Origin of the sequence: Nocardia carnea (genome assembly GCF_029868855.1) — a bacterium.
Taxonomy (GTDB): Bacteria; Actinomycetota; Actinomycetes; order Mycobacteriales; family Mycobacteriaceae; genus Nocardia; species Nocardia carnea_A.
In genome coordinates, this window is sequence record NZ_JARWOV010000348.1 from 1 (window position 1) to 49,569 (window position 49,569).

At 67.1% G+C, this 49,569-nt stretch carries 38 protein-coding genes; 22 read left to right on the forward strand and 16 right to left on the reverse strand.

Going from position 1 to position 49,569, the window contains the following annotated elements:
* Positions 1-379: 379 nt before the first annotated feature.
* Positions 380-1,435 (reverse strand): ferredoxin--NADP reductase, encoded by a 1,056-nt coding sequence (locus QH195_RS34845; protein WP_280438515.1) that lies wholly within the window; start codon positions 1,433-1,435, stop codon positions 380-382.
* A gap of 67 nt (positions 1,436-1,502) precedes the next feature.
* Positions 1,503-2,153 carry a mycofactocin system transcriptional regulator MftR2 gene (mftR2, locus tag QH195_RS34850; RefSeq protein ID WP_280438539.1) on the reverse strand — a complete coding sequence of 217 codons (651 nt, stop codon included), beginning with the start codon at positions 2,151-2,153 and terminating at the stop codon, positions 1,503-1,505.
* Between the two features lie 276 nt (positions 2,154-2,429).
* Between mftR2 and mftA the strand changes: the two genes are divergently transcribed.
* From mftA to mftG, 4 genes are all read left to right on the forward strand, one after another.
* Positions 2,430-2,579 carry a mycofactocin precursor MftA gene (gene mftA, locus QH195_RS34855; protein WP_063820641.1) on the forward strand — a complete coding sequence of 50 codons (150 nt, stop codon included), beginning with the start codon at positions 2,430-2,432 and terminating at the stop codon, positions 2,577-2,579.
* An 11-nt stretch (positions 2,580-2,590) separates the two neighbouring features.
* Complete coding sequence (gene mftC, locus QH195_RS34860) at positions 2,591-4,096, forward strand: mycofactocin radical SAM maturase (RefSeq protein WP_280438540.1); 1,506 nt, start codon at positions 2,591-2,593, stop codon at positions 4,094-4,096.
* 194 nt (positions 4,097-4,290) lie between these two features.
* Positions 4,291-5,691 carry a mycofactocin biosynthesis glycosyltransferase MftF gene (gene mftF, locus QH195_RS34865; protein WP_280421271.1) on the forward strand — a complete coding sequence of 467 codons (1,401 nt, stop codon included), beginning with the start codon at positions 4,291-4,293 and terminating at the stop codon, positions 5,689-5,691.
* Positions 5,692-5,705: 14 nt separating this feature from the next.
* Entirely contained in the window at positions 5,706-7,169 is a 1,464-nt protein-coding gene (mftG, locus tag QH195_RS34870) for a mycofactocin dehydrogenase MftG (RefSeq protein ID WP_280438516.1), read from the forward strand.
* 597 nt (positions 7,170-7,766) lie between these two features.
* Here mftG and QH195_RS34875 read toward each other — a convergent pair.
* The 4 genes from QH195_RS34875 to QH195_RS34890 form a co-directional block, all read right to left on the reverse strand.
* The gene (locus QH195_RS34875) at positions 7,767-8,609 is read right to left on the reverse strand and encodes a carbohydrate ABC transporter permease (RefSeq protein WP_280421269.1); all 843 of its coding nucleotides are present in this window, start codon (positions 8,607-8,609) and stop codon (positions 7,767-7,769) included.
* Positions 8,609-9,562, reverse strand: a complete 954-nt coding sequence (locus QH195_RS34880) for a carbohydrate ABC transporter permease (protein WP_280438517.1) — start codon at positions 9,560-9,562, stop codon at positions 8,609-8,611. The genes QH195_RS34875 and QH195_RS34880 overlap by 1 nt, the downstream gene beginning before the upstream one ends.
* The gene (locus QH195_RS34885; protein ID WP_280438518.1) at positions 9,559-10,881 is read right to left on the reverse strand and encodes an ABC transporter substrate-binding protein; all 1,323 of its coding nucleotides are present in this window, start codon (positions 10,879-10,881) and stop codon (positions 9,559-9,561) included. The genes QH195_RS34880 and QH195_RS34885 overlap by 4 nt, the downstream gene beginning before the upstream one ends.
* Positions 10,882-11,064: 183 nt before the next feature.
* On the reverse strand, positions 11,065-11,997 hold the full coding sequence (locus QH195_RS34890) for an oxygenase MpaB family protein (RefSeq protein WP_280438519.1): 933 nt from the start codon (positions 11,995-11,997) through the stop codon (positions 11,065-11,067).
* Positions 11,998-12,272: 275 nt separating this feature from the next.
* Here QH195_RS34890 and QH195_RS34895 point away from each other — a divergent pair, with 275 nt between their 5' ends.
* The 11 genes from QH195_RS34895 to QH195_RS34945 all read left to right on the forward strand — a co-directional run bounded on the left by QH195_RS34895 (position 12,273) and on the right by QH195_RS34945 (position 22,479).
* Positions 12,273-12,497, forward strand: a complete 225-nt coding sequence (locus tag QH195_RS34895) for a hypothetical protein (RefSeq protein ID WP_280421265.1) — start codon at positions 12,273-12,275, stop codon at positions 12,495-12,497.
* Positions 12,497-12,712: a hypothetical protein gene (locus QH195_RS34900; protein ID WP_280421264.1), complete on the forward strand. Its 216-nt coding sequence runs from the start codon at positions 12,497-12,499 to the stop codon at positions 12,710-12,712. The genes QH195_RS34895 and QH195_RS34900 overlap by 1 nt, the downstream gene beginning before the upstream one ends.
* Positions 12,706-13,566, forward strand: a complete 861-nt coding sequence (locus tag QH195_RS34905; RefSeq protein ID WP_280438520.1) for an MlaE family ABC transporter permease — start codon at positions 12,706-12,708, stop codon at positions 13,564-13,566. The genes QH195_RS34900 and QH195_RS34905 overlap by 7 nt, the downstream gene beginning before the upstream one ends.
* A 1-nt stretch (position 13,567) precedes the next feature.
* Positions 13,568-14,431 carry an ABC transporter permease gene (locus QH195_RS34910; protein WP_280421262.1) on the forward strand — a complete coding sequence of 288 codons (864 nt, stop codon included), beginning with the start codon at positions 13,568-13,570 and terminating at the stop codon, positions 14,429-14,431.
* A gap of 7 nt (positions 14,432-14,438) precedes the next feature.
* The gene (locus QH195_RS34915; protein ID WP_280438521.1) at positions 14,439-15,908 is read left to right on the forward strand and encodes an MCE family protein; all 1,470 of its coding nucleotides are present in this window, start codon (positions 14,439-14,441) and stop codon (positions 15,906-15,908) included.
* The gene (locus tag QH195_RS34920) at positions 15,908-16,930 is read left to right on the forward strand and encodes an MlaD family protein (RefSeq protein ID WP_280438522.1); all 1,023 of its coding nucleotides are present in this window, start codon (positions 15,908-15,910) and stop codon (positions 16,928-16,930) included. The genes QH195_RS34915 and QH195_RS34920 overlap by 1 nt, the downstream gene beginning before the upstream one ends.
* A complete protein-coding gene (locus QH195_RS34925) occupies positions 16,930-17,940 on the forward strand; it encodes an MCE family protein (RefSeq protein ID WP_280438523.1) in 1,011 nt (336 codons plus the stop codon). The genes QH195_RS34920 and QH195_RS34925 overlap by 1 nt, the downstream gene beginning before the upstream one ends.
* Positions 17,937-19,037, forward strand: coding sequence for an MCE family protein (locus QH195_RS34930; protein WP_280438524.1), 1,101 nt, complete (start codon positions 17,937-17,939; stop codon positions 19,035-19,037). The genes QH195_RS34925 and QH195_RS34930 overlap by 4 nt, the downstream gene beginning before the upstream one ends.
* Positions 19,038-19,402: 365 nt before the next feature.
* Positions 19,403-20,518, forward strand: coding sequence for an MCE family protein (locus tag QH195_RS34935; protein WP_280438525.1), 1,116 nt, complete (start codon positions 19,403-19,405; stop codon positions 20,516-20,518).
* Positions 20,515-21,696: an MlaD family protein gene (locus QH195_RS34940; RefSeq protein ID WP_280438526.1), complete on the forward strand. Its 1,182-nt coding sequence runs from the start codon at positions 20,515-20,517 to the stop codon at positions 21,694-21,696. Before QH195_RS34935 ends, QH195_RS34940 begins: the two co-directional genes overlap by 4 nt.
* A 12-nt stretch (positions 21,697-21,708) precedes the next feature.
* Positions 21,709-22,479 carry a hypothetical protein gene (locus tag QH195_RS34945; RefSeq protein WP_280421255.1) on the forward strand — a complete coding sequence of 257 codons (771 nt, stop codon included), beginning with the start codon at positions 21,709-21,711 and terminating at the stop codon, positions 22,477-22,479.
* A 24-nt stretch (positions 22,480-22,503) separates the two neighbouring features.
* Here the strand turns inward: QH195_RS34945 and QH195_RS34950 are convergent, their stop codons facing one another.
* The 8 genes from QH195_RS34950 to QH195_RS34985 form a co-directional block, all read right to left on the reverse strand.
* The gene (locus QH195_RS34950) at positions 22,504-23,808 is read right to left on the reverse strand and encodes a TetR/AcrR family transcriptional regulator (RefSeq protein ID WP_280438527.1); all 1,305 of its coding nucleotides are present in this window, start codon (positions 23,806-23,808) and stop codon (positions 22,504-22,506) included.
* A 155-nt stretch (positions 23,809-23,963) separates the two neighbouring features.
* Positions 23,964-25,004, reverse strand: a complete 1,041-nt coding sequence (locus tag QH195_RS34955; protein WP_280438528.1) for an NAD(P)-dependent alcohol dehydrogenase — start codon at positions 25,002-25,004, stop codon at positions 23,964-23,966.
* Positions 25,005-25,393: 389 nt separating this feature from the next.
* On the reverse strand, positions 25,394-27,337 hold the full coding sequence (locus tag QH195_RS34960) for an acetoacetate--CoA ligase (protein ID WP_280438529.1): 1,944 nt from the start codon (positions 27,335-27,337) through the stop codon (positions 25,394-25,396).
* 5 nt (positions 27,338-27,342) lie between these two features.
* Positions 27,343-28,182 carry an HpcH/HpaI aldolase/citrate lyase family protein gene (locus tag QH195_RS34965; protein ID WP_280438530.1) on the reverse strand — a complete coding sequence of 280 codons (840 nt, stop codon included), beginning with the start codon at positions 28,180-28,182 and terminating at the stop codon, positions 27,343-27,345.
* A 43-nt stretch (positions 28,183-28,225) separates the two neighbouring features.
* Complete coding sequence (locus QH195_RS34970) at positions 28,226-28,756, reverse strand: MaoC family dehydratase (RefSeq protein ID WP_280421250.1); 531 nt, start codon at positions 28,754-28,756, stop codon at positions 28,226-28,228.
* Positions 28,753-29,913, reverse strand: coding sequence for an acyl-CoA dehydrogenase family protein (locus QH195_RS34975; RefSeq protein ID WP_280421249.1), 1,161 nt, complete (start codon positions 29,911-29,913; stop codon positions 28,753-28,755). Before QH195_RS34975 ends, QH195_RS34970 begins: the two co-directional genes overlap by 4 nt.
* A gap of 82 nt (positions 29,914-29,995) precedes the next feature.
* Positions 29,996-32,089: an acetyl/propionyl/methylcrotonyl-CoA carboxylase subunit alpha gene (locus QH195_RS34980; protein ID WP_280438531.1), complete on the reverse strand. Its 2,094-nt coding sequence runs from the start codon at positions 32,087-32,089 to the stop codon at positions 29,996-29,998.
* Positions 32,089-33,708 carry a carboxyl transferase domain-containing protein gene (locus tag QH195_RS34985; protein ID WP_280438532.1) on the reverse strand — a complete coding sequence of 540 codons (1,620 nt, stop codon included), beginning with the start codon at positions 33,706-33,708 and terminating at the stop codon, positions 32,089-32,091. Before QH195_RS34985 ends, QH195_RS34980 begins: the two co-directional genes overlap by 1 nt.
* A 95-nt stretch (positions 33,709-33,803) precedes the next feature.
* Between QH195_RS34985 and QH195_RS34990 the strand changes: the two genes are divergently transcribed.
* The 4 genes from QH195_RS34990 (at position 33,804) to QH195_RS35005 (ending at position 36,627) form a co-directional block, all read left to right on the forward strand.
* Positions 33,804-34,433: an SACE_7040 family transcriptional regulator gene (locus tag QH195_RS34990; protein WP_280421246.1), complete on the forward strand. Its 630-nt coding sequence runs from the start codon at positions 33,804-33,806 to the stop codon at positions 34,431-34,433.
* A 10-nt stretch (positions 34,434-34,443) separates the two neighbouring features.
* Entirely contained in the window at positions 34,444-34,890 is a 447-nt protein-coding gene (locus QH195_RS34995) for a YybH family protein (RefSeq protein ID WP_280438533.1), read from the forward strand.
* A 222-nt stretch (positions 34,891-35,112) separates the two neighbouring features.
* Positions 35,113-35,439 carry a hypothetical protein gene (locus QH195_RS35000; protein WP_280438534.1) on the forward strand — a complete coding sequence of 109 codons (327 nt, stop codon included), beginning with the start codon at positions 35,113-35,115 and terminating at the stop codon, positions 35,437-35,439.
* A gap of 165 nt (positions 35,440-35,604) precedes the next feature.
* Positions 35,605-36,627, forward strand: coding sequence for an Rpn family recombination-promoting nuclease/putative transposase (locus tag QH195_RS35005; protein ID WP_280438535.1), 1,023 nt, complete (start codon positions 35,605-35,607; stop codon positions 36,625-36,627).
* 40 nt (positions 36,628-36,667) lie between these two features.
* On the opposite strand, the gene QH195_RS35010 is transcribed toward QH195_RS35005, so the two are convergent.
* Together QH195_RS35010 and QH195_RS35015 are read right to left on the reverse strand one after the other, a co-directional pair.
* Positions 36,668-38,047 (reverse strand): MFS transporter, encoded by a 1,380-nt coding sequence (locus tag QH195_RS35010; protein ID WP_280438536.1) that lies wholly within the window; start codon positions 38,045-38,047, stop codon positions 36,668-36,670.
* A gap of 338 nt (positions 38,048-38,385) precedes the next feature.
* Positions 38,386-38,733: a DoxX family protein gene (locus tag QH195_RS35015; RefSeq protein ID WP_280421277.1), complete on the reverse strand. Its 348-nt coding sequence runs from the start codon at positions 38,731-38,733 to the stop codon at positions 38,386-38,388.
* Positions 38,734-38,882: 149 nt separating this feature from the next.
* Between QH195_RS35015 and QH195_RS35020 the strand changes: the two genes are divergently transcribed.
* The 3 genes from QH195_RS35020 to QH195_RS35030 form a co-directional block, all read left to right on the forward strand.
* Entirely contained in the window at positions 38,883-39,308 is a 426-nt protein-coding gene (locus QH195_RS35020; protein WP_280438537.1) for a PPOX class F420-dependent oxidoreductase, read from the forward strand.
* Positions 39,309-39,338: 30 nt separating this feature from the next.
* Entirely contained in the window at positions 39,339-40,097 is a 759-nt protein-coding gene (gene cobM, locus QH195_RS35025) for a precorrin-4 C(11)-methyltransferase (protein WP_280421279.1), read from the forward strand.
* Between the two features lie 370 nt (positions 40,098-40,467).
* Positions 40,468-49,569, forward strand: a 9,102-nt coding sequence (locus QH195_RS35030) for a non-ribosomal peptide synthetase (RefSeq protein WP_280438538.1), incomplete at its 3' end; no start/stop codon positions are given.

Below are 49,569 nucleotides of genomic sequence, written 5' to 3' on the forward strand. Positions count from 1 at the left end.
CTGGGTGGGGCCCGCCCCTGGTCTGGAGCGACGGAGCGGGGGAGCGAAGCGGAGGAGCGGAGGAGTGAAGACCAGGGGTCACGAGGGCCCCACCCTCGAGCCGCGGAGCGGCTCCGAAATTACAGCCCGACCCTTCACGGACGGTCCATCTCGAGTCCGGCAGCTGATGCGGCTCCGCCCCGCACCGCTGCCTATGAATCCCACTGCGGTTGACGATGCCGAGTAGTCCAGCGGTGTTTGTGCGTACCACTCCACCTCGCCCCCATCTCTCGACGGCCTCACCTCCCTGAGTGGGGCCCGTCCATGGTCTGGAGCGGAGGAGTGAAGACCAGGGTTAATATGGCCTCACCCCCCGAGGCGCGGATCGGCCTCCGAGATCTCAGAACTGGATCCGCAGGTGGTCCGTCACCGGCCGCGCCTGGCAGCCGAGGATATAGCCGCTTTCGATGTCCTCGGGGTCGAGGATTTCGGCGTTCTCCATTTCGACCTTGCCCTCCAGCACCGTGCAGGCGCAGGACCCGCATTCGCCTTCCTGGCAGGAGTACGGCACATCCAGGCCCTTGTCGAGCATGATGTCGACCAGGGTCTGTTTACGCGGCCAGCTGAGGTTGTGCACCTCGCCATCCAGTTCCACTTCGACGGTGGCCGCGTCGGCGGCTTCCTCCGCGGAGATCTCGATGGGTGCGCTGTCGGCGAAGGGGTCGCCGGCCAGGGAGTTGAAGATTTCGGCGTGGGTCCGGTTGCGCGGGACACCGAGTTGGCCGAGGGCGTCGTGGACGCCGTCCATGAACGGCTTCGGCCCGCACATGAACGCCGCATAGGCGGTGTAGGGCCGGAACAGTTCGGCGAGCGCGGCGACCGTCGGCAGGCCTTGGACGGTTTCCAGCCAATGGATCACGACCAGCCGCTGCGGGTGCTTGTCCGCCAGCTCGCGCAGTTCGGCGGCGAAGATGACCGATTCGGGGTCGCGGTTGGCGTAGAACAGCACGATCCGGCCGGCGCCCCGGTCGAGCGCGGATTTGAGGATCGACATCACCGGGGTGATTCCGCTGCCGGCGGCGCAGAGCAGCAGATCGTCGTCGAGATCCTTGGGGGTGAATACGCCCGACGGCGGCAGTACTTCGAGTTGGTCGCCCGGTTTGATGTTGTCGCAGAGCCAGTTGGAGCCGTATCCGTCCTTGGTCCGTTTCACCGTGACCTTGGGCAGGTCGTCGGTGAAGGGGGAGCTGGCCAGCGAATAGCATCGCGCCACCGACCCGGTGCGGTCGCTGGGGATGCGCAGGGTGAGGAACTGGCCGGGCTGGTAGGCGAACTTTTCCCGGGCCTGCTCCGGTACCTCGAAGACCAGCGAGCTCGCGTCGGTGGTTTCCGCGATGACCTGGGCGACCCGCAGTACGACGGATCGTGAGCCATGGGGCACTTCGACGGTGGTCATCTCGTCCTCTCGACACCTGGTAGCCGACGGCATCCAGCCTACGGCAAAACTAGAACGTGTTTCAATTTTAGCCTATGCCGGCCGCCTGCTGTCGAGTGAGCTGGCCCTCGAGACCGGCGACCAGCACGCCGACCCCGAAATCGTAGGAATATTTGCCGCGCAGATCGGGCAGGTATTCCATTGCGCGGGCAACTCGCTCCGGCATCACCACATCGGGCGGGGTGTCGAGGTTGCGCGGATTCACCCGGCGGCGGCCGAACAGGTAGGTGTGGATGGTCGCGTAACCGGCCAGCACATTGCGGTCCTCGAAGCCGGCCTCGTAGAGGATCTCCATGATCGCCGCGATCAGGTCGAGCTGTTTTCCGAGCATCTGCTCGATGAGGACATCGCCCAGGCCGGGATGGCGGCGCAGGCGTTCGTCGATCTGGGCGAGCAGATCGACCAGCCGGTCCTGCCACGGCCCGGATTCGGGTGGCGGTTTGCGGACCCCGGCCAGCGCGGCCGTGGCGACCAGGTCGAGTAGTTCGCGCTTGTCGGCGACGTAGTAGTAGGGCGCCATGGGGGAGACTCCGAGCTCGCGCGAGAGCCGCCGCATGGATAGTTTCTCCACCCCGTCGGCCCGCACCACCCGGAGCGCCGCCTCGACGATCTCCGTTTCCGAGAGGGTGCTGCCGTTGCCACCCCCGCCCCCGCTCGTCTGCATTCGCACGACTCCCATTGCCACCTCTACATGCTGGGCGGCATCCGCCCGTCACGTTCTGTTCAGCTGCTTTTGCACCCGCAGTCTAGAGGTCGCGTTCCGGCGTGGGCGTTCACATTACTCGAAAACCCTTTCTTTTTGTCAGTGCATGACGTTATGGTGTGACTGCGGTCGCATCCGGCGACCGCAGCGCCGGCACTGTGCCACGGCTCACCGGCGGTATCCGAGGCGATACCGCGCGTCCCCGTCGTGGCGGCCCCTGGCCGGCGCAGGCGCCAATCAGTGGAGGTAGCCATGGCGGACAACCGTTCCTTCGGACCGGCCGAAACCGATCACCGCGGACCGATCGGCACAGTCGAGAACCAGGTGAGCGAGGACGCTCCCATCGTCGAGGAGACCTTGATCGAAGAGGTGTCCATCGACGGTATGTGCGGCGTCTACTGATCGGGCCGGAGATGCTCGATCTGGAAACCCGCTGGCAGTTACATCCCCGCGTGGCGTTGCGGCCGGAACCCTTCGGCGCGCTGCTGTATCACTTCGGGACCCGCAAACTGTCGTTCCTGAAAAATCCGCGGATCGTCGAGATCGTGCGCTCCCTGCCCGGGCACACCTCGGCCCGCGCGGCCATCCGGGCCGCCGGTATCGGGGACTCCGCCGCCGATCCTTATGTACAGGCACTGGCGAACCTGGCCGAATCGGACATGATCCAGCAGGCACCGGAAACGGCCGCGCTCGCCGAGACCGCGCCGTTCGCCGGTGTCGGCCCCGCCGATCCGGCGGTCCGGCTGGTGGATCGGTTCGAATCCGGGCTGGCAGCACCGATCTGTCTCACCTGGGAACTCACCTATGCATGCAACCTTTCGTGCGTGCACTGCCTGTCCTCCTCGGGCCGGCGGGATCCGAACGAACTCAGCACCGAGCAGTGCAAGGCGCTGATCGACGAGTTCCAGCGGATGCAGGTGTTCTACGTGAACATCGGCGGTGGTGAGCCGACCGTGCGCCCGGATTTCTGGGAACTGGTGGACTACGCGACCTCCCACGATGTGGGCGTGAAGTTCTCCACGAACGGTGTGCGTATCACTCCGGAGGTCGCCCAGCGGCTGGCCGCGAGCGACTATGTGGACGTCCAGATCTCGCTGGACGGTGCCGATGCCGAGGTGAACGACGCGGTCCGGGGGCCGGGATCCTACGATACGGCGATCCGTGCGCTCGAGAACCTGGCGAACGCCGGATTCAAGGACGCGAAACTGTCCGTGGTCGCCACGCGGCACAATATCGACCAGCTCGATCTGTTCAAGGAGATCGCCGATCGTTACGGCGCCACTCTGCGGCTCACCCGGCTGCGGCCGTCGGGTCGCGGTGCGGACGTCTGGGACGAACTGCATCCGCTGCCGGAACAGCAGCGGACTCTCTACGACTGGCTGGTCCGCAACGGCGAAGGCGTACTCACCGGCGATTCGTTCTTCCACCTCTCCGCATACGGTCAGGCTCTCCCGGGTCTGAACATGTGCGGGGCCGGCCGGGTGGTGTGCCTGGTGGATCCGCTCGGCGACGTCTACGCCTGCCCGTTCGCGATCCACGAGCGGTTCCATGCCGGAAACGTCGTCACCGACGGCGGTTTCGCCACGGTATGGTGGGAATCGGAGCTGTTCAACGAGTTGCGCGAGCCCAGCGGTGGGGGTGCGTGCACCAAATGCGCGCATTACGACTCCTGCCGCGGCGGGTGTATGGCGGCGAAGTTCTTCACCGGACTGCCCGCCGACGGCCCGGATCCGGAATGCGTTCAGGGTTACGGGGAAGCGGCGCTGGCCGATACCGGGCGGGTCATCCCACGTCCGGCAGTCGACCATTCGCGCAAGAGCACCCCGCGCCGGTCGCGTTCGGGCGGACCTGTTCCGCTGACGTTGCTGCCCCCGGCGAAACGTCCGGCTCGGGCCTGTGACGAGAGCCCGCTCGTGTGAAAATTATTGGATGACACCGCCCCGAGTGACGATAGCCGGATCGTTGCCCGGGGCGGTTCCTTATGTCCGCGCTACCGCTCCGGTGACCCATTTCATGACTGTGTCCACCGTCGTTCGGCAAAATTCTCCCGAACGAAACACTTTTTCCCGGACTGCTGATGTCTCGTAACGAATCGGCAGTTACCATCCGTGGAATGCGCCATGATCGCCTGCCCGACGGATTCGGGGTGCGGATCGACCCACGGGTACGCGCATACTCGGGGGGACGCATCCTGATCGGTGGCTCACCCGCTCGTTTGCTGCGACTCGCGCCCGAGGCCGCGGAAATGATCGGCGACGGCTACCTGGAAGTGGACGGCCCGAAATCTGCGGTGGTTGCCAGACGGCTACTGGATTCCGGTGTCGCCAATCCCCGGCCGCGGCTGCTGCCGAAACCGGAAGACGTCACCGTCATCGTTCCGCTGCACAACAACCCCGACGGTCTGCGGCGGCTGCTCGCAACCCTGAGCGGGCGGACGGTCATCGTGGTCGACGACGGTTCCGACGAACCGGTCCAGGTGCCCGACGAACACGGCCGCCGGTGCCAGGTGAAGGTACTGCGTCACGAGCAGCGGCGCGGTCCGGCGGCGGCCCGCAATACCGGCCTGCGTGCCGCGTCCACCCAATTCGTGGCCTTCCTGGATTCCGATGTGGTGCCGCGCAGCGGCTGGCTAGAGGTGATGCTGGGGCATTTCAGCGATCCGCAGGTGGCGCTGGTGGCCCCGCGGATCGTCGCACTGGACCCGGAATCCACCACGCTTGCCCGCTACGAGCACACCCGGTCTTCCCTGGACCTGGGCCGGCGGGAATCCGCGGTGCAATCCGGCGGTGTCGTCTCCTACGTCCCCAGCGCCGCACTGCTCGTGCGTCGTACGGTGCTCGAAGCCGAGGGCGGATTCGACGAGAGTATGCAGGTGGCCGAGGATGTCGACCTGTGCTGGCGGCTGGAGCGGGCCGGCTGGCGGTTGCGCTACGAACCGGCGGCGCACGTGGCCCACGATCATCGGGTCTCGTTCCGGGAATGGTTCCGCCGCAAATTGTTCTACGGCACCGGCGCCGCGCCGCTGAGCCGGCGGCACGCCGGGAAGGTTTCGCCGCTGCAGATACCGAAATGGACCGCGCTGTCCGCGATCTTCCTGGCGACCCGGAACCGCTGGGGCCTGCTGGCCGCGGTACTTACCCTGCTGGTGCCGCTGCGCCGGCTGCGGATCGCCTTCGCCGGCGTGGACAACCCGACCGGGGTCGCCGCGATCTATGTCGCCCGCGGTTTCTTCGCCGGGCTGTGGCGGCTGTCCTCGGCCATGTTCCGCCACTACTGGCCGATAACCCTTGCGGCGATGCTGTTCTCCCGCCGGGTCCGCCAGACCGCGCTGACCTTGGCCCTCGCCGAGGGCGCGGTCGACTGGTACACCCATCGTGAGCCGGGAGGCCTGGACCCGCTGCGCTATATCGCCTACCGGCGGATCGACGATATCGGGTACGGCACCGGTCTCTGGCTGGGTGTGTGGCGGGCCGGCAGCCCGGCCGCCCTGAGACCCACCGCCCCACCCCGGTAGCGGGGGCGGACACCATGGTGGACACGCTGATCATCGGTGGTGGAAGTGCCGGTTCGGTGCTGGCCGCGCGGCTGAGTGAGGACCCGGGCCATACCGTGCGTCTCGTGGAAGCCGGTAGCCATCGCCGGTCGGTGGCCGATTTCCCGCCCGAACTCGCCGACAGCGCCGTGCTGCCGGTGGGCGGCGAGGCACCCTGGCTGTGGCGGTATCCCGTGGCGCTCACCCCGGAACTGCCGGGGCAGATCGTGCGCGGTCGCGGGATCGGCGGTTCGGGTGCGGTGAACGGCTGCTACTTCATCCGGGCCGCGGCCCGCGATTTCGCGGCCTGGAGCCGGGAGGCGGGCACGCTCGCCTGGGATTTCGAGGAAGTGCTGCCGTACTTCCGGTCGCTCGAGAACGACGAGGACTACGGCGACCACGCCGGGCACAGCCGGACGGGCCCGGTACCGGTGCGCCGGATCACCCGGCCCAGCCGGCTGGCCCAGGAATTCGCCGCCACGTGCCTGGATCTCGGTTTCGGTGAGGTGCCCGACTGGAATGCGCTGCCCGGCGGGCCGGATACCGGAGTCGGTCCGGTGCCGTGCACGATCGGGCCGCCGGATGCTTCGGGACGGCATCGGCGCGTCGGTCCGGCGCATTCGTATCTGCTGCCCGCGCTGGCGCGACCGAATCTGATCGTCCGGGGCGACACCCTGGCGACTCGCCTGCGGTTCGCGGGTAACCGGATCGTCGGGGCGGAGTGCCTGTCCGAAGGGAAACTCGAGACGATCCACGCCGATCGGGTGGTGTTGTGTGCCGGCGCGATCGAATCCGCCGCGTTGCTCCTGCGTTCCGGTATCGGGCCCGCCGACCAACTCGCCGAGCTGGGGATTCCGGTGGTGGTCGCGGCACCGGTCGGTCAGTGGGCCGTCGATCATCCCGAGATCGGTATCGAGTACCGGCATCCCGCGCCGGCAGGTGCCGCGGTCCCGCTGGAGTATGTGCTCGGGTTCGACGATATCGAGATCCGGCCCTATACGGTCGCCTTCGCTCCCGGTGTGCACCGGATGGGCGTCACTCTGATGCGGCCGACGAGTTCGGGCCGGGTCCGGTTGACCGGCCTCGATCCGTTCACGCCACCGCTGATCGAGCAGGGCTATCTCGCCACGGCCGCCGACCGTTCGCGCCTGCGGGCGGCCGTGGGACTGGCCGGCAAGATCCTGGACGTGATGTCCGCGCACTGGTCCGGCGGGACGGACGAGGGTGCGATCTCCGATCATTGGTTGTCCGAACGCCTCGGATCCTCTCAGCATCTGTCCGGTACCTGCCGGATGGGCCGGGCGGACGATCCCCGGGCGGTGGTCGACGAGCGGTGCCGGGTGCACGGGGTGGACGGGCTGTCCGTGGTGGATCTCTCGGTGGTACCGGTCCCCCTCAGCCGCGGGCCGCATGCGACGGTGGTGCTGCTCGCCGAACGCGCCACGGCGGATCTGCGCTGAGCTCGCCGCCCGGAAACGATGGCGCGCTGAACATCTCGAATTCCATCTGCGCTATTCGATACATGTACCGGCTATTGTCGCGCTAACGTCGTCCGGGCGAGCGCCGGGCGGCGGACAACGCCGCAGCTCCGCCGGGTGGCGCCACTGGTGCGGCTACGGTACTTTCCTCCGGTGCGGTACGCCGGTCGGGTGCCTCGCCGCCCGGATCACCTGATCCGAGGGGCCGCGAGATATCGACCGCGGACCGCCCGCCCACGGGTGCGGCCACCGGTTTTCGCCGCACCTCGACAGCCTGTGCCGGGACAACCGGTCTGGTAGGTGAGCTGTATCGGTCGGGGATACAGCTCACCGGGTGGGCCGGGCGAAATACCAAGTGGCACCGTGCAATATTGCGTCTCCATTTTCGACACCCCGACCGGATCTCCCCGGTTATCTCCCTCCGAGCAAGTACTCTGGTCCCTCGGGAGGCCCGCCGCGGCAACGCGATCCGGCCCCCGGGAATCCGCACCCGGCGCCGAACACCGGGGAAGGTACGGCGCCGGTGCGGACGGTCCCAGCGAACTTCCCGCGACCCCTGGTGTCCTGCGACGATCCGGTCTATCGGCCACCGAGCCCGGACATGGTGATACCGCGGACGAACGCCTTCTGGGCGAGAATGTAGACCAGCAGCATCGGGAGCAGGATCAGCATCGACGCGGCCATCAGCACCGGCCAGTTCGAAACGTACTGACCCTGCATCCACACCAATCCGAGGGTGACAGTGGAGATGTCCTCGCGCTGGATCATCACCAGCGGCCACAGGAAATCGTTCCAGACGTTCACCCAGGTGAGAACCGCCAGCACCATGACCGCCGGTTTTGCGTTGGGCAGCAGCACCCGCCAGTAGATCTGCCAGGGTGAGCAGCCGTCGAGTACCGCGGCTTCTTCGAGCTCGGCGGGCAGTGTCCGGAAGAACTGCCGCATCAGATAGGTACCGAAGGCATTGCCGAACAGGCCCGGAACGATCAGCGCCCAGGGCGTATCTGCCCAGCCCAGCGTGCGGATGAGCAGGAACTGCGGAACGACGGTCACCGTGAGCGGGACCATGAGCGTGGCGAGATAGGCCACGAACAGCACCTCCCGGCCGCGGAAACGCAGCCGGGCGAACGCGTATCCGGCCAGCGAACAGAAGAAGATCTGCCCGGCGGTGATACATCCCGCGTAGACGATGGTGTTCAGGAACATCCGGCCGAACGGCATCAGCTCGAAAACCGCTCCGTAGTTGGACCACTGCGGATCCTGTGGAAACAAGGCAGGGGTGGTGACCTCGGACTGTTTCTTCACCGAACCCGCCAGCGCCCACAGGATCGGCAGCAGGGCACACCAGGCCATCGCGATGAGGGCCAGGTAGAGCACCACCGCCCGGCGGAAAGCGCGGGTGGGCCGCCACTGCGCTGCCATCACGACTCCGTGGCGTTCCGGCGGGAAAACCATACGTGCGCGCCGGTCAGGGCCAGCAGCACTACGAAGATCAGCCACGCGATGGCGGAGGCGTAGCCGGCGTCACCGAACGCGAACGCGTTCTGGAAGATCATGATGCCGAAGACGTAGGTACCGGTCTCGGGTCCACCGTGGCCACCGGTGAGTACATAGATCTGGTCGAAGGCCTGTACCGCGTTGATGATCGAGACCACCAGGACGAAGGACAGCGCCCCGCGGATCAACGGCACGGTGATCGATACGAACCGCCGGACCGCGCCGGCCCCGTCGATTTTCGCCGCCTCGTAGAGATGGTCCGGCACCCCCTGCATCGCGGCCAGCAGGACAACTGTCGCGAACGGCACGCTCTTCCAAGTGGTCACCAGGCATACCGAGACCATCGCCCACCACGGGTCCACCAACCAGGGCACCGGCCCGATTCCGGCCCAGCCGAGCATCGTATTGAGCAACCCGTTGTTGGTGTCGAAGACAAAACGCCAGATCACCGCCATCACCACACTCGACACCGCCAGCGGCAGGAACATGACGGCCCGGAACACGGTGATTCCTTTGATCCGCCGGTTCAGTGCCGCGGCGACGACGAGGCTTATCGCTACGGTCGGTATCAAGGTGCCGAGCGTGAAGACGATCGTGTTCCGCAGGGCGATGGCGAACAGCGGGTCGGCGGTGAGCAGCCGGCGGAAATTCGCGAGCCCCGTGAACCGCATCGGGCCGAACAGATCCCACTCCTGAAAGCTCAGGTAGAGCGAGAACCCCAGGGGGAAGAGCAGGAACACCAGCACCGCCAGCAGATTGGGGGCGATGAACAACCGCGCCGCCCGGGCCCGGCGCACGGCCAGTTCCGAGGGCCGCCGAACCGGAGTAGGGTCGGCGGTCGGTGGTTTCGCGCGGACGGTCTTCTCGGTCGCGGTCATTGATTGCGCAGCACCTCATCGGCCTCGGGAGCGAGTCGGTTCTTCAGCGATATCGCGGGTCTGGTGCCGCGGAGCACGGGCCCCAGGTAACGGTCCATCAGCGCATCGATACGCGCCCACGCCGCGGTGACCGGTAGCGGAGCGGAATGCGCCGATCCTTCGACGAGAATGCCCAGGTTCTCGATATCTGTATGCGCTTCGGCGAACCCTCTTGAACGCACCGCGGATCTCCCGGCCGGGACGAACAGTCCGGATTCGGCGACAACGGCCTGCCCCGCGGGCCCGGCCGCGAACTTCAAGAATTCCCAGGCCTGCTCTTTCCTCGGGCTGTCCGCGGATATGGCCAGACCGGTGGTCCCGATATTCGACCGGGCCATACGCCCATTCGGGCCCACCGGTAGTGCGGTGATATCGAAATCCAGGTCCTCGGCTGCCGAGAATGTCTGGTAGCGCCAGTGCCCGCCCAGGGCGAGCGCCGCTCTGCCCTGCGTGAACAGGTCCATGGTCGAGATCGACTGCTGATCCGCCGGAGTCGGCGCCACACCGTGCCGAGTGGCGAGATCGGCGTAGAACTGGACGCCCTCGACGAAGGCGTCGTCGGCGAAGGCCGAGCGGTCCGGTGCGGTCCGCGGGATGGTCCATTCGGCGCCGTTGTTGATGGCGAACAAACCGGCCGAGTAGTACGGCACCCAGGTGTCGACGAAACCCCACTGCCCGACCCGCCCCGACCGCTCACGTTCGGTGAGAGCCCGGCAGATATCGAGGAATTCGGCGAAACTCCAGGCTTCGTCCCAGTGTCCGGGCGCGCGAAGCCCGGCGTCGTCGAACAGTTTCCGGTTGTAGAACAGGAAATTTCCCGACCACTGCTCCGGCAGTGCGTACTGCCCACCTCCGAAACTGAATGTGTCGTACAGCGCCGCGACACTGTCGGCTCGCAGTTCGGCGGCGAATTCCGGATCGCGCTCGAGCATGGCGTTCAGATCCAGCAGAACGCCCCGGTCCGCCAGCCCGGCGTAGGTCTGTTCCCACGCCATCAGCACGTCCGGACATTTACCGCCCGCGCAGAAGGTGAGCATCTGCTGCATCGGATCGGGTCCCGACAGCAGGGTCCGCACCCGGATCTCGGGATACCGGCGGGCGAACTCGTCGATCACCCGCTGCCGGCCGTCCGCTTCGGCAGGGTTGGCCTGGAAGAAGAATGTCAGCGCGTCGTCGTCGCCGGCGCATCCGGTCGGTGCCGGAACGGTAAGCGCGGCGCCGATCCCGCCGGCGATACGCAGGAACTCGCGCCGGTCGACAGCCGGTCCATATTCCTGCACGCCGCGTCACCTCGTTCCTGCGCCGCGCTCGCTCGCGCAGAATCGTCCGGATCGGGAACCGTGGATCTCGTACCGAACGTCCTGTCGGGGTGTGTGCCGGTACCCGCAAATTGTCCAACGCCGAGCCGCGAATCGGCTCGAACGACTCACCCGGCCCGTATCGTGCCCGGCGATCTCGGGAGTTCAGATCAGATTCTTCTGTTTCTCGATCCGGCGGCGGACATCGGCCATGAGGGCGTGGCTGCCGCCGTGGCGGAGGAAACGAGGGATGAAGCGGTTGACGAAACCGACGAAGAGAAAGAGGTTCTCGAAGCGGCGCTGATCGGCGGCGGTCCATTCGACCTGCATCTGCTCGCGGAAGTAGGGGGCGAGGAAGCCGATGGTGAGGAAACGCAGCAGGCCGCGGAACGGGAGACGCAGATACCAGTGGATCATCCGCAGGTTCAGCAGGTCGTCGAGGTAGGCGCGGACGAAATCGTCCAGGACCGCGTCTTCGCAGGCCTTGTTCCAGTATTCGTCGAATTCGGCACGGGTGGCCGGCCACATATCCGCGGTGACCTGCAGCGTGGTGCCCAACGAGGACGAGGAGCGGTAGAAGGCCTCGTTCTGTTCCGGGTGCATCTTCCCGGAGAGCAGCTGGTAGGTGTCCTCGAAGCCGATGTAGAGGCAGGCCGCGACCCAGAGTTGCAGCTTTCGATCGAAGGCGTTGTATTTCACGGGAGCGCCGGGCTCGGAACGTACCTGGCGGTGGGCCACGTTCACCGCTTCGCGGAAGGCCCTTTTCTCCTCGTCGTCACCGAGTATGGCGACGGCCAAGTACTGGGTGGTGGTGCGGGCGCGTTTCCACGGGCGCTTCATCAGCGAACCCGATTCCACCTTGCTTTCGGCGACGCCGTAGCCGACGCCGGGGTTGGCCATCTGCATGATCACGTTCGCGGCGGCGCCGGCGAACTGCCAGAAGTCGAGGGCGTCGGTGAGTTGCAGGGGGCGTTTGGTGAACGGGCGGTGGGTGGTGCCGATGCGGATACGTGTCTGCTCGGTGGTCAGCGGCAACCGGTTTCCCGGCGGTGGATCCTGCGGGCTATCGGGTTGCCGGGAGTGTGCTGCGACGGTCATCGGTGTCCTTCCCCAGAGATCCGGTGTGGTCTAAGTTACTCCAGATTCTGACGACAGTCACTTGATATGAAGGAACAGTCGCTAACTTAATCACGCTGGATCGCATTGGTAAACATACCTAGAACAGGTATGTAGCGGCTGTCGGCGACCAGGAAACTTTGCGAAAACCTTCCGCCGTGACGTGAATCGTGCGTAACATACCGCTCCGACCCGACCGTCTCAGACGTTCCCCGGTGGGGAGGGCACGTAACGGCCGGACAAGGAAGGAGCGCAGCATGCTCGAACGGCTGGATCGACTGTTCAGCTATGAGATGAAGGTGTCGGAGTTCCTCGGCACCTTCATCATCCTCGCAATCCCCTACGGGATCATCGGAATCGTCTGGACGCTCACCCACACCTCGCATCTTCGCGAGATGCACGGTGTCGACGTGATCGTCTCGTTCCTGGGGTCGATCGTGTGCTGGCCGGTGCTCACCTTCTCGAACGTGACGATGACCTGATGATGGCGCTGGTATGGCTCATCGACATCGTGGTGATCGTCGTGAAGATCCTCGGTGGGCGCACGACAGTGAATCCGATACTGCGCTTCGGGTTGTGGCTCGCCGTGCTCTGTGTGCTCGCTGCCGGTCTGGCGGTGGTGGGCGCCGGATCGGTGCTGCTACAGCAATACCTCAGCGGTGACCTCGATACGACCGGACCGGAACTGCCATGGTGACCACAGGAAACAGCCGTCCGGAGCAGCGCACCGACCTCGAGCAGGCCATCGCCGATCTGAAAGGTCTGTGGCAGCGCCACCCACAGCGCTCCCTGGAAACCCTCGGCCGTCAGGTCACGCTGGGCCGCCAGGCCGTGGTGGAAACGGTGAAAGCCATGGCCGCCCGCCGGTTCCCGTTCGCCGAATTCGCCAAGCAATGCGCGTTCATGGCGAATGTCTCGGCCGCGCCCACCATTTTCGTCGCCATGCCGATCGCGGTCGTGGTGTCCATCCAGATCGGTGCGCTGGTGAACCAGGTCGGTGCCACCACGTTCATCGGCGCGGTCGCGGGCCTCGGGATCATCCGCCAGGGCGCTCCGCTGGTCACCTCGCTGATGATCGCGGGCGCGGTCGGTTCGGCCATCTGTGCCGACCTGGGCTCGCGCACCATCCGGGAAGAGATCGACGCGATGATGGTCATGGGGGTCGATCCTGTCCGGAGACTCGTGGCGCCGCGGCTGGTGGCGGCCGTGGTGGTGAGCATGCTGCTGTGCGGGTTCATCGTCTTCGTCGGGTTCGCGACCGCCTACATGTTCAATGTCTACGCCCAATCGGGTACGCCGGGTTCGTTCATCGGCTCGTTCGCGTCCTTCGCGGTGGCCAACGATATGGCGGTGGCACTGGTCAAATCGGCGATCTTCGGGGTGCTGACCGCGATCATCGCCTGCGATATCGGCCTGCATGCCAAAGGTGGGCCCGGCGGGGTGGCGAATGCGGTGAACTCGGCGGTGGTCTCGTCGGCGCTGATGCTGTTCGCCACCAACATCATCATCACGCAGGTGTACAACACCGTCTTCCCGACGAAGGTGATCTGACGTGGGCACTCCCTATACGCCGCCGGCGCTGAAACCGGTCCGGCTGGTGGCCTCCGCGGCGGCGGTGCCGGTGGACGCCAACCGCCGGCTGGGCCACCAGGGGATCATCTTCGTCCAAGCACTGGTAGCGATCCCGTTCGTGCTGAAGCACTATCGCAAGGAGGTGCTGCGGCTGACTGCCGATGTCGGGTGGGGCAACGGCTCGCTGGTCGTCGGCGGCGGCACCGTCGGCGTGGTGATCATCCTGTGCGGTTTCGGCGGAATCACCGTGGGGATGGAGGCGTTCAGCGCGCTCAACCTGCTCACCATGGGTCCGCTCACCGGCGCGATATCCGGGTTCGCCACCACCCGAGAGTTAGCGCCGATTCTTGCCACGCTCGCCTTCGCGATCCAGGCTGGCTGCCGATTCACCGCACAACTGGGGTCCATGCGGATCGCCGAGGAGATCGACGCGCTGGAGTCCATTGCCATCCGCCCGCTGCCGTATCTGGTGACCACCCGCATGATCGCGGCGACACTGACCATCATCCCGCTCTACAGCGTGGGTCTCGCGGTGGCGTACCTGGCCACGAAACTCTCGGTACTGCTGCTGGGCGGTACCTCCGCGGGCACCTACGACCACTACTTCTACCAGTTCCTGCTCGGCCCGGACCTGTTCTTCTCGCTGCTCAAGGTCGTGGTGTTCGTACTGCTGGCCACGTTCATCCAGTGTTACTACGGCTTCTTCGCCGCGGGCGGTCCCGAAGGCGTCGGGGTGGCGGCCGGGCAGGCGATCAAGATGGTGATCGTCGTGATGGTGTTCGCGAATCTGTTCTTGACACTGGCGATCTGGGGTATCGACCCCGGCTTCCGGATATCGGGGTGAGGTGTCGATGATCATCGATCACAGCGGCCGGGGGCCGCGCCCGTGGCATATGACCCTGGCGGGTCTGGTGATGCTGACCGTTCTGGCGGTGCTGCTCGGCCTGCTCGGACTGCGATATACGGGACGTTTCGAGGATCGGGTCCAGGTGCGGGCGGTGCTCACCAGCACCGGGGACGGACTGCCGGAACGCGCGGACGTGAAATTCCGCGGCATGGTCGTCGGTGCGGTATCCGCCGTGGACGTGGTGGCCGCCGGGAAACGGCAGCAGATACAGATCGACCTGGATTCCCGGATCGCACCGACCATTCCGGACAACGTCACCGCGCGGGTCGTCCCGAACAATCTGTTCGGGGTCACCGGTATCGAACTCGTGGACAACGGCGTCACACCGGGCCGCCTGGCCGCCGGCGCCGAAATCGCCGAAGACACCAGTGCGGGCACGGTTCAACTACAGACCACGCTCACCGTGCTGCGAGACGTGCTGAACAAGATCCAGCCGGAAAAGCTGGGTCGCGTATTGGCCACCTTCTCCGAAGCGCTCGACCCCGGGGCGCGCGCACCGGGATCGACGATCGAGCGGCTGGACACCTGGGTCACCGAGGTGCGCAAAATCGACGGGGTCGGGGAATTGCTGGGTGATCTGGGTCGCGCCACCACCGCGCTGAGCGAATCGGCGCCGGAGCTGGTGGGTGTGCTCTCCGAATCGGTGACCACGGCGCGCACCGTCACCGAACGCCGGGAGAACCTCATCACCATGCTCGCCAACGCCAGTGGTGCGGTGGACTCGGTGAACAACCTGTTCGCCCGGAACCCGGACGCGGCCAAGGAACTGGTGCCCGGCGTCGACAGCCTGTTCGGCGCGCTGGCACAGGATCCGGAGGCGATCCCGACGTCGGTGGCCAATCTCAACGCCGCACTCGGGAAGCTGTCGGGTGCGTTCGGCTGGGGTGCGCAGCGGCAGATGCGCTGGAGCCTGGATGTTTCCTTCACGCCGTTCCAGCAGTACACGGCGCAGGACTGCCCCCGCTACGGCGAGATGGCCGGGCCGCGCTGCGGTGGTCCGTCCGTTCCGCAGGTCGCGCCGGCGCAGCAGTACCCACCGAACCTGCTGCCCGGCTGGCTACCGGGCGCGGGACCGAAACCGCAACTCCCTGCCGGGCCGGTGCAGAACCCCGCGCTACCGCAGATCCCAGGGCTGCCGGTACTGCCCGGACTGCCCACCCTGCCCGCCATCCCGGGGATCACCGTGCCCTTGTTCCCGGCCCCCGCGGGACAACCGGCGCGGCCCGGCCTGCCTGTTCCGCCGGGTGGCGCGGCGCCGGCGGCGACGCCGGCCGGTCGGCCGATCGCGCAATTGCGCGGGCACGCGGCCGTCGCCGCGCTGCTCGGCCGCCGGCCCACCACGTCCGAATTACTCCTGCTCACACCGGTGCTGGCGGGTGGCACGGTCGACGTCTACTCCGAGGGAGCCGCCTGATGCGCCTGGCGCGGACAATAACCGGCTTCAGTATTTTCGCGGTGATCGCGATCGTACTGACCTACACCATCTGGTCCACGCTGCAGCGGTCGGTGCCGGGGGAGACCGAAACCTATTCGGCCACCTTCACCGACGTGATGGGCGTACGGATCGGTGACGATGTGCGGATGGCCGGGGTGCGGGTGGGCCGGGTCGATTCGATCGAATTCGAACCGGACTACAAGGCCCGGCTGGTACTGCGGATCGAGGAACGCCAGCGTCTCACCGATACGACCAGGGCCCTGGTGCGGTACCAGAATCTGATCGGACAGCGGTATATCGCGTTGTTGCCGGGCGAGGAAAAAGGCGTGGAGGTCGCGCCGGGTGCGCATATCCCGGTGGAGCGCACCGAACCTTCGTTCGATGTATCGGCACTGCTGTCCGGATTCGAACCGCTGTTCAGCGTGCTGCAACCGGACCAGATCAATTCGCTGTCCGATACGCTGATCCAGGCGTTGCAGGGTGACGGGGTCTCGCTCAGCGCGCTCATCACCCAGGCCGCGGAACTGGCCACCACCTTCGGTCAACGCGACGAAATCCTGGGCGCGGTGATCACGAACCTGAGCAGTGTGCTCGCCGGTCTGGCCAACCGCAGCCAGGAACTGGAAACACTGATAACCCAGACCAGAGGCCTGATGGACGCGCTGTACGCCGAGGGCGAAACCCTGAAGGCTTCGGTGGATACGGTGGCGCGTTCCACCGATTCGCTGACCACCCTGATCAGCGCGGTCAAACCGGATATCGCGCTGGCACAGGACGAAGCGACCACCGCCGTGGAACTCCTGTTGCTCAACGGCGCCGCACTGGACCAGGCGGCGATCGAACTGACGACCGTCCTCAACGGCTTGGCCCGGTTCACCGGCTACGGCGCCTACGGCAACGCCTATATCTGCAACCTGGACGTATCGCTGTGGGGTGTGCTGTTCCCGCCCGGACTGTTCTCCCAGATCGGCGGCGATTCGCAGTCGGAGGTGTGCCGCTGATGGCGAAGTTACGAATACCTTTCGCGGAGAACCGCTTCCTGTGGCAGGGGTTGATCGCGGCGGCCGCGGTGGCACTGCTGGTCGCGGGGTCCAGTGTGCTGTCACAGCTGCGGCTGACCGACAAAACCGTGGTCGCGGAGTTCGCGCAGGCCGCGGGTATGCGCGCAGGGGCCACGGTGGACGTTTCGGGGATCGAGGTCGGTGAGGTGCGCGCGGTGCGGTTGGCCGGCGACAAGGTCGAGGTCGAGATGAAGATCAGCCGGGATATCCGGGTGGCCGCCGATGCCCGCGCCGCGATCGAGATGTCCACCATTCTCGGCCGGATGCATATCGAACTGATCCCGGGCACCGGTGCGGAATCGCCGGACAACCGGATCCCGTTGGCCAATACCGCCGTACCGTACAACCTCGCCAAAGTGATCCGGGACCCGAAGTACACCTCGTCGTTCGAGCGGATCGAGCGGATCGACCCGGGCAAACTGCGGCAGGCCCTGGATGTCTTCTCCCAGCAGATGGGGGATTCGCCGGAACTCGCGGTGACCGCCCTGGATTCGATCGGCTCGCTGGCCGAGGTGATCAACGCCCGCCGCGACGAAGTCGACACGCTGCTCAAGAGCATGGATCAGGTATCGCAGCTGGTGGCCGACAACCAGAACAGTGTGCTCATGCTGCTCACCCGCGGTGAGGCGATCGGCCACGCCGTGGCCCTGCGCCAGGACATGCTGCGCCGGCTGCTGGACAACGTCGCGGCACTGTCGAGCCTGCTGCGGGATATGGGACTGGAGAACAACGGCCAGCTCGGCCCGCTGATCCAGAACCTCGACACCATGACGCAGGGCCTCGAGAAGAACAAGGACAACCTGGACCGGCTGTACGAGATCATGCCGGTCACCCTGCGGCAGTTCAACAACGTTCTCGGCAACGGGCCGTACGCCGACGTTTGGGCGCCGTGGTTCCTACCGGACAACTGGCTGTGCTTCGCCCAGGTCGTCGGGGGGTGTGGCAAATGAGGCTGCGGAGGATCGCGCGCGTGGTCGCGGCCGGAATCGCCGGACTCTGCGCGGCCGGCTGTTCGGTACTGCCCGACAGTATCGCCGGGCTGCCGGAACAGTATCTGGGCGAACATATCCGGATCAGCGCGGATTTCGAGAACGTGGCCGGCCTGTACGCCGGTAACGAGGTCGCCGTGCTCGGCGTTCCGGTGGGCCGGGTGGAGACCGTCACGCCGCGCGGTAGTTATGTCGAGGTCACCATGGCCCTCGACAAGGATGTCGAGGTACCGGCCGATGCGATGGCCGCGCTGATCTCCCCGCAGTTGATCACCAACCGGCACGTCGAACTCGCCCCCGCCTACAGCGGTGACGGACCCACGCTCACCGACGGTGCGCATATTCCGCTGGAACGCACCCGGGTGCCGGTGGAGCTCGACCGGATCCTGGAGAACTTCGACCAGCTCGGTGCCGCGCTCGAGGGCGACAACGAAGTCGGCCCGCTGGCCAGCCGGGTGCTGTTCCCACTGCTAGAGGGGAACGGTGACCGGCTACGCGAAACGCTCGACGATCTGTCCGCCGCGTTCGAGGTGTCCTTCGCCAACAAGGACCAGATCGCAAACACCATCATCGAATTGAACGAGATCACCCAGGTCGTCGCCCAGAACGACCAGACCGTACGGGATTTCAGCGCCCGGCTTACGGAACTGGTGCAGTTGATGGGGGAGCAGTCGCCGGGTCTGCACGCGGTACTCGTGCAGTTGAACGATTTCGTCGCCAACACCTCGACCCTGGTCGGGCAGAACCGGGATCAGCTGGCGGGCGCACTGCAGCGATTCGTCACCATAACCGCCCAGATGCGCGCCAACGCCCGCGGACTCACGGAATTGGTGGATATCGGCCCGCTGTTCTTCGAAAACCTCGCCAACGGCGTGAGCCATGAACACCAGGCATTCCGGGTGCACGCGCTGCTGGACAAATCACTGCTGGACAACGAAGTACTGTCCACCTTCTGTGAACGGATCCAGCTGCGCGCCGACGGGTGCCGCACCGGCAGGGTCCAGGATTTCGGCCCCGATTTCGGGATCACGGCGGCGCTGCTGGGGTTGACGCAATGAGGCGGAGAGGGGTCATGCGATCGGAGTGGACTGGTCGTGAAGGGGTGGGGTGGGCCGGCGCTGTGGGGGCGGGTTGGAGTAGCCGTGAAGGGTCTGGGTGGGCCAGCCGTGTGGGTGCGAGTTGGAGTAGCCGTGAAGGGGTGGGGTGGGCCGGCCGTGTGGTGGCGAGTTGGAGCAGCCGTGAATGGGCGGGGTGGACAAGCCGTGAAAGGGCGGGCTGTGATTTTGGAGACGCTCCGCGTCTCGAGGGCGGGGCCCTATTAACCCGGTTCTTCACTCCCGCCGGTCGGTCGCTGCGCTCCCTCCCTCTGGTCGCTCCAGAACCGGGCGGGCCCCGCCCGACAATGCGACGGATCGGGGCTGGCATGGGAATACGGGTTGGGCTGATTGCTTTGGTGCTGACGGGGGTGCTCGCTGTTTCGGGGTGTGGAGCGGTGACGGTGCAGAACATTCCTATGCCCGAACCGGGTATCGGGGGCCCTGGATATACCGTGCGGGCTCGTTTCGAAGATGCACTGAACCTGCCGGACCGGGCGCATGTGAAAATCGGTGGCACCGATATCGGGGTGGTCACCGGTATATCCACGACCGATTTCGTGGCGGATGTGGACATGCTGATCCGGGAAGATATCCGGCTGCCGCGCGGTACCACCGCCGAATTGCGGCAGGGCACTCCGCTCGGCGATGTCTTCATTGCCATGACCCTGCCCCGGGAGGATCCCGACGCCGCTCTGCTCGGGAATGGCGATGTCATCGATACCGACCACACCGGTGCCGGCGCCTCGGTGGAAGAACTCATGGTGTCGGTATCGCTGCTGCTCAACGGCGGTGGTTTGAACCAGGCCGCCCGGATCACCGCGGAAATGGATTCGATGTTCGCCGGGCGCGCACCACAACTGGCGCATTTGATCACCGAGATGACCCAGGTGCTGAGCGCCCTGAACGCGCGGACCGCCGATATCGACAATGTGCTGCACGGGGTGAACGTCCTGACCGGTGAACTGGCCGCGCGGAAACAGGAATTGGGGCAGGCCGCGGATACATTCCCCGATCTGCTGGGGCTGGTCGCGGAGAACAATCGCGATATCACCGCCCTGATCCAGAAGATCTCGGTGACGATGTCGGCGCTGGGGGATTTCACCGATACGACCAGCCCCGAATTCATCAGCCTGTTCGACAGTATCCGCCGGCTCATGGGTGGATTCACGGCGATGGGTGACAACCTGCGGCAGACGCTGGACGGATTGCATGCCCTGTATCCCTCGCTGGAACAGTCCTTCGAAGGGCCTACGCTCGCGGTCGCGGCGCGGGTCTCCTATCTGAGTATCGGCGCGCTGACCGATCCGGCCGAGAGCCGGCTGCCCGATGGCACCGATGTACCGGCATTCATCGGCAGCCTCGCCCAGGTATTGCAGAAGATCCAGGGCCGGTTGACCGGCCCGCCGCAACCCGCCCCGGCACCTCAGGAGGGGCCGCGATGAATATTCCGCTGTGGAATTGGCTGGTCCGGCGCCGGATCAGGGTCGCGAACATCGGACTCGTGATGGTGCTGATCGCCGGTTGCGGATACCTCGGCGCGGAAGTGCTGCGGATCAACCTGCTACCCAACAGCACCTACCGGGTGACCGTGGAACTCACCGGGTCCGGCGGTCTGCTCGCCGACAACGATGTGAACTTCCGCGGCACCCGGGTAGGGCGGGTCGCCGATGTCCGGGTTTCCGATACCGGGATCGAGGCGGTCGCCGAAATCGACTCGGGGGTGCGGATCCCCGTCGGTGGCACGGTGGTGGTCGGGCGGCTGTCCGCGGTGGGCGAGCAGTACCTGGACTTCCGGCCGGACTCGGATACCGGCCCCTACCTGCGCGACGGTGACCGGGTGGCGGTGGAGCGCACCCATATCCCGGTGACGGTGCACTCGCTGCTGTCGAATATGAGCGCCATGATCAGCGGTCTCAACCCCGACCGGCTCACGGTGATCGTCGACGAACTGGACAAGGCGCTGGCGGGCGGACCGGACCGGCTGCGCAATATGATCTCCGGCATCAGCCGGGCGATGGCGGGACTGGAATCCCTGCTGCCGCAGACCCGCCAGCTCATCGAAAACCTGACGGTGATCGCCGAAACCACGCAATACGCGCAACCCGATCTCGGCACCCTGACAGATTCGGCGAGCGCGCTGTTCCAGCAGCTCACCGCCGCCGACCAGGAAGTTCGGCAGCTGCTGGACCTCGCTCCCGGCCAACTCGCCACGCTCGGCGGATTCATCGACGAAACGCAGGACCCGATCACCAACCTGGTCACCAATTTCGTGGCCATCACCCGGGCCGCGAAACTGCGCCGGCCCGCGATCGCGGCCCTCTTCCCGGCCCTGCGGGCGGGCACTTCTGCGCTGAATGTGCCGGTACACGACGGGATGTTCCACACCCTGGTCGATATCTGGCCGCGACCCACCTGCGAGTACGACACCATTCCGGTGGCCCCCACCGAACCGGTGGCCGACACCCGGGTCCGTCTGTACAACTACTGCGTCACCGACGACCCGGCCCTGCAGGTGCGCGGTTCGGCGAATGCGCCGCGGCCGGACATTCCCGACAACACCGCCGGCCCGCCACCGGGAGTCAGCGGTAACGAACTGTCCCGTCCCGTCCCGGGTCGTTAGGAGAAGACCGAAATGACCGAAAAGCCCGTCGCCGGCAAGCCGGAGGACCACGCGAAACCGGTGGTCGGCGAAACATCCTCCGACCACTCGGTAGCGCCGGCGACCTCGAGTGCGCCTGCTTCGCCGGATACGGATTCGGCGGAAACGTCTGTCCGTAGCCCGGCGGGTTCCTCGGATACGACTCCGGATCAGGACAAGGCTGCATCGAGTAAGAAACTGCTCGTCGGGCAGGAAACGAGCGGGTTCGATGGTGCGCCGGGACGGGCGGGCCCGAGAACTCGGCCGCGTGTCCTGCTCGGCGCGCTGACAGTGGCGGTTCTGCTGCTGATCGGGGCGGTGGGCACAGCCGGGTATCTGTATGTCCAGGAGCGCGACAAGGCCGAAGTGCTGGCCGCCTACGACGAAGTCCGGCAGGCGGCGTGCCGGTATGCACCGGTGCTGGCCAACTACGACGCGAAGAACCTGGAACCGTACTTCTCCGCCGTCCTGGCCGGCGCCACCGGCGACTGGAAACAGGAATTCGAGACCACCACCACCGAGCTCCGCGAGGCCCTCGTCGCCGGTGAAGTCGTCTCGACCGCGGGAGATATCCAGTGTGCGGTGAAAACCGCGGACGCCACCTCGGCGGAGGTCGTGGTGGTGATCGGGCAGACCGTCACCAGTCTGGGCACCCAGGGACAGCCCGCTCCGGGACAGCTGGCCATGGTGATGCGGATGCAGAAAACCGACGGACGCTGGCTGGTCGATCAGATGACCTCACCGCTGGACAAGCCACTGCAGTGACCGACCGGTACGGCCGCCCGGATCTCAGCTTTCGGTGGGGTGGCCGTACAGGACGGTCTGCATGAGCAGCGTGACCCGCTGCTGGGAGGCGATCGGGACGGTGCCGAAGGACCGTCCGAGATCGACGACCAGGGCGAACGCGGCGTGTACCAGGAACCGTGCCTGCGGTCCGGACAGGTCGGGCCGGACCTGGCGCACCAGCCGGGCCCATTCGTCCACGCTGAGCCGCTGCACATTGCGCAGCGCGGCGCGTTCCTCGGCAGGCACGTGCTGGAACTCGGTGTAGTACACGAAGGTGAGTTCCCGTTCGGCGAACGAACCGGCCACATACTGGTCGATCAGCGAATTCAGCGCCTCCCGCGGGCCGGCGGCCGATGCCACGGCCGGGCCGATGGCGCTCGACACCCGTTCGGCGGCGCGCCGGAACGCGGCGGTGAGCAGATCGCTCTTCCCGCGATAGAAGCGATACACCGCCGACGCCGCGGAAAGCCCGGCGGCGGTCGCAATATCCTCCACACTCACATTGGGGTAGCCGCGGGCATGGAACAGTTCCACGCCTTTGCGCAGCAGCAGTTCGTGTTTGAACGATTCCGGTATTTCCACCGGCGGTGCGGGCGCGATATCCACCGGCGGTGGCAGAGTGACGTCCGCGAGGTCCATGCAAATCGAAACCAGTAGCGCGACAAGTGATTTCGTTGGAAGCGCCGCATGGTGGTCGGCAATGCTGGTGATGGCCGACAGCAGCGATATCGCCAGCACCTTGCGGTCTCCGTTGCTGAGCCCCGGGGAATACGCCGCGAGCCGGCTGTCCAGGGCATCCAGCACCACCGCCTGCTGCTCGGCGCGGACCTCCCGATCCGCCGGCTCCAGGTAGCGACCCTCCCAGCGCACCAGCGCGACACTGGCCCGATTGGCGACGGTGACCGCGCTCAATCCCTCGAGTACCTGACGCAGCGCCTGCTGCGGTGGCAGGTCCGCGGCGTCGGCGGGCAACCGGACCGATTCGGCCAACGCCTGGCCGACCCGCAGCGATTCCTCCTGGAACAGCGCGTACTTGCTCGGATAGTGCCGATACAGCGCCGCCGAACTGATCCCCAGGCCGCCGGCGATATCCTCCATGCTCACGCCGTGGTACCCGAGAGAACCGAAAGCATTGGCCGCCGCAGCGGCGATCTGTGCCCGCCGGTTCTTCGGCCGGCGCCGCACCGGGCGTGCGGGCAGATCACCCGTGGTCTTGCGGGCGTCGGCGCCGTCTCCGGCCAGGTCGTCGCGGCCGCGCACGCGCACCGCGGGCGTGGACGGCCGGGCCCGGCTGTTGTCGACGCTCATCCCGCAATCCTATCGTCGGCCGACCGGCGTCCCTGTCCCGCACCCCCCGGTCAGGCGGGTATTCCGCCTGCTCGGACCGTGCGCACCGCCGGTGGGCGGGTTCGCGACGGGCCGAGACTCGCCGCGAACCCGGTGGTTGTTGCTGCTCCCGGTGGTTACGGCACGATCACCGCCCGCCCCCGCAGGGTTCCGGCGGCGAGCCGGCGGTAGGCTTCCGGCGCATCGTCGAGGGAAAACCGCTCGACCGCGATATCGAGAACGCCGTCGTGCGCCAGATCGATGAGTTCGATCAGTTCGGCGCGGGCACCCCAGTACGGCGCGGTCGCCGTGGCCTCGTACGGGCTCACGCCGAAACCGATCCGCGCGGCCGATGCGCCGTCACCGAGACCGACGATCGTCACATCGGAATCCACGCCGGCCACCGCCATCGCCGTATCGATGGTCGGCTGGAAGCCGACGAAATCCAGGACCAGACTCGCCCCGGCCGGACCGGTGATCTTACGGACATTGCCCGCGGCGTTCGCATCGGAGAGCACAGCTTCGTGGGCGCCTACCGACCGCGCGAAATCGAGCTTCTCGTCGTTGACGTCCAACGCGATGACACGCGTAGAAGTGAGATGCCGCAGCAACTGGATGGCGACATGGCCGAGGCCGCCGCTACCGATCACCACCGTCCAGGATCCCGGACGCAGTTTGCCCAGGGAACGTTTGATGGCGTGGTACGGGGTGAGGCCCGCATCGGTGAGCGGTACGGTGGCCACCGGATCGAGATCGCCGATCGGCACCAGGTGGCGTGGCGAATCGACGATCAGATATTCGGCAATGGCCCCCGGCGCGCCGAGCCCGGGCGGAAATATCCGCAGCTCGGCCGCGCGGGAACAGTAGTTCTCCAGGCCCTGCGCGCAGAACCAGCAGTTACCGCAACCCCACGGGCCGTAGACGATGACGTTGGTTCCGATATCGGCCCCCCGGACCCCGGCGCCGACAGCCACGACCTCGCCGGCGCCCTCGTGCCCGAGGGTCAGTGGCAGTTCGATACCGAAGTTCTCCGGCGGGTTGTTCATGACGAAATCGTCGGAATGGCATACACCGGCCGCGGTCACCCGAAGCAGTACCTCGCCCGGGCCGGGTTCGGGTGTGGGAATTTCGCGGACCTCCGGTTCCGCACCGACTGCCACATGCTGCAGAGCCTTCATAGCGTGCCTGTCCTCTCCTGAGCCGGACGACTGAGTGCGTACAGGTGGAGCGGGCCTTGCTTCTGGATCAGCTCGGTTCAGGCTAGTTCGCGCACCGGCCCGGGCGGCGCATTTTGCCGTTACCGAAGATCACCCCGCGGGGCCGGCGGCGCCGGTGCCCGGCCGGACTGCGGTTGAGGAAAGTATGCGGTGCCGTGCCTGGTTCTCGTCCGTTCGGAGCCGACTCGGCGACGCGGACGCGGACGCGCGGACCTGATGCGGGTGCGGCGCAATGACCCGGTCCGGCGGCCCTCGGCCCGGAACAGGTGGTCTCCGCAGCCGGCCGTCGACCGGTCAGCCGGCGCGGGTCATCGCCGGATGTGATCGGTCGGCCTGTGTTCCGGCGGCGGTCAGCGCCTGCCGGGTGGGCGGATACCGCTGTACCAGTCGAGCAGCGCGGGATCGTCGACCGCGCTGCGTTCCACCACCCGCTCCGGATCGGCGCCCTGGAACAGGCGTTTGATCGGCACCTCGAGCTTCTTGCCGGTGCGGGTGTGCGGTACGGCGGGTGCGGCCAGGATCTCGTCGGGGACGTGACGCGGTGAGACCTCGGTGCGGATCACCTCTTTGATCCGGTCACGTAGGTCGTCGGTGAGTTCGGTGCCGGGGGCGAGTACCACGAACAGCGGCATCCAATAGCCGCCGTCGGGCTGTTCCGCGCCGATCACCAGGGCTTCGCTGACCTCGGGCAGTCGTTCCACCGCCTGATAGATATCGGCGCTGCCCATCCGGATACCGTGGCGGTTGAGCGTGGAATCGGAGCGGCCGTGGACGATTACGCTGCCGTGGCCGGTCAGGGTGATCCAATCGCCGTGGCGCCATACGCCGGGGTAGGTGTCGAAGTAGGCGTCGTGGTAGCGGGTGCCGTCGGGGTCGCGCCAGAAACGGATCGGCATGGACGGCATGGGAGCCGTGACCACCAGTTCGCCGACCTCGTCGCGTACCGGTTGCCCCGCCTCGTCGTAGGCGTCCAGCGCGACCCCCAGGTACGGCGCCGACAGCTCGCCCGGCCATACCGGGACCGTGCGCACCCCACCGGCGAACGCCGACACCACATCGGTGCCGCCGCTGATGGAGGCCACCGGGACCCCACCGGCGTTCTCGTGCAACCACAGCGAGGAGGCGGGCGGTAGCGAGGAACCGGTGATTCCGATGAGTCGCAGCGCCGACAGGTCGTGATCGGTCGCCGGTACCGAACCTGCTTTCATACAACCCAGGACGTAGCCCGGGCTGGTGCCGAGCACGGTGGTGCCGGTGCGGGCCGCGATCTCCCACAGGGTGTCGGGCCGCGGATGGGCGGGACTGCCGTCGTAGCAGACGATGGTGGCGCCGGTGAGCAGGCCGGCGATCTGGAAGTTCCACATCATCCAGCTCGGGCTGGTGTACCAGAGGAAGGTGTCGTCGAGTCCGATATCGGATTGCAGGGCAACGGCTTTGAGATGTTCCAGCACGACGCCGCCGTGTCCGTGCACGATTCCCTTGGGCAGCCCGGTGGTGCCGGAGGAGAAGACGATCCACAGGGGGTGCTCGAAGGAGACCGTTTCGGTCTCGGGCAGGGTGTGCCCCGCCGGGTCGGCGGCCACCGGCCACGGTGTGCTGTCGGGGATCTCGATCCCCAGCCGGGAGACCACGACGGTGGCGCGCAGGGAACCCAGCCCGGTGCGCAGCGCGGCGATATCGGCGCTCTTGTCGTGCGCCTTACCGCCGTAACGGTAGCCGTCGGCGGTGACCAGCACCGTAGGCTCCAGCTGGCCCAGCCGGTCCAGGGCGGCCTTGGCGGAATAGTCCTGACCGCAGGCGCTCCACACGGCGCCGACCGCGGCGGTGCCCAGGAAGGCGATCACGGTCTCGGTGATATTCGGCAGGTAACCGATCACCCGGTCGCCGGGCCGGACCCCCAGCGCACGCAGCGAACGGGCGAAGGCGGCAACCCCGGCGAGCAGTTCGGCCCAGGAGGTTTCGGTGACTTCCCCGGTGCCCTCGGTGACCTGCAGTATCGCCGGCCGGTCGGTGCGGGCCTGCGCGACGATCCGGTCCACGTAGTTCAGGGTGGTTCCGGGAAACCATTGCGCCCCCGGCATATCGGGCCGGCCGAGCACCTCGTCCCCGACGGGGCCCAGATCGAAGTAATCCCACAGCGCCGCCCAGAAATCGGCGAGATGGTCCACCGACCACCGCCACAGGGCGTGATAGTCCGGTAGCTCGGCGCCGGTCCGCGTCTCGACGAAGCGGGCGAAATCCGTGACCCGGGCGTCGGCGATATCCCGTGCGCTGGGTACCCACTGTGGTTGCACCGGTTTCAACCTCCTGTTTTTCCGGCCCGCTGGAGGATCTGTTCGGCGTGGCGGAGTAGTGGGGCGTCCACCATGCGTCCCTCGTAGGTGAAGACGCCGCGGTGGTTCGGGGCGGCGGCGAGGACACTCTGCGCCCACGCGACCTCATCCTCGGAGGGAGCGTAGGCGGCGCGGATCACCGGGATCTGCGCGGGATGTATGGCGACCTTGATATCGAAACCCACCGCGACCGCGTCTTCGGCTTCGGCGCGCAGACCGTCCAGGTCACGGATGTTCAGGTACACCATGTCCAGGGCGAGCCGCCGATACGCCTTGGCGGCGAGCAATCCGGTGCTGCGCAGGTGAAGCGCCACATCCCGGTAGCTGCCGTCGGGGCGCCGGGTACCGGTACCGCCCATCGCGGCGACGAGATCCTCGACACCGCACATCACGCCCAGGGTGCCGGGCGCGGCGGCTATCGATTCGATGGCCAGCGCGCCCGCGGGGGATTCGATGAGTGCGAAGACCCCGTAGCCGGTGAGACCGCTGACCTGTTCGGCGGATTCGGTTTTCGGCAGCATGATCAACCGGTATTCGGTGCTGCGCAGGGCCTGTAGGTCCAGGTCGTGGTCGGCGGTGCCGGCCGGGTTGACCCGCACCACGGTGGTGGCCGGGTCGAGCGGGGTTTCGGTGAGTGCCTTGCGAGCGGCCGGTTTGTCGGCCGGTGCGACACCGTCCTCGAGGTCGAGGATCACCACGTCCGCGGCGTCGGCGGCCTTGCGGTAGCGCTCGGGACGGTCGGCCGGGCAGAACAGCCACGCCGGGCCGGCGGACTCCCAGGGGGTGGGTGCGGGTCGATCGGTCATCGGGCTTTCCTCCTGCGTGTGCCGGCCACGGCGGTGCCCGGTTTCACGCCTTCTCCGCTGGACGCATCCGGATCATGGCGTGCCGGACGGCGATACCCACGATGGTGCCGTGCTGGTTGCGCGCCACATGCCGGAAGGTGACCACACCCTGGCCGGGTCGGCTCTGCGATTCCCGCTTCTTCAGAACCACGGTTTCGACATAGATCGTGTCGCCGTGGAACAGCGGCGCCGGGAACTTCACATCCTCGAAGCCGAGGTTGGCGACCGTGGTGCCCTGGGTGAGATGCGCGACCGCCAGCCCGACCATGGTGCCCAGGGTGAACAGCGAGTTCACCAGCCGCTCGTGGAACGGTTCCTGGGCGTCGCTGTAGGCCTTGTCGATGTGCAGGCCCTGGTTGTTCATGGTCAGGGTGCTGAACAGCACATTGTCGGTTTCGGTCATGGTGCGGCCGGGCCGGTGCTCGTAGAGCACACCGGTTTCCAGTTCCTCGAACCACAGACCGGACTGTACGACCCTTTTCAGGCCGGTGGTGTCGTGCTCGACATTTTTGGTGATCTTGTCCTCGCCGCTCACAGCCCGAGCTCCCGTCCGATCAGCATCAGTTGTACTTCCGTGGTGCCCTCGCCGATTTCCAGGATCTTGCTGTCGCGGTAGTGGCGGGCCACCGGGTACTCGTTCATGAACCCGTAGCCGCCGAAGATCTGGGTGGCATCCCGGGCGTTGTCCATCGCGGCCTCGCTGGCGACGAGTTTGGCGATGGAAGCCTGCTTCTTGAAGGGCTTCCCGGAAAGCATGAGCGCTGCGGCGTCGTAGTAGGCGGTGCGAGCGGTATGCGCGCGCGCCTCCATCCGGGCGATTTTGAAGGCGATGGCCTGGTTGCTGCCGATCGTCTTGCCGAACGCCTCGCGTTCACCGGCGTAGCGCACGCATTCGTCCACACACCCCTGAGCGGCGCCGACCGAGAGCGCGGCGATGGCGATCCGGCCTTCGTCGAGGATGCGCAGGAAGTTGGCATAGCCTCGCCCGCGTTCGCCGAGCAGGTTCTCCTTGGGCACCCGGACATCGGTGAAGGTGAGCGGATGGGTGTCCGAAGCGTTCCAGCCGACCTTGTTGTAGGCGGGTTCGGCGGTGAAACCGGGGGTGCCGGCGGGCACCAGGATGGTGGAGATCTCCTTTTTGCCGCCGGTCTGCCCGGTCACCGCGGTCACGGTCACCAGGGCGGTGATATCGGTACCGGAATTGGTGATGAACTGCTTGTTGCCGTTGATGATCCAGCTGTCGCCGTCCTCGACGGCGGTGGTGCGGGTGCCCCCGGCGTCGCTGCCCGCGCCGGGTTCGGTGAGGCCGAACGCGCCGAGACTCTCCCCACTGGCGAGCCGCGGCAGCCACTCCTGCTTCTGTTTCTCGTCACCGAACCGGTAGATCGGCATGGCACCGAGCGAGACCCCGGCCTCCAGGGTGATGGCGACGCTCTGATCGATCTTGCCGAGTTCCTCCAGGGCCAGGCACAGCGCGAAATAGTCGCCGCCCATCCCGCCGTACTCCTCGGGGAACGGCAGCCCGAACAGGCCCATCTTCGCCATTCCCGCGACGACCTCGTACGGGAAACTGTGTTCGGCATCGTGTTTCGCCGCCACGGGCGCGACCACCTGGTTCGCGAAATCCCGCACGGTGAGCGCGAGGTCGCGGTAGTGGTCGGGCAGGGTGCCGGTGGACAGGAAATCGCTCACCTTTGCCTCTTCTCGTTCTCGGAGTGGTACAGGGACGCCGTGTCGTCCGGCTTCGGCCCGGTGGGCGTCGATCTCGTCGGGATCATTCGGGATCGGCACCGATGCTTTCGGCGGAACGCGCGGGTCCCGCGGGTTCGCCGGCCGCGGCCTCGACGTGGACCCGGGCGAGTACCTCGTCGAGTCGCACCGAAGTGCCGGCTGCCACCAGGATCTCGACCGTCCCGGGGAGGGGAGCGGTGAGCGAATGTTCCATTTTCATCGCCTCGACCACCAGGATCGGATCGCCGGCCGCCACCGTGGCGCCGGTCTCCGCGGCGACCGCGAGCACGGTTCCGGGCATCGGGCTGCGGATCTCGGCATCGTGCACCGCGGCGGCGTCGGCCCGGACGGACTCCTCGGCCAGTTCCCGCACCGCGGCAACCCCGCCCGGCCCGGCCACCCAGAGGAGGCCGGCCGATTCCGCGACCCGGTAACTGCGCCGCAGCCCGTCGAGGGTGAGGGTGAGGGTGCGGACGGAATCGCCGGAATCCTGCCCTGCGTCGGCCCGGGCGAGTTCCGCGGTCAGCGGTACCGATGCGGCGTCCTCTACACGCAGTTCGGCCGCATCCGGGGTGCCCGTGAGATAGACGTGCACCGTGCGATCGCCGCCGGCCAGCCGGACCCGGATCGGTGCGGCCGTCCCGACACGCCACCCGGTCGGGAAGGACCACGGGTCGGCCGGTCCCTGCGGCCACTGCCGCAGCCAGCGGTATACGGCGGCAGCCGCGAAAACTTCGTCGGGCACCGGTTCCGGCGTGAAATCGCCGGCCCGCCGGTCCAGGAGCGCGGTATCCAGGCGACCCGCTACCACCTCGGGGTCGGCCAGCAGGAAACGCAGGAAATCGGTATTGGTACGCACTCCGAGCACCACCGTCTCGGCGAGCGCCCGGTCCAGCGCGGCCAGTGCGGCGGCGCGGTCGGGGCCGTGCGCGATGACCTTCGCGAGCATCGGGTCGTAATCGCTGCCCACCACCGTGCCCACGGCGAGCCCGGAGTCCACTCGCACACCCGGTCCCGCCGGCTCCCGGAGATCGAGAACGGTGCCACCGGTCGGTAGGAAACCGCGGCCCGGATCCTCGGCGTACACCCGTGCCTCGACCGCGTGGCCGTGTAAACGGATATCGTCCTGCTGCAGGCGGATCCGCTGCCCGGCGGCGATCCGGACCTGGCATTCCACCAGGTCGAACCCGGTGACCAGCTCGGTCACCGGATGTTCCACCTGCAGGCGGGTGTTCATCTCCATGAAGAAGAACTCGTCCGGGCGGTCGGCGGAGACGATGAACTCGACTGTGCCCGCGCCCACGTAGTCGACGCTGCGGGCGGTGGCACAGGCTGCGGCACCGATCCGGGCACGGGTCTCGGCGTCCAGCAACGGTGAAGGCGCTTCCTCGATCACCTTCTGATGCCGGCGCTGCAGACTGCATTCCCGTTCACCCAGATGCAGCACGGTGCCGTGCGTATCGGCCAGGACCTGCACCTCGATATGCCGCGGACGGGTCACGAACCGTTCCAGGAACAGGGTGTCGTCGCCGAACGAGGCCGCGGCCTCCCGGCGGGCACTGACCAGGGCACCCGGCAGGTCGGCGGGGTCGTCGACGCGCCGCATACCTTTCCCGCCACCGCCCGCGGACGGTTTGACCAGTACCGGGTAGCCGATATCGGCGGCAGCGGCGATGAGTGCGGCATCGGACAGGCCGGGTTCGGCGATGCCCGGCACCACCGGCACACCCGAGGCGGCCACCGTGGTCTTCGCGGTGATCTTGTCGCCCATGATCTCGATCGCCTTGGCGGGCGGTCCGAGGAAAACGATCCCGGCGGCATCCAGTGCGGCAGCGAAAGTGGCGTTCTCGGAAAGAAATCCGTACCCGGGGTGGACGGCCTGAGCGCCGGTGCGGCGGGCGGCGTCCACGATGCGGTCGATGTTCAGGTAGCTCTCGCGGGCGGCGGCGGGTCCCAGCCGGACCGCGATATCCGCGACCTGCACGTGCGCCGCGTGCTCGTCGGCGTCGCTGTACACGGCCACCGAGCGCAAACCCATGGCGCGCAGGGTGCGGATCACGCGTACGGCGATCTCACCGCGATTGGCCACCAGCACGGTGTCGAACGGGAGCGGATGGTTGTTGTTCAGCACGGTCATCACATCCGGAAAACGCCGTAGGAGACCGGTTCCAGCGGTGCCTGCGCGCACACCGAGAGGGCCAGTCCGAGCACGGTCCGGGTATCGGCCGGGTCGATGACCCCGTCGTCCCAGAGCCGGGCGGTCGAATAATAGGGGTTGCCCTGCGCCTCGTACTGGCGCCGGATCGGTTCCTTGAACGCTTCCTGATCGGCCTCGCTCCAGGGCTGACCGTTGCCGTCGAGTTGATCGCCGCGCACGGTGGCCAGTACCGATGCCGCCTGCTCGCCGCCCATCACCGAGATCCGGGCGTTCGGCCACATCCACAGGAACCGCGGTGAATAGGCCCGCCCGCACATCGAGTAGTTCCCGGCCCCGTACGAGCCACCGATCACCACGGTGAGCTTCGGTACCCGCGCACATGCCACCGCGGTGACCATTTTGGCGCCGTGTTTGGCGATCCCCGAAGCCTCGTAATCGCGCCCGACCATGAATCCGGTGATGTTCTGCAGGAAAAGCAGCGGAATCTTGCGTTTATCGCACAGCTCGATGAAATGCGCGCCCTTCATGGCGGATTCGCCGAACAGCACACCGTTGTTGGCGACGATACCCACCGGATGCCCGTGGATATGCGCGAAACCGGTGACCAGGGTGGTCCCGTATTCGGCTTTGAACTCGTGGAATCCGGTCTCCCGGTCCGGCCCGCCGTCGACGAGGCGATGGATCACCTCGCGCACGTCGTACGGGGTGCGCAGGTCCACCGGGACCACGTCGTAGAGGTCGTCGGCGGCGACCGCCGGCTCCCGGGCTTCCCTTACGTCCCATGCCGGTTCCGGGCGCGGTCCGAGTGTGCCGACGATCCGGCGCACGATCCGCAGCGCGTCGCGGTCGTCGTCGGCCAGATGGTCGGTGACCCCGGAGGTGCGCGAATGCAGGGCGCCGCCACCGAGCTCCTCGGCGGTCACCACCTCCCCGGTCGCGGCCTTCACCAGCGGTGGGCCGCCGAGGAAGATCGTGCCCTGATCTCGCACGATGACAGCCTCGTCGCTCATCGCCGGGACATAGGCTCCGCCCGCGGTGCACGAACCCAGCACCGCCGCGATCTGGGCGATGCCCTGCGCGCTCATGGTGGCCTGGTTGTAGAAGATCCGGCCGAAATGCTCGCGGTCGGGGAATACCTCGTCCTGTTCGGGCAGGTAGGCGCCACCGGAATCGACCAGGTAAAGGCACGGCAGGTTGTTGTGCAGCGCCACTTCCTGGGCGCGCAGATGCTTCTTCACCGTGATCGGGTAGTAGGTGCCGCCCTTGACGGTGGCGTCGTTGGCGACGATGACGCATTCGCGGCCCGCCACCCGTCCGATACCGGTGATGATCCCGGCACCCGGCGACTCGTCCCGGTACATGCCGTTGGCCGCCAGCGGGGAGAGTTCCAGGAACGGACTACCCGGGTCGAGCAGTTGATCCACCCGATCGCGCGGCAGGAGTTTGCCGCGATCGATATGGCGCTGCCGTGCCTTCTCCGGACCGCCGCGGGCGGTATCGGTGAGGCGGCGGCGCAACTCGTCGACCAGGGCCTGGTTGGCGGCCCGGTTGCCGGTTGCCGGCCGGGCGGCGGACGCGGGGCTCGCGGTGCGGGTCATCGCATGATCCTGCCCATCTGAGTTAATCGCTGATAACTGGAATTCAGGTTAATCTTGACTAACCGAGTTGTCCAGAGAAAGCCGAAGGAGTACGGGTGACCAGCGCCGATTCTGCCACCCCGACCAGCAGGGAACTGCGCAAACAGCAGCGCCGCGACCAACTGCTGGCTGCCGGTGCCAGGCTGATCGCCGAACGCGGCTACCTCGGTATGCGCCTCGACGACCTCGGCGCGGCGGCCGGTATCAGCGGCCCCGCCGTATACCGGCATTTCCCGAACAAGGAAGCCCTGCTGGTCGAACTCCTGGTCGGTATCAGCCGCCGCCTCCTCGACGGCGGCACCGCGGTCGCCGGTGACGCCGCCGATCCAACCGCTGCCCTGGCCGGCCTGGTGGACTTCCACCTCGACTTCGCCCTCGGCGACCCCGAACTCATCCGTATCCAGGACCGCGACCTCGACAATGTCCCCCTTCCGGCCCGCCGCGAGATCCGCCGGACCCAGCGCCGCTACGTGGAGATCTGGGTGCGGGTCCTCTGTGAACTGACACCCGGTCTCGACGAGGCAACCGCCCGGGTCCAGGCCCACGCGGTCTTCGGCCTGCTCAACTCCACCCCGCACAGTGCCGGCCCGGCCCGCGACCGCACGAGGCCCGTGCTGCGGTCGATGGCACTGGCCGCACTCACCGGTCCACTACCGGACCGAGGTGGCGAGGGGCCGCCGGGGTAGCGTGCGGGCAGTGAGTTCTCTCGAGCACCATTCTTCCACCGCCCGTCCCACAGCCGGCATATCCGGTGTCGATGCGGCAACGACCGCCGAGATCGAAAACCTTTTCCGGCAACTGGAATCCGCGTTGGCGGCCAAGGACGCAGCGGCGTTCGACCAGGTGTTCACCGAAGACGTCGTCTTCATCACCCCGGCGGGCGCGATCTTCCGTGGCTGGGACGAACTGCACGGTTACCATCGCGCTCGCCTCGGCGACAGCCCGGACGCGCGAGCTCGTTTCGAGCTGCTGGCCCTACGTCTCCTGACGCCCGACCATGCGATCGTCAACGTCGAGCAAACCCTGCACACCGCGGAGTTCTCGCTCGCCAACCGAGGCACCTGGGTCCTGCTCCGGCGTGACGGGACCTGGTGGGTGTGTTCGGCGCACAACACCAATATCGCGGGATCGGTCGCGAGCTGAAGAGACAACCGGCCATGAAAGCTCCGGCGGACCACGGCGCCGTCGTTTCACTCTGCCGCTCGACCTGCGCGGCAGGGTATTCCGATCCGCGGGAAGCTGCCCGGCCGTCTGCCCCGTAGGGCTTTCCCGAGCCGGCGCGATGTGTTGTGATGGTCGCAGGGAGGGCACCATGCAGGTGAAACCGACGATCGAGCTCGCCGAGGCCGTCGCGGAACAAATCCGATGACCACGTACCGCACCACGCGAAAGGCCCTTTCCCGGTGGGTTGTCCCGGTGGTGGCCGGTGGTGTGGGAATTGCCGTCGGCTCGGTCTGGCTGCGCTGTATATATCTCGTGCTCGCGTTCCGCCTCGTCAGCGACCCCGCATACGATCCCCACGGTTACGGCTTGATCGGGGGTTTCGTGTTCTCCGTACCCGCCGCGCTCGTCACCGCGGTCGCGGTTCCCTTCGCCTTCCCGGCCCGCCATCGAGTCCGGGTCGCCCGGATCACGACACCGGTCCTCTTCGTCATCACCGCACTGCTGTGGGTCGCGTTCCTCACGGCGTAGACCCGCTGCTGTCGGCAGGCGATGACTACGCCACGCGTGACTCGCTTACGCGAATTCGGCTCCGACCCCGCCGCAGTCACCGGCGGGGTCGACTCCAGACGGGTTGCTTCCCAGTCGATTTGTCCGTTTGGCTGTCTGTCGCCCCATCGGCATAAGGTCGCCGCCATGACCGAGCAGCGGTCCAACCCGCACGATGCGTACTTCCGGAAAGTCATGGCACGCCACGACAACGCCGCCTCCGAGCTACGCACCGCCCTACCCGCGGCGATCATCCACCGCATCGACTTCACCGACCTGCGCCTACAACCGGGCAGTTTCGTCCACCCCGACCTGAGCAACCGCTACAGCGACCTGCTCTACCGAACCCGCCTCGACGGCCACCCCGCCTACATCTACGTCCTGATGGAACACCAATCCAGCAGCGACCGGTTCATGGCCTTCCGCATGCTCGAATACATGATCGCCATCTGGCGCCACCACCTGGCCGACAACCACCGCGACCGCAAACTGAAACGACCCGGCGCCACCACGGCGACCACCTTGCCCGCCATCATCCCGCTGGTCGTGCACAACACCGCCGAGGGCAGAGCCTGGTCGGCACCCACCGAACTGTCCGACCTGCTCGACCTCGACGACGCCGCCCGCGAAGCCCTCGGCCCGTACCTGCCCCGGTTCCGGTTCCTGCTCGACGACATCGCCGCACTCGACCCCGCCGCCCTGCGCGAACGTGACCTCACGCCCGCGGCCAGGGTGCTGCTGGTCCTGCAGCGCATCGCACCCAAGAACCCGGCATTGGGGCACGATATGCTGGACTGGCTCGACGACCTACGCGCATTGGAATCCGGCCCGGATCCCCTCGGCGATTACCTGACCCTGCTGAACTACCTCATGACGGTCAGCGAAACCCCCGAGGCCGACGTGGCTGCGGTTTTCGAGCGGCTCGGCCCGCGAGCGAAGGAGGCGATCGTGACCACAGCAGAAATCATCGAAGCACGCGGCGAGGCACGCGGTGAGGCACGGGGTGAGGCACGCGGACGTGCCGAGGCGCTGATCGAGCAGATGACCGCCAAGTTCGGTCCCCTACCTGACGCGATCGTGCATCATGTCCACTCCGCAGAGCTCGCACAGGTTCGGACGTGGACAGTTCGGGTGTTGACAGCGACCACCCTCGACGAGCTGTTCGCCTGATCCGGACCGCGGCCGCGCTGTTCCGTGAGGGTGTCGTGGGTCAGAGGCGGACGGTTGTCGTTGTATCGCGTGCCGCATCCGCACGGTCGACATCGGCCAGATCGAAGCCCTTGGTTTCCCGGGCGACCAGTACCGCGACAGCGGTGACGGCGGCGGCTGCGGCCAGGTAGAGGGCGATCGGGACCGGGGAGTCGAAGACGTCCAGCAGTTTGACCGCGATGACGGGAGCCAGTGAGCCCGCGACGATCGAGGTGACCTGGTAGCCGAGGGATACGCCGGAGTAGCGCATCCGGGTCGGGAACATCTCGGCCATTATCGCGGGCTGCGGGGCGTACATGAACGCGTGGGCGATCAGGCCCAACATGATCGCGGCGGTGATCACCCACCCGTTTCCGGTGTCCATCATCGGGAAGGCGAAGAAACCCCAAGCGCCCGCGGCGATGGTGCCGGCCAGGTAGACCGGCCGCCGGCCCACCCGGTCGGCGAGTGCGCCGACGAGGGGGATGGCCGCGAAGTGGACGGCGTGCGCGGCCAGCAACCACCACAGGATGTCGTCGGTTTCCATATCGTGCTGGACCTTCAAATACGTGATGGTGAAGGTGACCACCAGGTAGTACATGATGTTCTCGCCGAACCGCAGGCCCATGGCGGTGAAAACGCCGCGCGGGTACCGTTTCAGCACCTCGATCGCGCTGAACGACGAGGTCCGCACCTGTTCGGCGGTGCGCTGGGCGGCGGTGAAGATCGGTGCGTCGGTGACCTTGGTGCGCACGTAGTAGCCGATCAGCACCACCACTGCCGACAGCCAGAAGGCGACGCGCCAGCCCCAGGAGAGGAAGGCCTCGTCGGAGAGGGTCGCGGTGAGGCCCAGCAGAACGAGTGTGGCGAGCAGGTTGCCGCCGGGGACCCCGGATTGCGGCCAGCTGGCCCAGAAACCGCGGCTGCGGTTCGGGCTGTGTTCGGCCACCAGCAGTACCGCGCCGCCCCATTCGCCGCCGACGGCGAAACCTTGCAGGAATCGCAGCAGGACCAGCAGTGTGGGCGCCGCGTAGCCGATCTGGCCGTAGGTGGGCAGGCAGCCCATCAGGAAGGTGGCGGTACCCACCAGGATCAAACTGAATTGCAGTAGCCGCTTGCGGCCGTATTTGTCGCCGAAATGCCCGAATACGATGCCGCCGAGCGGCCGGGCCGCGAACCCGACCGCATAGGTGAGGAAGGCCTTCAGGATCGCGTCGAGTTCGCTGTCGGACTCCGGGAAGAAGATCTTGCTGAACACCAGCGTCGCCGCTGTGCCGTAGAGGAAGAACTCGTACCACTCCACCACGGTCCCGGCCATGGATGCGGCGACCACCCGCCGCAACCCGGTCCGATCCGGTGGCGAGCTCCCGTCGGCCCGTTCCGTCCCGTCCACCACGCTCATCGCCAACTCCTCACGCGCTGCCCCGACCCGCAGGGCCATTCGGAGTATCGCCCGTGGACGGTCGCCGTACCGGTGATTCGGTGCGGTTGGTACGTCCGCGGTCCGGTCAGTGAGAACGGTTGTCCGCCGTGACCACCGGCTCGCCTGCGCCGGTCCCGTTTGCTTGTCCAACGCGAACAAGTCTCGTTCCGGCGGTCGGCGGGCCGGACGTTGCCGGGGCAGATGGGATGATGCCCAGCGGGTCGGCCTCCGCCCCACCGCGACCCCGGTACGGCTGTGCGCGTTCACCGCTGGGCGATGATCGGCACGAGCCGATCCGGGTCCGTCATCCGCGCCGGCTACCGGGCCAGTTGCAGGACCAGCGTCGCGGCCACCGGGAGCAAGTACAGCAGCGGGAACACCGAGGTCTTGTACGAGCGTGCTCGCAGCGCCGTCGCGGTGGCGCCGAGGAAGTAGAGGATCAGGCCGACGGCGGCCGCGACGCCGAGCGCGGGGAGTGCGAACCCGGCCACCAATCCGAGCGCACCGGCGGTTTTTGCCAGCGCCAGCCAGTTCCACCACGACCGCGGCACTCCGTACTGCTCGAGCGGTTCGACAACGAACTGTTGTTTCGAGAACAGCGAGTAGCCCGAGAACCCGACCCAAAGGGCGGTCAGTGTTCCGACGATGTAATAAGCGATATCCATCACGCACCATCTCTCTGCGGCCGGTGGATTCCGGCAGGTACCTGATGGACGAAGCGGTGAACCGAGGTGTGACATCGCCGTATCGAGTCGCGGCTCGCCGGGCCGCGAAACATGCCGGGCAGCGAACGTCGCGGCCTAGGCTGATCCGCATGGCCTCGCTTTCCGATCCCAAGGTGCGCGAATTCCTCAGCTACGGAACCCGTACCGCCAAGGTGGCGTTCACCGCCGGTGACGGGCGTCCGGTGGTGACCCCGGTCTGGTTCCTGCTCGACGGGGACGAAATCGTGTTCAATACCGGCAAGAACACCGCGAAAGGGAAGGCGTTGCAGCGCGACCCCCGGATCGCGCTGGTGGTGGACCTGGAGGAGTCGCCGTATGCGGCGGTCCAGATCCAGGGCACAGTGACGCTCTCGGAGGATCCGGCCGAACTACTGCGAACGGCGACCGCGATCGGCGGCCGTTATATGGGTACGGCCCGCGCCGACGAGTTCGGCCGCCGCAACGGCGTGCCCGGCGAGCTGCTGGTGCGTGTGCAGCCGGCCAAGGTCATCGCCTTCTTCGACGCTGTCGGCTGAGCCGGTCGTCGCCGGTCCTATGCTCGACCCATGACCGTGCACTTCATCGGGGCCGGGCCCGGCGCCGCCGATCTGCTGACCGTGCGTGCGGTGGAGTTGCTGCGGCGATGCCCGGTATGCCTGTATCCGGGGACCTACCTCGATCCGGAGGTGATCGCGCACTGTGCACCCGGTACGGAGCTGATCGATACCCAGCGGCTGGACCTCGACGAGATCACCGGGCATCTGGTGCGGGCGACCGCCGCCGGGCGGGAGGTGGCGCGGCTGTGTTCGGGTGATACCTCCCTCTATTCCGCACTCACCGAGCAGACGCGCCGGCTCGACGCGGCGGGGGTCCCGTGGGATATCACTCCGGGGGTCCCCGCGTATGCCGCCGCGGCGGCGTTGCTGGGCACGGAGCTGACGGTTCCCGAGGTCGTTCAGTCGGTGGTGCTGACCCGGATGCAGGCCCGTTCGACCGCGATGCCGGACGCCGAAGCGCTGTCCGGTTTCGCCCGGACCCGCGCCACGCTGGCGTTGCATCTGGCCGTCACCCGTACCCGGGAGCTGGCGCTGCAGCTGACCGAGTACTACGGGGCCGACTGTCCGGTCGCGGTGGTGTACCGGGCCAGCCAGCCGGACCAGGCCGTGCTGCGCGGCACCCTGGCCGATATCGCCGATCAGGTCGAGGCCGCCGGGCTGCGGCAGGCTGCGGTGATCTTGGTCGGCCGGGCTCTGGACCCGGGTACGGCCTGTGCGCAATCCCACCTTTACGACCCGGCACGTGACCGTGCCCACCTCACCGGATAACTCCGGGCGAGTACAGGGCGAGCGCCCACGGCGGGACCTGCCCGGACACTCGGGCGACCGCCGCGCGGGCCCCGGCCTGCACCTGCGTAACCCGGTTGGTGTGGCGCCGGTACGACGGTAGATTGGATCGGTGGTCAGGAGTCGGCGCGCGGGTGCGGGTACACGGTGTCCCACGACACCGGACGTGCCGAGTGGTACCGGGCGTCCGATGTAACATCCTCGGCCCGATAAACGGATACTTCCGATGGACATTTCTGCCTGATCGAACAAGAAGTGGACCTGGAACAGCGGACATCGCGCTACGGGCGGTGCGCGTCGCGACCAGGTGGTGACGGGAAGCGCCGCGTGCGTTCCGGAAGCGAGGTTACGGTTGGACCGGCTGGACAACGGCGGGAACGGTACGAACAGTGGTTCGGCAACCGCCGACGGGGAGCTTTTTCCCCTGTCGCCTGCACAGCTGGGTATCTGGTACGCGCAGCATGTCGACCCACAGGTGCCGGTCAATATCGCCCAGTACGTCGAACTGCACGGTGAGCTCGACGTCGACACCCTGACCCGGGCCAGTTTGGACGCCTCCCACGAGCTGGGCTCGGGCCTGCTGCGCATCGTCGAACGCGACGGGGAACCGCTGCAGTACGTCGATCACAGCCTCGAGGACGAGGTCCGCTACGTGGACCTGCGTACCGCCGACGATCCGGCCGCCGCCGCCCGGGACTGGATGCGCGCCGAGTACGGCCGCCCGCTGGATCTCACCGCCGACCGTCTCATCCGTGCCGCGGCCCTGCACCTGGGCGAAAACCACTGGTACTGGTACGTGCGCGCCCACCACATCGTGATCGACGGCTACGGCGCCATGAACATGATGAACCGGATGGCCGAGCTGTACACGGCCTACCGGGCAGGCGTGGAACCCGCGCCTTCCAAGGCGGCGCAGTTGCGCACCCTGTACGACCAGGAGATCGCCTACCGCGAGAGCAACCGCTTCCGGACCGACAAAGAGTACTGGGCCGAACGGGTAGCGGGACTCGAGGAGGGCACCAGCCTGGCCGGGCGTACGGCCGCCCCGGCCGCCCACAACGGTGTGGTCCAGGGTCCGCTCACCGACGAGCAGAACGCCGCGCTCGAGGAGGCGGTGCACCGCTACGAATCCTCACCCGCCCAGGAACTGATCGCCGCGTTCGCCGCCTACCTCGCGCAATGGAACGGGGTCGAGGATGTGATCCTCAGCCTGCCGGTCACCGCGCGTACCACCGCACTCATGCGCCGCTCCGGCGGTGTCTCGTCGAATATCGTCCCGCTGCGACTACACGTGGGCGCCGACACCACGACCGCCGATCTGCGCCGCCAGGTGCAGCTCGAGGTTTCCGGGGCGCTGCGGCATCAGCGCTACCGGCACGAGGACATCCGCCGCGACGCTGCCGGCGGTGGCGTGGTGACCACGGAATTCTTCGGGCCGTGGGTCAACATCATGCTGTTCCAGGACGAACTGCGGCTCGGTGACAGCGTCGGCAGCCTGCATGTGCTGTCCACCGGCAGTATCGAGGACCTGGGCGTCAACTTCTATCAGTCGATCGGCGGCACCCGCAGCCATATCGACTTCGAAACCAACCCCAACCTCTACACCGACGAAGAGGCCACCCGGCACCACACCCGGTTCCTCGAATTCTTCGACCGGTTCCTGGCCGCCGAAGCCGCCGAGCCGGTGTGGCAGCTCGCTATCACCACCGCCGCCGAACGCACCGCAACCGTCGAGACCTGGAACGACGCGGCGCACGAGGTCCCGGACACCACGCTGCCCGAACTGCTGGACGCGCAGATCGCACGTACGCCGGGCAACCTCGCGGTCGAATTCGAGGGGACAGGTCTGACCTACGCCGAATTCGGCGCGCGGGTCGACCAGCTGGCCCGATATCTCATCGCCGACGGTGTGGGCCCGGAATCGCTGGTGGCCCTCGGTATGCGGCGGTCGCTCGACTTGGTCGTGGCGATGCACGCGGTGCTGCGCGCCGGCGGAGCCTACGTTCCGATCGACCCGGACCATCCGGCCGAGCGCACCGCCTACATTCTGGAGAGCGCGGCGCCGGTCTGCGTGCTGACGGTCACCGCGGACCAGGCCGACCTGCCCGAATCGGTGCGGTCCGTCGCCGTCGACACCCTGGACACCACCGGATTCTCCGACGCGCCGATCACCGATGCCGACCGGCTCGCCCCGCTGCGCCCGGACAACACCGCCTACGTCATCTACACCTCGGGTTCGACCGGTCGCCCCAAGGGCGTCGCGGTGAGCCATCGCGCCATCGTCAACCAGCAGCTGTGGATGCTGGACACCTACGGATTCACCGCGGACGACGTCTACCTGCAGAAGACCGCCACCACCTTCGACGTCTCGCTGTGGGGTTACTTCCTGCCGCTGATGTCGGGTGCCACGCTGATCGTCGCCACTCCGGACGGCCATCGCGATCCGGCCTACGTCGCCGAAACCATTGCCCGGCACGGCGTCACCGTCACCGATTTCGTCCCGTCCATGCTGACGGTGTTCGCCTCCTACGCCGACCCCGAGCAAATCGCTTCGCTGCGCGCGGTATTCGTGATCGGCGAGGCGCTGCCGCCGGAAACGGTCGCGGCGATGAAGGCGATCTCCGGCGCCGGCCTGCACAACCTGTACGGTCCCACCGAAGCCGCGGTTTCGGTGACCTACTGGGAGGCCACCACCGCCGATACCGTTTCGGTGCCGATCGGTGTACCGGAGTGGAACGTCGGCGTCCAGGTGCTCGACGCCCGCCTGCGGCCGGCGGCCATCGGTGCACCGGGTGAGCTGTATCTGTCGGGCCGTCAGCTGGCCCGCGGCTATCTGGGTCGCCCGGACCTGAGCGCCGACCGTTTCGTCGCCGATCCCCTGGGTGCACCGGGAGACCGGATGTACCGCACCGGAGACCTGGTGCGCTGGCGTGCCGACGGCGTGCTCGAGTACCTCGGCCGGACCGACTTCCAGGTGAAGTTCCGCGGTCAGCGCATCGAACTCGGTGAGATCGAAACCGATCTGCTCGCCCATCCGGCCGTGAGCCAGGCCGTGGTGCTGGTGGTCGATACCGCCACCGGTCAACAACTGGCCGGCTATGTCGTACCCGCTCCCGGGCATACCGTCGAGCCGGTCGAACTCAGCCGGTTCCTCGGGGAGAAGCTGCCGTCCTATATGGTGCCGGCCGCGCTCGTGGTGCTGGACGCGCTCCCGCTCAACACCAGCGGCAAACTGGATCGCAAGGCGCTGCCGGAACCGGTGTTCAGCGCCGGCGCGGCCGGTTTCCGCGCTCCGCGCACCCAGGCCGAACAGATCGTGGCCGCGATCTTCGCCGATATCCTGGGCCAGCAGCTCGTCGGGGTAGACGACAACTTCTTCGATCTCGGCGGTAACTCGCTGGTCGCGACCCAGGTCGTCGCGCGGATCAGCGCGGCGTTCGGGGTTCGTATCGGGGTGCGGGCGCTGTTCGAAACGCCCACCGTGGCCGGTCTGGCCGCGCGAATCGATATTTCCGCCGCGGGTGAATCCCGCGAATCCCGGCCGCCGCTGGTGGCCCGGTCGCTGCCCGACCGGGTGCCGCTGTCACCGGCGCAGCAGCGGATGTGGTTCATCAACCAGTTCGACCCCGCCGCGCCCACCTACAACCTGCCGTTCGTGATCCGGCTGCGCGGCCACGCCGATATCGCGGCGCTCACCGCCGCCCTCGACGATGTGATCGAACGCCAGCAGTCGCTGCGGACTCTCTTCCCGGAGTCCGAGGACGGCGGTTATCAGCTGGTCCTGCCGATGGACGAGGTCGATCTGGGGATCCGCGTGGAGCGGATCGCCGCCGACCGGCTACCGGACGCGCTGGCCGAATTCGCTGCCACCGGTTTCGACGTCACCCGGGAGCTGCCCATCCGGGTGCGGCTCTACGAGATCGCCGACGGCCGGGCCAACGGCACCCCCGAGCATGCGGTCGCCATTGTGGTGCACCATATCTCGGCCGACGGCTTCTCCTTCGGCCCGCTTTCCCGCGATGTCGCGGCGGCCTATGTGGCGCGCGCGACGGGACAGGAACCGTCCTGGGCGCCGCTGCCGGTGCAGTACCGGGATTACAGCGTCTGGCAGCGGGAACTGCTGGGCCGCGAGGACGATCCGGAATCCATGGCGGCCCGGCAGATCACCTACTGGCGGGAAACGCTGGAGGATCTGCCCGATCAGCTGGATCTGCCCACCGACCGGCCGCGCCCGGCGGTGCAGGGCTATCGCGGCGCACAGGAACATTTCGCCATCGACGCCGAGCTGCACGAGCGCCTTTCGGATCTGGCGCGGGGCAACGGCTCGACGCTGTTCATGGTGCTGCACGCCGCGCTGGCGGTGCTGCTGTCACGGCTTTCCGGAACCGGGGACATCGCCGTCGGCACCCCGGTGGCCGGCCGCGGTGAACAGGCACTCGACGATCTCATCGGTATGTTCGTCAACACCCTGGTGTTGCGTTCGGCCGTGGACGGCACCCGTCCGTTCACCGAATTCCTCGACAGCACGCGGGAAGCCGATCTCGCCGCCTTCGCGCACGCCGATGTCCCGTTCGAGCGGCTGGTCGAGGTACTGAACCCCGCCCGGTCGCAGGCCCGGCAGCCGCTGGTGCAGGTGATGCTGTCGTTCCAGGAGATCTCGCACGCCGATCTCGAGATCCCCGGGTTGTCGATCAGCGCCGCGGAGATCGAACTCGCGATCGCCAAGTTCGATCTCGTCTGGACCGTCACCGAAAAACGGGGCAGCCGTGGTGAACCGGCGGGTATGGACCTGGTGCTCTCCTATGCCACCGACCTGTTCGACGAGTCCACGGTCCGATCGTTCGTCACCCGCTGGCAGCGTTTGCTCGACGTGATCGTCGACGATCCGCACACCCGGGTCGGCGCCATCGAACTGCTGCACCCCGCCGAACGCGCCGAACTCACCGCCTGCGCCGGTGGACCGGCCGAGCAGCCGGACACCCTGGCGGGTCTGCTGGCCGCCGCGGCGGTCACCAACCCCGACGGTATCGCGGTCATCGCCGACGACGAGTCGTATACCTACGCGGAACTCGATTCCGCGTCGAACCAGCTGGCGCGGGTGCTCATCGAACGCGGGGCCGGGCCGGAGGTCTCGGTCGCGCTGGCGCTGGGCCGCTCGTGGCGGTATCAGCTGGCACTGTGGGCGATCGTCAAATCCGGTGCGGTGCTGGTCCCGGTCGACCCGGCCTATCCGGCCGATCGCATCATCCATATGGTCACCGATTCGGGCGCCGCCTTCGGCCTCACCGAGGACGAAGAACTGCCGGAACTGCCGGAACTGTCCGGCGGCTGGATCAGCCTCGACGATCCCGAGCTCGCCGCGGAGGTCATGGCGAGTTCAGCGGATGCGATCACCGATGTCGATCGGCGGGCGCCGCTGCGCACCGCGAACACCGCGTACATGATCTACACCTCCGGTTCGACCGGTCTGCCGAAGGGCGTCGCGGTCACCCATGCCGGCCTGCGCAATTTCGCGGCCGAACAGGTGCAGCGGTTCGGGCTGGACACCTCGACCCGCGCGCTGGCCTTCGCCTCCCCGTCGTTCGATGCCTCCGTGCTGGAGTTGCTGCTGGCGGTCGGTGCGGCCGGCACGATGGTCATCGTGCCGCAGATGATGTTCGGCGGCGCGGAACTGGCCGATCTCATCGAGACGACCGGGGTGACGCATGCCTTCCTCACCCCCTCGGTGCTGGCTTCCCTGGATCTCGACGCAATGGACGATGTGCGCGTCGTCATCACCGGCGGTGAAGCCATTCCGGCGGATCTCGCGGCACGCTGGGCGGCCACCACGGGGCGCCGGCTCTTCAACGCCTACGGCCCGACCGAGGCCACCATCGCCACCAATATCAGCGGCCCGCTGCGCCCCGGCGAACCGGTCACCATCGGTGGTCCGGTGCGGGGTATGCGGGCGCTGGTGCTGGACACCGGACTGGACCCGGTGCCGGAGGGTGTTGTCGGCGAACTGTATGTCGGTGGTATCCAGCTGGCCCGCGGCTATCACGCCCGGTCCGCGCTGACCGCCGGCCGGTTCGTCGCGGACCCGTACGGCGCCCCGGGTGAGCGCCTGTACCGGACCGGTGACGTCGTGCGCTGGCGCCGGGACGGTTCCGGCGCGCTGACCGTCGAATACGTGGGCCGCAACGATTTCCAGGTGAAGGTTCGCGGTTTCCGGATCGAGCTCGGCGAGATCGATGCCGCGCTCACCTCCTACGACGCCGTCGACTTCGCCGTGACGATCGGCCACGAGAACGTCTCCGGTGCGATGACGCTGGTGTCGTATGTTGTTGCCGCACCGGGTGATTCGATCGATGTGCCCGTGCTGACGGCGCATATCCAGGAGCGGTTGCCCGCGTACATGGTGCCGTCCTCGATCATGGTGCTCGACGAGATCCCGCTGACCCCGGCCGGGAAGCTGGACCGCAAAGCGCTTCCGGTACCACAGTTCCAGACCCAGGCGTTCCGCGCGCCCGTCACGCCCATCGAGGAGATCGTCGCGGACGTTTTCGCCGAGGTTCTCGGCGTCGACCGGGTCGGTCTCGACGACGATTTCTTCGAACTCGGCGGTAATTCACTGATCGCGACCCAGGTCGCGGCTCGGCTCGGCGCCGCCCTGGACACCCGGGTACCGGTACGCACCCTGTTCGAAGCGTCCACCGTGATGGCGCTCGCGGCGCGGATCGAATCCCATGTCGGTGAAGGTGCGCGGCAGGCGCTGGTCGCGCGCAGCCGCGACGGCGATATCCCCCTGTCGCTGGCCCAGCAGCGGATGTGGTTCCTCAACCGCTACGACACCGAATCGGCGGTCAACAACATCCCGGTCGCCATCCGGATGTCCGGTGAACTCGATGTGGCCGCACTCCAGGTGGCGATCATCGACGTGATCGACCGGCACGAATCCCTGCGCACCGTGTTCCCGGAAACCGGGCAGACGCCCGTCCAGGTGATTCTGGATGCGGCACAGGTCGTTCCGGACCTGACCCCGTTCCGGATCCGTGAGGACAAACTGATCGATCATCTGATCGATCTGGCGACGATGGCCTTCGACGTCACCGACGAGGTGCCGTTGCACGCGCGGCTGTTCGAAATCAGCGATACCGAATACGTGCTCGGTATGGTGGTGCACCATATCTCCGCCGACGGCTGGTCGATGGGCCCGCTGGCGCGGGATGTGATGGTCGCCTACGCGGCCCGTATCAGCTGGGAATCGCCGGCCTGGGTGAATCTTCCGGTGCAGTACGCGGATTACGCGCTCTGGCAGCGGGAAGTACTGGGTTCGGAGGACGATCCGCAGTCGCTGATCTCCGATCAGATCCGGTACTGGAAAGAGGAACTGGCCGGGCTGCCGGACGAATTGGCCCTGCCGGCCGACCGTCCACGGCCCGCGGTGTCGTCGTACGCGGGCGGCACCCATTCCTTCGTGATCGAGCCGGAGATGCGGCGCCGGATCGCCGACCTCGGCCGGCAGCACAATGCCTCACCGTTCATGGTGGTGCACAGTGTGCTGGCCGCGCTGCTGGCCCGGCTGACCGGCGAATCCGATATCGCCGTCGGCACCCCGGTTGCCGGGCGCGGTGAAGCCGCGCTGGAGAACCTGGTCGGCATGTTCGTCAACACGCTGGTCCTGCGGACCCAGGTCCAGGGCGGGATGAGCTTCGCCGAACTGCTCGCCACGGTCCGTAACGCGGACTTGCAGGCGTTCGCACACGCCGATGTGCCGTTCGAGCGACTGGTGGAGGTCCTCAACCCCACCCGCTCCCAGGCCCGGCACCCGTTCTTCCAGGTGGCGTTGTCGTTCGAGAATCTGCCGGACCGCACCTTCGAACTGCCGGAGCTGCGGGTGGCTCCGGTCGATTTCGAGATCGGACTGGAGAAGTTCGACCTCTCACTCAACTTCCGTGGCATGGGTGAGGATACGAACTCGCCGATGCAGGGCGAATTGTCGTTCTCCCGGGACCTGTTCGATCCCGCGACGGCGGCCTCGTTCGCCGATCGGTTCATGCGTCTGCTGGAAGCAGCAGTAACGGATCCGTCGGCGCCGGTGGGCGATTTCGAGGTGCTGGATCGCGCCGAACGAGCCCGGGTGCTGGCGGAGTGGAACGCGACCGGGCATGCACTTCCCCCGAAACTGCTGCTGGACGGCTTCGAGCGCGCGGTCGCGTCTTCTCCGGATCGAGTGGCGGTGTCGTTCGAGGGCACCGATCTGACGTATGTGGAGTTCGCAGCCCGGGTGAATCGCCTGGCACGGCATCTGGTCGCGTCGGGTGTGGGTCCGGAGACCCTGGTCGGGTTGCTGGTGTCGCGGTCGGTGGACCTGGTCGTCGGCATGTATGCGGTCGTGGCGGCCGGCGGTGCCTATGTGCCGTTGGATCCGGCACACCCGGCCGAGCGCATCGGTTACATCCTCGAGACCGCGGCACCGGTGTGCCTGTTGTCCACCACCGCTGATGTGGGTGCCGTCCCTGCGGGGACAGGTGTGCCCGTCGTGGAGTTGGACACTCTCGACACCGCGGGCTACGACTCCACGATGCTCACCGACGCGGATCGGCTCGCGCCGGTACGGCCCTCGAATACCGCGTATGTGATTTTCACTTCTGGTTCGACGGGTCGTCCGAAGGGTGTGGCGGTTTCGCATTCGGCGATCGCGAACCAGGTCGCGTGGATGCTGTCGCAGTACCCAATGGGTTCCGCGGATGTGTATCTGCAGAAGACCGCGACCACGTTCGACGTGTCGCTGTGGGGCTATTTCCTGCCCTTGGCCGCGGGTGCCCGCCTGGTTGTCGCCACGCCGGACGGTCATCGTGATCCGGCGTATCTGGCGCGGGTGATCGCCGAGCAGCGCGTGACGGTGACGGACTTCGTGCCGTCGATGCTGACGGTTTTTGCCGCGCATACCGGCCCGGGTTCGATTCCGAGCCTCCGGCATGTGTTCGTGATCGGTGAGGCGTTGCCGCCGGAGACTGTTACGGCGATGCATGCGGTTTCGGATGCCGCCGTGCACAACTTGTACGGTCCGACCGAGGCCGCGGTGTCGATCACGTATTGGCAGGCGACCGGTGCGGAAGCCGGGAGTGTGCCGATCGGTGTTCCGCAGTGGAACAGTCGTGTGTATGTGCTCGACGGTCGCTTGCGTCCGGTTCCCGAGGGTGTGACCGGTGAGCTGTACTTGGCCGGTGACCAGTTGGCTCGCGGGTACGTGACCCGCCCGGATCTGAGTTCGGACCGTTTCGTGGCGAGCCCGTTCGACAGCGGCCGGCGGATGTATCGCACGGGTGATCTGGTGCGCTGGCAGCGTGTCGACGACCGGCCGGTCCTGGAGTATCTGGGCCGCACCGATTTCCAGGTGAAGTTCCGTGGTCAGCGCATCGAGCTCGGGGAGATCGAATCCGCGTTCCTGGCGCAGCCGCAGGTGAGCCAG

What these genes read in the sequence shown, in the direction of transcription:
- QH195_RS34845 (WP_280438515.1), bottom strand. Translation starts at nt 1,435, where the DNA reads ATGACCACCGTCGAAGTGCCCCATGGCTCACGATCCGTCGTACTGCGG.
- mftR2 (WP_280438539.1), bottom strand. Translation starts at nt 2,153, where the DNA reads ATGGGAGTCGTGCGAATGCAGACGAGCGGGGGCGGGGGTGGCAACGGC.
- mftA (WP_063820641.1), top strand. Translation starts at nt 2,430, where the DNA reads ATGGCGGACAACCGTTCCTTCGGACCGGCCGAAACCGATCACCGCGGA.
- mftC (WP_280438540.1), top strand. Translation starts at nt 2,591, where the DNA reads ATGCTCGATCTGGAAACCCGCTGGCAGTTACATCCCCGCGTGGCGTTG.
- mftF (WP_280421271.1), top strand. Translation starts at nt 4,291, where the DNA reads ATGCGCCATGATCGCCTGCCCGACGGATTCGGGGTGCGGATCGACCCA.
- mftG (WP_280438516.1), top strand. Translation starts at nt 5,706, where the DNA reads ATGGTGGACACGCTGATCATCGGTGGTGGAAGTGCCGGTTCGGTGCTG.
- QH195_RS34875 (WP_280421269.1), bottom strand. Translation starts at nt 8,609, where the DNA reads ATGGCAGCGCAGTGGCGGCCCACCCGCGCTTTCCGCCGGGCGGTGGTG.
- QH195_RS34880 (WP_280438517.1), bottom strand. Translation starts at nt 9,562, where the DNA reads ATGACCGCGACCGAGAAGACCGTCCGCGCGAAACCACCGACCGCCGAC.
- QH195_RS34890 (WP_280438519.1), bottom strand. Translation starts at nt 11,997, where the DNA reads ATGACCGTCGCAGCACACTCCCGGCAACCCGATAGCCCGCAGGATCCA.
- QH195_RS34895 (WP_280421265.1), top strand. Translation starts at nt 12,273, where the DNA reads ATGCTCGAACGGCTGGATCGACTGTTCAGCTATGAGATGAAGGTGTCG.
- QH195_RS34900 (WP_280421264.1), top strand. Translation starts at nt 12,497, where the DNA reads ATGATGGCGCTGGTATGGCTCATCGACATCGTGGTGATCGTCGTGAAG.
- QH195_RS34905 (WP_280438520.1), top strand. Translation starts at nt 12,706, where the DNA reads ATGGTGACCACAGGAAACAGCCGTCCGGAGCAGCGCACCGACCTCGAG.
- QH195_RS34915 (WP_280438521.1), top strand. Translation starts at nt 14,439, where the DNA reads ATGATCATCGATCACAGCGGCCGGGGGCCGCGCCCGTGGCATATGACC.
- QH195_RS34920 (WP_280438522.1), top strand. Translation starts at nt 15,908, where the DNA reads ATGCGCCTGGCGCGGACAATAACCGGCTTCAGTATTTTCGCGGTGATC.
- QH195_RS34925 (WP_280438523.1), top strand. Translation starts at nt 16,930, where the DNA reads ATGGCGAAGTTACGAATACCTTTCGCGGAGAACCGCTTCCTGTGGCAG.
- QH195_RS34930 (WP_280438524.1), top strand. Translation starts at nt 17,937, where the DNA reads ATGAGGCTGCGGAGGATCGCGCGCGTGGTCGCGGCCGGAATCGCCGGA.
- QH195_RS34935 (WP_280438525.1), top strand. Translation starts at nt 19,403, where the DNA reads ATGGGAATACGGGTTGGGCTGATTGCTTTGGTGCTGACGGGGGTGCTC.
- QH195_RS34940 (WP_280438526.1), top strand. Translation starts at nt 20,515, where the DNA reads ATGAATATTCCGCTGTGGAATTGGCTGGTCCGGCGCCGGATCAGGGTC.
- QH195_RS34945 (WP_280421255.1), top strand. Translation starts at nt 21,709, where the DNA reads ATGACCGAAAAGCCCGTCGCCGGCAAGCCGGAGGACCACGCGAAACCG.
- QH195_RS34950 (WP_280438527.1), bottom strand. Translation starts at nt 23,808, where the DNA reads ATGAGCGTCGACAACAGCCGGGCCCGGCCGTCCACGCCCGCGGTGCGC.
- QH195_RS34955 (WP_280438528.1), bottom strand. Translation starts at nt 25,004, where the DNA reads ATGAAGGCTCTGCAGCATGTGGCAGTCGGTGCGGAACCGGAGGTCCGC.
- QH195_RS34965 (WP_280438530.1), bottom strand. Translation starts at nt 28,182, where the DNA reads ATGACCGATCGACCCGCACCCACCCCCTGGGAGTCCGCCGGCCCGGCG.
- QH195_RS34980 (WP_280438531.1), bottom strand. Translation starts at nt 32,089, where the DNA reads ATGACCGTGCTGAACAACAACCATCCGCTCCCGTTCGACACCGTGCTG.
- QH195_RS34985 (WP_280438532.1), bottom strand. Translation starts at nt 33,708, where the DNA reads ATGACCCGCACCGCGAGCCCCGCGTCCGCCGCCCGGCCGGCAACCGGC.
- QH195_RS35000 (WP_280438534.1), top strand. Translation starts at nt 35,113, where the DNA reads ATGACCACGTACCGCACCACGCGAAAGGCCCTTTCCCGGTGGGTTGTC.
- QH195_RS35005 (WP_280438535.1), top strand. Translation starts at nt 35,605, where the DNA reads ATGACCGAGCAGCGGTCCAACCCGCACGATGCGTACTTCCGGAAAGTC.
- QH195_RS35010 (WP_280438536.1), bottom strand. Translation starts at nt 38,047, where the DNA reads ATGAGCGTGGTGGACGGGACGGAACGGGCCGACGGGAGCTCGCCACCG.
- QH195_RS35015 (WP_280421277.1), bottom strand. Translation starts at nt 38,733, where the DNA reads ATGGATATCGCTTATTACATCGTCGGAACACTGACCGCCCTTTGGGTC.
- QH195_RS35020 (WP_280438537.1), top strand. Translation starts at nt 38,883, where the DNA reads ATGGCCTCGCTTTCCGATCCCAAGGTGCGCGAATTCCTCAGCTACGGA.
- cobM (WP_280421279.1), top strand. Translation starts at nt 39,339, where the DNA reads ATGACCGTGCACTTCATCGGGGCCGGGCCCGGCGCCGCCGATCTGCTG.